The following is a 57,671-nucleotide window of genomic DNA, read 5'->3' on the forward strand; positions in this document are numbered from 1 at the left end:
GGCACATCATCAAACCGGATGCGGACCTTTCCATCCCATGGATAGTTGGTAGTTTGGGTCATTTTTATTGGCGTTCCATCTTTCAGTTTAGCCGTTATGGTATTGCTGCCATACAAATTAAACCACAAACCTTTATCCGATACACTGTAAGCATAATCGCTCACCTCGGCAATGGTACGCACCACGTTTGGAGGACAGCAATTGGAGAGTTTGATATACCTAACCCTATCCTTCGACCAGCGCTGTTTAAACGGCAAACTATCTGAATAGGCCAGGGGATTAGTATATAAAAAATCGCGACCGCTTAAGCTGATGCCCGAAAGCACACTGTTATATAGTGCCAGTTCAATCACATCGGCATATTTTGCATCGCCTGTTATTTGCAGCATGCGCCAGTTCCATAAAACATTGCCAATATTGGCGCAGGTTTCATTATGAGCGGTAAAGCTGGGCAACTGGTAATCGCGCCCATAAGCCTGATGAATTTTTTGTACCTCGTTCGGATTATAGGAAGTCCCATCCGGCGAAACACCGTCATACAGCGATCCGCAGCCACCAGTGATATACATTTTACGGTTCACCACGTCGTTCCACATTAAATTTAAAGTATGCATCAGGGAGGTGTCGCCCGTTTCGGCAAACACATCGGCAGCACCGGCAAAAAGGTAATTGGCCCTCACTGCATGCCCCATGGCCTGAGTTTGCTGGCGGAAAGGCACCCTGTCCTGGTTATCATCAGTACCATCTTTCATCAGGCCGCGGATATCGATAAGGTTTTTGGCCAGCTCCAGATATTTAGGATCGCGGGTGGTGCGGTACATCTCTACTACGCCCATATAATGCGAAGGGCAAATGGCATTCCGGGCCAACTCTGGCGAAGCGGTTTTATAAAATTTGTAAAGATAGTCGGTTGCCCTGATAGCTACTTTCAGCAAAGTTGGTTTACCCGTAACGCGATAATGCACGCAGGCGGCGGTCATCAGGTGACCAAGATTATACGTTTCAAAGTTGAGGCGGTCACTAAGGGCCTTTTCTTTAATGCTGTTCTTTCGCTCCTCAATAATGGTTGGCGTGTGGATATAGCCGTCGGCCCGTTGCGCTTTAGCAATAACGGCTATGGTTTTATCCATCAAGCGGTCAAGTGCCGGATCATGCGTGGCTGCGTACATGCTCGCTACTGCTTCAAACAGCTTATAAAAATCCCCATCATGAAAGGGCGGCCCCTCGTGTGAGCCTGTGTCCAATCCGGCGGCTATTTCAAAATTACGGTAAGCGTGGCTGATCTTTGGGTCGGTATAAACCCGCCACAGGTTGGGGATCATGGTATCACGGCAAACTTTAAACCTGTCGGCCCAGAAACCACCCGTCCACTGTACCGAGCCCATATCAAGGCTACTTAACTTGGCGTAATTGCTTTTGCTGGTGTTAACCAATGCTTTGTTTTGTGCCGAAATCCTGCCGCCGGCAATTACCAATAATGTGATGATAAGATATTTATACAATGTTTTCATTTTAGCTTTTCGAGAGGAGGAGGGAACCTCAGGGTCCTCTGCGAGAGACCCAGAGGGGACGGCGAGATACTTATATGATGTTTTCATACTATTAAGGGATATAAGTGAGCAACCTAACCGGGCTGAGTAATCCAGCCGGCAAAAGCGGGCGGCTTTCCAACCTGTAAGGTGCATTTGTCCATGTAATTCGTTTATTTTCCGGCAGCACATGATCGCCCATGAGGCGGTTGGCCCAGGTATTGGTTACTTTAATTATTAGCTTATTTTCTCCAAATTTAACCGCCTTGCTGATGTTTACACGATAAGGGAATGTCCATGCAGTGCCGCAGTTGATCCCGTTTACGTATACTTCAGCAAGGTTGGCAACATTGCCCAGATCAAGGTATAGTTTGCTGTCCGGTTTCCCGGTAAACTGAAAAGTGCGGTTGTAAACAGCCGTTCCGGAGTAGTACTTTATGCTGTCATTATTACTAAGCGACCAGTCATCCGGTTTATCAAACGTAATCGGCTTTTCAGGTCCTCCGGATTTAGGATCAAACTGTATCTGCCAGCTTGTAAAAGTTTGTACCGTTTTAAAATGTACCGCTTTATCCAACTCAAGTTTTGTATCCGGGTGGCTGTTTCTGAAAACAATAAAAGCGGAACCATTTGCAACAAGGTTAAGACTCAGGTTTGTACGAGCCGATTCACTGGTACTATGCAAACGTTTCATATCCCCGGTTAAAGGATCCCATAATTCAGGAACACGGCCTGATACCCTCAGCGATAAATTGACAGTGCGGTTTAAAGCCTGCTGATTGGAGATGAAATAGATATCAAGATTATCAGCCCTGCGATGTGTCCATGCCAGATCTTTTGCGGATTGATTTACCGAATCCATAGCGATCAGATCGCGAGAAATGCCGATTTCATCAAAAGTATCTTTCTGGTAAGGGCCGATCAGCAGTTTAGTTTCCGATGTCTGCTTGACACCACTTAAAGTAGCCTTCATCCGTTCGTCGCCCAACAAAACCGTAGCCCCCTCGTTCACCAATTGTTGAAGTTTTTTAATAACCTCTGCCGATAACTGCCATGGTTGCGGTGACATTTGACTTATCCCCGGAACAACCAGTATGGCATAACTGGCCCCCCCAGGCAAAATGATCCGGCCATTTCTTACGGTAACTAAACGCAGCAGTGCGTCTTTGTTGAAAGAATCATAAGCATAACCGCGCAGGGGGTCGATCCAATTCTCAGGTAAAGCCATATTGGCTGAGTGGCTCGCATCTTCAACCGAATTGATGACAGGCACATCTTTATTAGCCAAACGTTCAGCTTCCTGTTTGACCCGTTCAGCACCGAAGATCCCCGGCAGGGTACTCACCAACCTGTCGGGCAAAATAGCACGGCGTGGGGTTTCCTCGCCAGTAAAAACAGCGATATCGGTAACCGGGTGGCCTTGCTGTAACATGGCCTGGCAACGGCCGATATAATCAAACCAGGCTTTTCCTGGCTGCCACCAGGTTTGATCGCGCTGAAAAAACAGTCCGATCCCGTCAAGCGTCATCCCGGGCTTACGATCGAGCCAGGGGTTATGTACATTCACATGGAAAACATAACGGTTAATGCCAAGGGCAAAATTGCGATCGGCAGCAGTTTTGAGCATACCGGGATGTTCATCCCATAAAAGCCTTAATTCCGTAAAAGCCTCGGCCTGGATAATATTTTTTCCGTAGATGTGGCCGCCGGATATCGCATCAAGCATGTCATTGGGTTTATCATGCGTATGGCTTCTGAACCAAAACTCTCCCATCGGGATATCGGCCTTTTGATAATGCAGCATGCCGTCGCTCATCATGGTTGGGGCAACGCTTTCAGCAGTAAATGTGCAGCCTTTTTCGTGTGCCAGCTTAGCCATGGTACCGTAGAAATTATCTACCAGTAACTCGGCTATAGTTTGCCGCACATCGGCCAATACCTTTTCGGATTTTTTGGCGCTCTCCATCGGCACACCGGTCATTAATGGAAGATATGGCAACAGATCATACCCTCGCCGTTTTTTAAATTCACCGGCAAAAATCGGCGACCAGTTTTGACTGCCACATTCCCAGCTATCTACATGAAAAATCTTCAAAACCCGTTTGGCCAGTTCAGCCCCCCCCTGTTTGATAGCCTCACCAAACCAGTTCTCAAACTGCGTTTTGGCAGCTTCAGGGTTAAACTTATCACATTCCAGACCGATGCCACCACCACCTGTAGCGTTGGTATGCCCGGTGGAAGTATGACCAATACGAATGATAGTCCAGTTGCCCGCAGGTGCAATCCAGTTGAGTTTACCATCCGCGCTTAATTTATCAGTAAGGTTAATAACCTTGCTTTTATCGACACAAAGATTAGTCGGTAACTGGATTTCTGTAGTACACTTGCTTAAGCGCCACACCTCACCGTTTTTACTTTCATATTGATGGATGCGCGGCTCGCTTGACAACTCAATCCCCGAAAGCTTTAATGTAGGCTTCCATTTGGCAAAATCAAGATCTTCCGCCCCTGGTTCTGATCCGTTTTTATCATAAGTAAACCTGAAATATTTTGCAGTTGTTGGTTCAATGGCATTGGTAATTTCGGCATCCCCATCCTGCCAGCCATGGCGCGGTGGCTCAAGTCGGCCTAAGGAACGAAAATTTTTACCATCATCACTTACTTCAAGCAGCAGCCGCTCCGACTGGTAATTGTTCCCAGCCGTATGGATAATGAGAGAACGGCAGGTAAATGGCTTTTCAAATTCCAACTGCAGCCAGCAAGACTCATTACTGGTAAAGCTTTTGGTATTCTCTTTTTCAGCAAGATATTGTACATCGGTATTCGGCAGATTGGTAGTTACCTTTGAATGCTCATCATAACTACTCTGCCCCTCGCCGGGAAGCGATGGATAAGCCAATATTTCGATATCCTTATAATAATTTTTATAGTGCAAAGGTACAGGCAAAGTATCATGATAAGCTTTGCCGCCCTCAACCTCAGTTTTTGACCATACTACTTTTTGCATGGAAAGTTCAGGAGTTATCCAGGGGCCGCCTGCCAGCGCGAAACCATCGCTATCGTGCATGGCCAGTTTTATACCTATCCTGTCGGCTTCCTGCATGGTAAATTTCACCATAGCCCACCATTCGGGGCTTAACTGCTTAATTGACGGCGTAAGATATGGCGGATTAGCCGGTCCTTTGATAGGCATTAAATAAGCCCCGGCAATACCGGCCTGCTTCATGGCCAGCAGGTCGGCAGTGATACCTTCCCTACTTACAGCGCCTTGCATCCAGTACCAGAAAACCCATGGCTTTGCCGATTCGGACGGGTGCAGAAAAGCCTGCTTCAAAGCATCTTTTTGGGGCGAGAGTTTATGCTGCTGGGCCATCCCCTGAAAAACCAGGAAGCACAGGCAAATACCAGTTATAAAAACGTGCTTCCTCATGGTGTTTTACTAAATTTTATTTGATACGCGGCTTTCCCGGCAGCATCGGGTTTACCCTCATAAGGTTTCAGATAAAAGCTGTAACCATAGTTTTTTGCCGGGATGTGGTACTGCTCCAAGGGCTCGGCTACTTCCGACCAGCTATCATTACCACCTACGCCCATTTGTACCAGATCGATATTAAGGGTTATAAAACCTGCATCCTGGAGTTTATTGGTGTGTTTTGCCTTTTGGATGTTTTCTTCGGTATAAGGCCAGGCACTCATGCTGAGCAGGCTATCGGCAGTTACCAACAAGCCGCCGGTTTTATGGTGCAGCAGCATCCAGCGTACATCGGTGCGGTTACCGTTTTCCTGCGGTACTACATAAGGCTCCATAAACTGGCTGATGGGTTGCGAATAAATCCCCGCTTCCGAGCCGGTACGCCTGTCGATATGGTTTTCAAAAGGCCCCCTGCCATAATAGCTGATATTGCTGTCGGCCTGTGCTATCCCCATCTGCATACCAACTTTGGGCAGGTTTGGTAAACCCGGTTTAACGCCAAGAAAATAAGAAACTTTTAACAACCCATCACCGCGAATGGTGTAATTTATCTTTGCCGAAGCGCTATCATTCAGCATAGAATAAATGCTGGTTATGATCACCGAACCGTCGCCCGGTTTAGATGCTGAAATCTTTTTCAATATAGGCACAGCTTTAAACCATGCTTTTAACTTTTTCTCCATTTTCCATCCACGGTGGTCATTATCGGTAACCGGGCGGGTAAAATGGGGCAATAGCGGCGCAAATACCTGTTGCTGCCCTTTGCTGATATAGGAATTTAAAGCCCCGTTAACTTTACTGATGCCTATCTCAAAATCTTTACCACTGACGTGGTACACTTTGTCATCTTCTGAGATTTTCACTGCCGAATATTTTTTAGCATCAGGATGAACCGCTGAAAATTCGGGCTTAGTCAGCTGAAACTGATCGCTTGCTATTTCATAACCTTTAGCTGCCCATGGCTTATTTTCAGCAAGGGTAAAATGGATATCGACCAGGTATTCATGATTATGCTTTAAATTGGGCAGGTATCGTTTTATGCTGATGATGGTATCATGCCCGGCCGCAAGGTTAATGCGGGGGATTGGTTTATTAAGAATAACGTTACCATCTTCCCTAACCTGCAGGTCCACATCATAATCGGCCAGTGAAGCCACACTATGCCAATTTTTGATGCGGATGGTTCCTTTATCAGCGTCAAGCAGTTCGCAAACTGCGGGCTGAAAAACATGCTTGCACTCATATATCGCGGGCTTCGGCCTGCCGTCGGATGCTACAATGCCTTTGATGGTGAAATTATCAAAATAACGTTCGCCATAGTCACCGCCGTAGGCGTAGTAAGCCTTACCCGTTGAATCATGTTTTAGCAATCCCTGGTCTTTAAACTCCCAGATAGCCCCGCCAATTATCCGCTTAGTTGATCGCCATTGGTCCCAAAACTCTTTTAAATTTCCGTTGGAGTTACCCATCGCGTGCGAGTACTCCACAAAAAATATCGGGCGGTTATCGCCATTTTGTTGATTGGCCAGCAAGGGGGCGGTGTAAATTCCGGGATACATCCGGCTCACGATATCCACATAAGGCTGATCAATGGGGTTTTGCAGCCGATGCGAATGATCATTAGTTTTGGGATAGCGCGGATCGGTTGGATCGATATAGCCTTCGGCCTGCGGTGTGCCCTGTGCAGGCTCATAATGAACCGGCCGGGTAATATCAAAATCATGGATCCAACCGGCCATAGCCGCATGGTTTGGCCCGCGACCGGCCTCATTCCCTAAACTCCAGATGATCACGCTTGGATGATTTTTATCGCGCATCACCATCCGGGTTGCCCTATCGAGGTAAGCGCCGGTCCACATCGGGTCGTTACTTAGTTTTGAGCCAAGGCCATGTGTTTCGAGATTGGCTTCGTCTATGACCAGTATACCGTACTCATCGCACAGATCGTACAGGTACGGATCCATGGGGTAATGACTGGTGCGGATGCAATTAAAATTGAAGCGTTTGATGGTACGCACATCATTCAAAATGTCCTCACGGGATAGCGCTTTGCCTTTTACCGGGTCATGATCCGGCCGGTTTACGCCGTACAGGTAAGTCACTTTACCGTTGATGAGCAGCTTGCTATCCTCTTTGCTAAACTCAATACTCCTGATCCCAACCTTGCAGCTTTTAACCTCCAATGTTTGACCGGCACTGTCAACTAAAGATAAGGTAAGTGTGTACAGGTTCGGCTTTTCATCGCTCCATTTTTCCGGGTTTTTCATGGTGGTTTCCAGCAGACCGAACTTTACATTATCCAGCCGCGGATAGATCTCGTTGATGATGCTTTCCACACTCCGCTCCAGGGGTTGTTGAAGTACTTCTTTATTGTTCCTATCAAAAAGCCGGGCCTCAATTTTATAGCCGGGTACAGCTTTACCGGTCAGGTTTTCGATCCGTGGTCGAATACTGAAAACGGCGTCTTTATATTGTTTATCCAGTTTGGCCTGCCATTGAAAATCTGCAATCCGCAATTTGGGCTCGGCCAGCAACATCACCTCCCGGTGGATGCCGCTCATGCGCCATTGATCCTGGTCTTCCAGGAAATAACCATCACTCCAGCGGATCACCTGCACAGATACCACGTTTTCGCCTGCTTGCAGGTATGGGGTAATGTTAAACTCCGAAGGTAAAAAACTATCCTCCCCATAACCCAAAAACTTGCTATTCAACCAAACCTTAAAGCCTGAACTTACCCCGCCAAAATGCAGGGTGATGTTCATATCCTTCCAACCGGCAGGCAGGGTGAACGTACGCTGATAGCTGCCAACGCCATTATAATCTTGCGGTATATGCGGCGGGTTAACCGGGCGGAAAGGATAAACCGCGCTTTTATAAATAGGTTTATCGTAACCCTGCATCTCAATACTTGAGGGTACGACGATCTTTTTCCAGCCGCTTACCCTACTTTTATAAAAATCTTTTGGGGCATCGGCAGGTTTAGCTGCATAACTAAAATCCCAGTAGCCGTTTAAGGATAGCATCCTGCCTGATTTTTCCCTATCGCCCGCCAGCGCATCTTTAATGTTGCTGTATGAATACCCGGTAGCCCGTGCAGCATCCCGGTTGATACCATCAACCAAGGGGTTTTCCCATGGTTCGGCATCATAAACCGCAGGCACATTTGGGATAGGCGCGGGTGTTTTATCAACCAGCTGCGCGTAAAGCCCGGTTGACGAAAATGCCGTTAGAAACAGGATAAATAATCGCTTCTTCATCATTTCTTCGCGCTATAGCTTACAGTATACTGTTTTTGCTTTTGGATGGTAAGTTCATAGATGCCGTTTCCTTTTGCAGTTAATTCCCCCTCCTCACAAACCGGTTTCGATGTACTCGCAAACCGAAGCAGACCGGTTCCTGTGCCGCTGTTTACCTTGATTTGTTTGATGCTGCATGATACTTTAATATCGCCATTGGCGGTAGGCACACTGCCTTCCATCCATTGTAAACCACCCAAGTTAGGCTCGATAACATATTGCTGATAGCCCGGCGCCGTTGGTTTTACACCGAGATAATATTTTCCTAACAGGTATATCGGGCTTGCTCCCCAGGCATGGCACAGGCTTTTGCCAAACGGACGCCCGTACATGGCGTAATGCTCGGCACCGGTTTTAGTGGGGTTATACTCTTCCCAAAAAGAAGTTGCGCCGAGGTTCAGCATCCCTCCCCAGTAATCCTTCATTTCTTTCAGCACATAGCTTTGTTCGCCCATGGCGCAAAGGGCCTCGAGCTCGTAAAAGCGCATGTAGGGGGTGGTGATCTTCTGGATCTTATCGTTCAGTAATACATATTTTTTTACCTCCTGCTGCTGAGTGTCCGTCAGGTAATTGAAAAATATGGAGAACATATTAGTGTACCGGGTTACATTATCGCTTTGTTTACCATCAATTATGCTGTGCACAAAAGCATGTTTTTCTTTGTTCCAATACAGGTCAAAGATCTTTGATTTCAATCCGGTTGAGAGTTTTTGATATTGATCGTTGCCTGTTTTATCGTCCATGATATTGGCACATAAGGCCATGGTTTCGAGACTGCGGCAAAGCAGCAATTGTTCAAAGCTTACTTCTCCCTTTTTGCTCAGTTTATCGGCCCAGTCAATAAATACCCAGTCGCCGGGCAGGCCTTCCATCAGTCCGTTTTTGTCGCGGCGCTGCAGGCAGTAGCTCATCAGGCTTTGCATGCGCGGGTACATTTGTTTGATAAAACTTTTATCGCCGGTATACTGGTAATAATCATAAATACCCATGAACCAGTAAAAGGTATAATCCATAATGGTATTGATATGACTGGTTACCGGGTCTTTACCGCGTAGGGCATACAGCGTGCGCGTTACCGTTGGTGAGTCAAAGTACAGGTAATAATTCATGAGGTAGCTTTGATAAGCATCGCCCGACCAGATCCACCTGTCCCTCTTGATCCCATCGATAAAAAACTCCCTTGTATTCAGGTGCAGGGTATAAGCCGAAACATCCCAGATCTTATTGATCTGCTCATCCGAACATTTAAAACTCCCCCGCTGCTCAACCGGCGAATACTCATAAAACATGGAAACGCCATCGCCACTTACGTTGTCATCAAACAACACATTGATGTAACGGAAAGCGCGCGAGCCCTCCATAGTATAATCAGCTTTTTGAGGCTGATCTATGTGAATGCTATCCAGCAATTCGCAGGTTGCTGTAGCTAAAGCTTCTTCTTTGGACTCGCCGTAGCAGAGTTTAACGTTCCCTTTTCCTTTCAAGCCGATGAGTTTCGCATAACCGAAAGTTTCCTTACCAAAATCTACCAAAATGGAATGCTCTTTTCGCTCAGTCTTTTCCGGTTTGTGCTCCTCCGTAGGCAAACGGAATGCTGAAGGTAATTTATCTGCCGAATCAAAGTTCCAGTTGCCGGCGTTCACGTATTTGGTGGCCGATACATCAGAGGTTTTGCCCGATTCATCAATCCACTCCTTATCTTCATAGGTTACCAGCCAGGAGGTATCTGACATTAGCTGCTGCCCCTTAACAAATATGGCGGGTGCAGCAGCCTGGTTATAAACTTTGAGACTAAGCCTGTGCCTGCCAGCCGGCATATGAATGTTTTTTGGATAACCTGAAAAAGCCTTTCCATCAAGCTTTACATTGTATTGCCCTTCAACGGCAAACTCAACAGTTTCAGCATTTGCAAGCGTAAAATCCTTATGAAAATCAACCAGTACATAATGACTGTCCAGCTTCCAGAACGGCGGAAAGAAGGCCCCGCGCTCGGTGCGGCGGTTCTGCATCCGGTTACTCAGCCATACTTCATAATCGCCGGGATACCAGATCCAGGTTGCCTTTTGCGCTTTAGCTGTATCGGCAAAAAACATCAGGCTCAGCAGTATGACCAATACATATAGTTTGTTAAATTTTATATGGATAGATGTTTTGTACATAGTTTAATGTCCGTTGAAAATGAGGTATAAAGCAATCATCACTATTGTTAATAGTGCCCAGGCCACTTTTACGCGCCTGGTAGGCTTCGCGGTATTGTGTATTTCGGATAAGGTGGCCCTGTAAACTGTTGGTTCTTTATCGAGCAGCGAGATCAGGACCGCCGATATTGCCAGGAAGACAAAGATGAAGAACGACAGCATCAGGTAATGCGGCCAAAAACTGTACTTTGCGGATGGCAACACCCATAAATAAACCACACCGGTGCCAAGACTAAAAGCCGAACCCGCTGACAGGATGACATTTACAGCTTTACGGGTAGTACGTTTCCAATAAACCGTAAGCAGGAAAACCACGGCCAGCGGCGGCGCAATAAAGCCCAATACCGATTGAAATACATCGAACAGGTTGAGGCCTTTAATGCTGTCAATTGCCAGCGCCATGCCTATAGCAAACAGGCAGCCGGCAATTACGGTATAGCGCCCAACCCTGATGAGGTCTTTGTTAGTAGCGTTAGGATTGATCTTTTCAGCATAAATATCCATGGTGAATACCGTGCTCAATGAGTTAAGCGATGAACCGATGGTACCCACCAAAACAGCGATCAATACCACAATAACCAGCCCGTTCATGCCCGGCGGGAAGAGATTGGTCACCATAGTCATATAGGCCAGTGCCGGATCGCTCAGATGTGGGTAGAGGATAAAGCACAGGATACCGGTGAGGATGAACAACGGCAGGGATAATATTTTGAGCCAGCCAATAAAGTTAACGCCGAGCTGTCCCTGTTCCAGGTTTTTAGCACCCAATACCGATTGTACCATGGCCTGATCTGTACAGAAAAAAGCTACTGCCGATACCGGGTAACCCAGCAAAATAGCATACCAGGGATATTTAACATCACTTGCCGGGTGAATCAAGTTCCAGTAATTATTGGGCGTTTGATGAAATACTGCTGATAACCCGCCTGCTTTGTTTACTCCCAGCACAGTTAAAATTAATGATACGCCAATGAGCAACAGCATCTGGAATACATTTACTTTGGCGATAGCTTTTAAACCGCCGGTAAAGGCAAACAAACCGGCAAATGAAACCAGTACAATAACGGATTGCCACATGGGGATCCCGAGGATCTGCCTCACCAGAAATCCACCGGCAAACAGACCTAAGGATAGCCACGAGATGAGCATTTTGATCAAAGCGTACCAGGCCAGGATGTTACGGGTAGAATCGCCATAACGGTTGCCCATAAACTCGGGCATGGTTGATACTTTGGCAGCGATATATTTCGGCGCGAATACCAGCGCCAGCAGCATCAGGAACACAAAAGCATACCAATCAAAATTTACGGCTACGATGCCTGTACTGTAACCGATGCTTGCAAAAGCCAGCAGCATGGACGGCCCCACGTTGGTGCCCCACATATTAAAACCAATACTCGCCCATCCCAGCGATTTATTGGCCAGGAAAAGCGTTTCATCCGTTTTGTTTTTATTGCCGAAACTGGCGCGATAACCGATTACCATTAAAACAATTAGGTACACAGCCACAACGGAGTAATCTAACAGCGTGAGGCGCGATACGATATTGCTCATGCCCAATATCATGCGCTTAACTCATTTACGGTTAAATTAAATTCGGTGAGGATATCATCAACCTTTACGGGTTTACCGCTTTGTAAGGAGCGGTCCATAGCTTGCAGCAAAGCGATAGTACCGATGCCTTCTTTAATATCGGGATAAGCTGTATAGCCTTGGGTGATACTATCCGCAAAATATTCGAGGTAATTTTGATACTCGCCGGCGTGGTGGCTTTTGCCCTCAAACCTGAAATAATGTTTCAATTTATGTTCCCAGGTTAGGATGCGCTCTTCGCCGGTATTATCGGTGATGGCATAGCGCAGGTCCATATAATCACCCTGGCTACAGCCTTCGGTGCCGCGTAAAATGCAGCTCATCTCACTGTCGCGGGTAACGGGCTGCACCGGACCGGTATAACAACCGCTTACACGTGCTATCCTACCGTCCTTCGCTTTGAAAATAAAGTGCATCGTATCCGGGTTCTTGAGGCCTCCTTTTGCTCCGTTAGAGCTCAGCATGCCGTAACCCATCACCTCTTCAATATCGGGCAGGTACCAGCGGATAAAATCTACCGGGTGGCTTAAGCCCCCGTACAACCACTTAAAAGCCTGCTGTAACGACCATGGCTTCTCCAAAAACCACCGGTGATCTGCATGGTAATAAGCCTCTACCGTGATCAAATCCCCTATTAAACCGGCTTCATAATCTTTGCGTTGTTTTTTCATTGGCTCAAAAAAGCGGGAGCTTTGACCTACAAATACATTTTTGCCGCTTTGTGCAACCAGTTCAAGCAGTTCGGCGGCTTTGCTCAGATCATCAATAAAAGGTTTAGTGCACACCACATGTTTGCCATGCAATAAAGCCTGTTTAACATGTTCCGCATGCAGATGATCGGGCGTATAAATGGCAATGATATCTATTTCAGCATCATTGAGCAGGTCCTGGTAACTGGTAGTGTAGTTATGAAAGTTAAATTCTTCGGCGCGTTGTTTGCACAATTCAATATTCTTGTCGCACACCATTTTCAGTTCAAGCTTATCGCTTTTCAATACTGCCGACATGGTGCTGCGCCCTTCGCCTAATCCTAATATTCCTATTTTCATTTTATAATGATCGTTTAGTGTCGCTGTTGTCTGTTACCTGTTTAAAAAATACCCATATCTCGCCCTTTCGCGTGCCGGGCACACCTTCCTGGTATTTTTTCATCAACCTGTTCCAATCGTTTACCCGCGGGTTATTTTCGATGGTTTTAGGATTGAGGTCGTCAAGCTTTTTGCCTTTCGGGATACTGATCACCAGCATCAGCCGACGCCCGTTCCTGAATACCAGTAATTGCTGAAAACCGGCATTACAAAAGCCCTTAGCCACCTCGGGCCAATTTTTAAACTGGGTAATGTGGTAATCGATATATTCCTGCTGCAGGCGTTCATCATTAACCAGGTTCGCAGTGAGTATAATATTATCCCATTGCTTAGCAAGGCCACTCCCGCCGCAACGCTGTTCGCGGTTAAAATCATAAAACGGGCTGCTGTAAACCGTAACCTGGCATGATGGGTATACCGCCCGAGCGCTGTTTTGGATGGATGCCGTATTTAAATGCTTGCCATAAACAATGAGATGATTATCCCAACGGTAAACAGCCGAAGCCGGTAACCCCTGCTTACGGGCGATATTCAATAAGGCCGCATAATTGAGTTGCTTGCCTTGCGAACCCGTCACTTCGATAATGGCATAAGGGTTTGAAGCTGCTTTTACATCAGATGCCAGCAACAGTAAAACCGCCGTTAGCCAAACTATATATGCTTTTAATATTTTCATTCTGTTTTATGATTGATTGGCCGGTTGTCCCGATTTATTGATCTGTATTGGAACAGGTAGCGATAAGGCACTTCCAACCCGGCGGCATTTTTGATGACCACATCAACCTGCGGACCATTATTTTCCCAAACATTGCCGGGGCCGTTTGCATTCTTGAGGAATTTATCGGCCGGGCACCAGTTGTTTTTTAGCGTGATGTATGACGAGCCCTCGTCGGTATACAGGTAAAACCAATGCTGCGGGTCATGCGCGTAAGGGGCTTTGTAAATGCTGTCGACATAGTTATTGCTGATCACCGAACCGGGCTGGGCCGAGAGCGTATAGATGCCGGCCACATCATACATATTACGGGCATAATGATGAATTTTGTTGGCCATGATGCGGTTATCGCTCATGGCATTGATAGTCTTTGTCCAGCCCCAACCCATGCTGATGCCGGTGTAGTTTACATCACAGACCTCGTTATGCGTTATGCTGATGCCTTTTACATAACCCGCACCAATGCCAACGCATCCCCAATCTTCATTAGTGGCATCAATTATCAGGTTATTGGCGATGGTATCATTGGTGCAGATCTCCCGTTTATCAGTTGGATTATAAGGCAGGTGAACTTCCTGTGCCTCATCGGAATATATACCGTCGAGGACTGCCGTACCGCCGATATCTTTAAACAGACATCCCTTAACCACATCATTATGCATACCGCGTTTAAAATCCAGCCCAGTTGAGGCCATATGTTCAAAACCGCAACCATCAAAAGCGATGAGCGATGCATAAGCCACCTCGACAGCAGCTTTCGGTCGACCTACCCATGCCTGGTTTTCCAGCCCTTTTTTATCCGGCGTGCCGGGGACTTTTAACTTGTAAGCATCCAGCATATACATCCCGGCCTGGTGAGGTACTAAACCCTCTTTTGATGGCCGAAGCCAGCTGCTGTGCTCAAAACTGATATTTTTAAAGCCGAAATAATTTACCGGGCGGTCAAGAGTGCCTTCCATTTTTACTAATGTTTCCAGTTCCGGCACAGCCACAATAGCTGTTTGCAGATCCTCGCCTTTGCGTGGGATATAATAGATCTTATTGGCCACGCGATCATGATACCACTCACCCGGGTGGTTCAAAAAACCGATAGCATTGCTAAGATAAAATGCCGAATTGCCCGTTTTTTTGGAGATCCATGGTGCGGGCCATGGGTGCTCCGACTGGATGCGGCTTTCTGGCTGGTAAAACGATAAGCGGGCACTATCCCCCATTACTTTAACAGCCTTAACCCGCAAAATGGCAATTGCCCACCATTGGTGAATAAACATTTCCATGCCACTGATATGTGAGGCATCCAGCGAAGCCGCTGATGGAATAATACAGGTTTCGGTTTTGTGATCCCAGGAAAGAATGCGGTTCATTACCGGGGCATCGGTATCACGAGCGCGGATCGCCTTTACGTTATTTACCCAAAGCTGTCTGAATTGTAAAGGTTCATCGCCAATCATTGGCGCATCTGCTTCCCAAACTTTGCCTTTAGCTTCGGCGGGCAAACCGGGAATCACTGTATTTACTTTACGCCATCCCGTTACAGTAACGCCGCCGCTTAAAACGGTTTTGCCTATACCTTCACCTTCAATAATGGTCGGGCTATCGGCTGTACCTGAATCTTCCGGGCGGACAAATAAAGGTTCAGCTAACTGGTAAACTCCCGCTAATACTTTAATATAGATGCCGCCTTTTATCGGTTCATCATTTAATCGCCTCAGTTCACGGGCTTTTCGGAGTGCCATAGCTACGGTTGCCAGCGGTTGCTGCTGGGTTCCGCTATTTTTATCGGAGCCTTTTGGCGATACCCAAATCTCGGCCGCAAAAACGCTACCGGTCAAAATAAAATTTGACAGGAGCATCAAAACAACTATGCGGCAGCGCTTCATTTATGGTTTAGTTAGTTTGAAATATTGACTTTACATATGTGGTATTGGCGCTGAAATTCCACTTTACATTGCGCGGGTCTTTGGCGTCGCGTGAGCGTTCGATAACCAGCCAGCCCGTCCAGCCCATTTTATCCAAAGTAGCCTTTACTTGCTCCATATTTATTTTTGGATCATTTTGCAGCCAAACACCATCATCATTAGTGCAATGGATCTGAACGATATTATTTTTGCCCAACACCTTAAGCTCGCTGCTCAAATCGCGACCGTTCCTGATAGCATTTTCAAAATTGAAATAGCTTTTAATAGCTAATGAGCCTACATCTTTGAGTAGCTGTAATTCGCCTTTGGCATCCAGCGCGGTTTCAATGCCTATTACAACACCCGCCTTTTCGGCTATTTTGCCGACCTCCTTTAAGCGGGCAACAATAGCGGGCCGCAATTCAGGAAATTTCACTAAATCGCCCTTTACGCCCATCGGCAAAAAGCCAACCTTAACGCCCATTTGTTTCATAGTGTTGATGCAATCAGTAACCGCCTTAATCGCTGTTGGCCGCTCGGCAAATGACTGAGCGAAAAAGCCGGTCATGCCCATGGAAGGGATCTCCAAATCCAGCTCTTTTGCCTTTTTCTGAAATACTTTTTTAATGGAATCATTGGCCAGTTGGTTATCAAAAGTTTCGCGGTCGCCAAGACCACCCATATCTACCTCAACGCCATCCGCACCGATATCTTTAACCAGCTGAAACGCCCCTAACTTTTGCCGTTTAAGGATCATCAGATCAACGACCGCTACTTTATAGCGTTGCTTTGATACCGTTTGTGCAACCGACGGTGGGCCAAAAGCACACATCATTAATCCTATCCACAACCCCGGGATCAATCTGTTTTTCATAGTTTATTTTTTTGTTGCCTGTCCAAATACTTTTTCCAATTGCTCAAATCCCTTTATAGCATTCGATGGGAGTTTTTCGCCTTTATCACCAAATACATACATAGCGGGTTCTTTTTCAATGGTGACCTTTCCATCATCGAAACCACCTTTACTATCTTTAATTTTATTAATGTCGAGATGAAAGTTTTTGGCTATAAAGGCGTACAACGCCGCTCTTTTTGAAGGACCAAAATCATGGCCTTCATTGGGCAGATGTACATTTTCTACTTTATTGGCAGCACCGTAATAGCCGTACATTTTTTGGAGGTAAGGAAAATCATGTTCGGGCATATTGGCTGTCCAGTCTTGCCCGTCGGAGATCAGTAATTGCGGGCGCGGTGCAGCCATGGCAGCTATTTCTACATTATCAGTCCCGTTGCCGCATTGGTGAATTGGCATCCCGCTTTCGCAAGGGCATCCCCCATAAAAATAAGATGATACCGATACAACAGGAGCACTTAGTTTGATCCGGTCATCCATGGCAGTCATTAACACGGTATGGCTTCCACCGCCCGAGCCTCCGCTAATTGCCACCCGTTCAGGATCGGTTTCCTTAAGCGATAGCACATAATCCAGGATCCGGATAGCGCCAAGTGCCTGGATAGTTTGTGCCAGGCTGCGACGATGATCTTCATCCTTAAATTGCAGCAGGGATTCGCCCCAGGCAAAAAGGTCATAGCTATAAGCCATAGCCCCCATCCGCGCCAGCGAGGCACAACGGATCTGGCAATCGGCGCGGTAACGCTGGTGTTCCCAATGCCCATCAGGACTTAAGATCACCGGGATCTTTCCTTTTATTTTGGATGGTTTATAAAGAGAGCCGTTGATGTACAACCCAGGCAAAATTTCGATAGCGATATTCTCAACCGTGTAACCGTCATAGATCCGTTTAGGTGTGATGATGGGTTTTGAAGCAGGTTTAGCAGGCAAGAGCGATAGTTCCAAAGCTTTATACAATTGGGGTTTCAGTATCGCTTTACGTTGTTCCCAGCTATCCCGGTCGTGGTATTGGGCGGCTATTCTGTCAAGCTCCTTCCAGCCATCGCTTACCGACCAGCGGAAGTATTCATATTCCTTCAGTTTGTACCTGCCTAGGGCTTCCTTATTCACTTTTAAATCGAGCGGAGTAAGGATATTGGCCAGCGTGGTATCTACATTGGCCCTGAAACGCCACTGGGCATAGTTAACCCATTTATCATTTACCTGCGCAGGGGTATATTTGATCTTTACGTGGTATTTTTCCTGTACCTCATTAAGCACATCTTTCAGGGTTTTCCTGTACATGGCGTCTGTTGTTTGCTGCGCATGGGCAGTGAAACACATTGTTGTGAGGCAGGTTAGTTGTATGTAGATTAGTTTTTTCATCGCTTTATTTTTTTTGTGTAGACGCATCACATGCGTCTCCTTTAGGACAAGTGGCTTTACAATTAATTTGCTCACGGGAGACGCATGTAATGCGTCTATACATTTAAACAATCAATCAAATAAAGTCCCGACTTACGATGTTTTAAAAACTTCGTAAGCCTTAGCCTGCCTGTCAGAGGGTCGCGCGTAAAGGTCTGCCCACCATGCTTCGAGGGCATCAGTATGATACCCCGTTCAACTTGCTGCCATTTTCTCCACCTTACAAATCCTTAGTTTCACCACTGGCCACCGGAAGTGTATAACCCTCCACCTTAGGCCAAATACCATCTTTTATTTCTTTCAGCTCCAACTTTGAAGGGTCAATAACCACATGCTTTATCTTTTGCCGGCGCCAGGTATAAACCACATGTACCATACCATCCGAAGTTTGGATAACCGATGGATAAGAATACTGGCTGATAGGCGAATCCTCCAAAATCAACGCCGCATACCACGTAACACCATCTTTGGAAACAGCCACATTAAGCGGTGTACGGGCACCTTTGGCCAGATTTCCCGGCGGCAAAACATGGTTGTAAACCAATAGCTGCCGACCGTCTTTTAATGTCACCGCATCTGTACCGGAGTTATTATTTGGCAATGAAGTTTTCTCCAAAGCAGACCATGTTTGTCCATTATCTTTAGACCATGTGCTGAGAATAGCCCTGTTCTGGCTGCGGCAAAGCGCCTGCAACCTGCCATCTTTATAAGTTAAAATACTCGGCTGTATGGCTTTCATGTCTTTACCGTCACTGATCGGGCCTATCATCGTCCAGTTTTTGCCGAAGTCTTTAGTGGCTTCAAAATGTACCTGCCATGCTTTACCTTCCGTGCTTACCGGGCTCAGCAATGTGCCATCTTTCAATAACACAGGTTTGTTTTTGATCGGCCCTAAAAAGCCTTCTGGCAAAGCTTTCTGCTCCGACCAGCTAATGCCGCCGTCTTTGGATGTTTTTATAAAACCCTTCCATTTTGCCGGACTTGGGCCTATTTTATAATAAAGCTGTAATTCACCTTTGGGTACCTGATATAGTACCGGGTTCCAGCAGGCATAGCGTAAGGTATCGTTTTGGATGCCGTTGGCAACATTAATACCTTCCGTCCATATGCCATTAACAAAACGGCTCACCCAGATACATACATCGGGGTTGCGCTCCTTAGTGCCTCCGAACCATGAGGCTACAAGGCCGTTTGGTGTTTCGGCGATGGTTGCCGCGTGGCATTCCGGGTAAGGTGCTTTCTCATAAATAAACTCATCTTTGATAATGCCCTTGCGCCATGGATTTTGGGCAAATGCATTAGCTATGAATAGGCAAGCCCCGATACTGATAAACAAGATCTTTTTTAGCATCGTATTATTATTTTTGAGTGACAGCTTTATCTTTTGCCGCTTTATCAGCAGCCTTTTTTGCAATGATGGCCTTGGTGTAATCGCCATATAGCTTGTGCCAGTTACGGCCGTTGCTGTTGAGGTATTGTTCGTTTTTGGTTTTGTAGATTTCGAATATGGCCGATACCTGTTTGATATTTTTAAAATCCACGGCCTGTTCGCGGGCCTGTTTCAGGTTAGCGAGAATGGTTGCCTCTTCAACAGTCGTCAGATCAGGTATTATGGATTTGTAGCCGGCCAAAGTAAAAGCCACCTTACCGATGGTATATTTATCAAGCACATTTTCCACCTGCTCTTCGGTTAAATCGGCACGTAAACCGGCCATCAGGTTTTCGTGAACAGATTTCGGCAGGGACGAATTGATGATGATCTGCCTGTCCATTGTGCTCAGCATCTTGCCCGTTGCAGGGTCAATACCTGCGGGAACCATTTCATATGAATGGTTGTTGTTCCAATCGCGGATTGCCTTAAGGTGGGTTGCTATTACATTTTTTACACGGATAGTCTTTGCTGTATCGGTAAGGGACAAGGAGGCAACCCAATCGGTAGCTTTTTTATCAACTTCGGCATCGGCTTTGGCCTGGGTCTCCGGCGTTGGAATTGATTTGGCCGCCTGCTGTTCCTGAGCATTAACAGTGCTTGAAAGCGAAAGCAATGCAATCAGCATAATACCCGCAATATTTAATTTTTTCATATCGATGTTTCTTTAATACTTAGCTTCAAAATCATAATCACCTGAACCTATGCTCAAAATGGCACGGCCATTTTCCATCTTCAGGGGCTTAATTTCTTTTATCCCTAATATTTTAGCCCCGCCCTCGGTTACTTCACTTATATTTTTTGCAGGCACATAAACCCGGGCCGAACTATTTGGCGGCACAGTGACATGCCAGTTAAAACTTTTTTTGGTGCTGGTATAATTACTGCGCACAAGGCCATAAGGCGTTTGGTACGAGGCATTAACACTATCCAATTCGCCAGTAATTGCGGGCTGCATAACCAATTGCTTAAAACCGGCATTAACTGTTTTTATACCGGCTATGTCCTGGTAAAACCAGGCAATCAGATCGCCCAGCAGCATAATGTGGTTACGGGAGTTCATAGCCGGGTTAGCGGTATCACCGTTCCACAATTCCCAAATAGTGGTTGCGCCCCTGTTGGCCATATAACCCCAGCTCGGGTAAGTTGTATTGGAGGCTATCCTCCAGGCCAGGTCAGGGCGACCAAATTCGGTAAGCCCCCGCATGAGCCATTGGGTGCCAATAACGCCCGTGCTGATATGGTCATGAGCGTCATTTATTTTTGCTACTATATTTTTAAATACAGCTTGTTTATTGGCAGTTGGAGTGATCCCGAAATACATCGGCAGCAGATTGGCCGTAACTGTATTATTGCTGTATTTTGACGTGGTTTTATCAAAGTATTTATCATTAAATGCTTTACCGATATTCTGTTTTATTGTGGCGAAAAACTGCGCATCAGCAGGTTTGTGCAGCATACGGGCAAACTTTTCCATCAGGCCCGAAAGATTGTAATAGTAAGCTGTCGCGATCAGTTGCCCATCGGTGTTAAGCGAAGAATCTTTGGCATGGATCAGCTCCGGAGATTCAGGAGGTACGCACCAGTCGCCATATTTATCTTTGGTGACAATGTTGTTTTTCATGTATTTAAACCGCATGTAATCCATCCACTTTTTCATGGAGGCATAGTTCTTTTCGATAGGCGCTTTATCCGCAAACTGCCGGTAAAGCATATCGGCCACCAAAATATAAGTGCCAGGCCAGGTCATGTTATCGCTGTAATAATTCCAGTAGGCCGGGGCTACGTCCGGTATAGCGCCGTCCGGCTTCTGCGATTGCGCGATATCATCCAGCCATTTGGCATAGAAATTATCGTTGGCGAACACAAAACTTTCGCCCAGCGAACCAACAGCACGGTCGCCCAGCCATGGCATCCGTTCGTTACGCTGCGGGCAATCAACCGGCATACCTTTATAGTTGCTCAATATTCCCCAATAAGCATTATGATAAATCTTGTTGACGATATCGTTGGATGTTTCGAAATGGCCGATGGTCGGCAAGGCATCGTAAACAACATGTCCCTCAAAATCATTTAATTCGGGCTTACCGGGATAACCGCTGATCTCCACATACCGGAATCCGTGATACACAAATACGGGGTGCCAGATCTCTTCTGCTCCACCTTTCAGCGTATACACATCGGTTACTTTGGCGTCGCGCAGATTGGCTACATAAAGCTCATTGTTAGGCTGCGCGGTTTCGGCATATCGAAGGGTTACTTTATCGCCCCTGTTCCCTTTCACCCGCATTTGAAGCCAACCGGCCATGTTTTGCCCCAGATCCAGGATCCATACATCTTTTTTCAATTGATTGATGCCGATGGGTTTGATGGTATCCATTACCCTGATGGGCTCGTTCATCTGCGCATCAAGCTTGCCGCCGGGTGCCTGTACTAATTCGGCCTTAAGCCATTGGCTGTCATCAAAGCCTGGCTTGCTCCATCCCGGAAATTCTTTGGTGGCATCGTATTCCTCGCCATCATACTCGTTATTGGTACGGATAGGGCCATCGGCAGTGAATTTCCAGTTGTTATCGCTTATGATGGTTTGCTTTGTACCATCATTATATTCTACCTCCAGTTGCAGCAACATTTTTGGAAAACCAAACTCCTTGATCTTTTTAGGCTTGTATTTTGGGCGCATGGTAAAATAGCGGCCATTGCCCAATACCGTTCCGATGGCATTGTCACCTTTTTTCAAGTGATCTGTAACATCAAACGTGTTGTACTTGACAGATTGGGTATAATCCGTAGGGGCCTGGGCCAGGACCTGGTCACCAATGAGTTGACCGTTCACATATAATTCGTAATGGCCAAGACCAACTATATAAGCCGTAGCTTTTTTAATGCCCGGCTTCAAATCAAACTGGCAACGGTAATACCGCGCCGAAAGACGGGAAAACTTCGATACGCTATCCCAGGCAAAACCGCGGTCGCAGCCTATCCATTTGGCTTTCCAGTCGGTGGGGTTTAAAAGGCCTACACTCCATTTTGCCGGTTTGCTCCAGGCCGTTGCACCATTGTTAGTCCACACCCTAACTTTCCAGTAACACGCTGCACGGCTATCTAACGCCTTACCCGAGTAGTTAACCATAACAGATGCATCAGAACTCACTTTATGCGAATCCCACAGGTCACCCCGCCCTGCTGTTAACTTTTCGGGAGTTGAAGCTACCAGGATTTGATAGGCTACCTGGTTTGTGTTACGAGCATCACTTGTGATCTGCCAGCTTAAGCGAGGCTTTATTGTGCCGATGCCTAAAGGATTGTTCAGCATTTCACAGCGCAGGTTTTGTAAACCGATGCGGCTATCCGCATAGCAATTGCCGGGGCAGTTTACAATAACCGCAGCAGCCAAAATGAGATATGTGAATATCCTTTTCATTTATTATTTACCCGAAAAATCAAAATACAGGTTGAGCGTGAGCGCATCTTCTATATTCCTATCGTAATTAAAATATTGGTTCTTTTGGCCCCCAGGCCCAAGTTTTTCAGGCTTTTGCGATTTGGTTCCTATCGGGGTTATACCGTGCATAAACGAGATATCGCCCGAAGGAAAAAGCGGGGCAGTGTTGTACACATTTTTAGGATTGGCTGGGTTAAACAACCTCATGAACACATCCCTGCTATTGCAAACAATGGTTACCGGCTGCCCGGTGGTTTGCAGTTTCATCCAGTAGAGGTTGGAGTAATAGCCTTTAAATTCGGGGTAAACGACCTTGCCTTGCCCGGTTATGGTATTGTTGTAAGTTTTATCCCAAACGCCCAGCGAAGTACCTTTCATCCGGTTTTTCCATACCCGGTAAGGGCCATCGCCCATATAAGTAACACCTTTGATCTCTTTTTCGGGGAAAGAAAAATTGACACCCATCAGGGTGGCTTCCTCGCCAATAGGCCAGTATTTAACAACAAGCTGCACCCAGCCCGATGGGTAGATCGTCCACTTTAATAAAGGCTCGGATTTTTTAGGTGGGAATACTGCTTCAACTATTAGGTTATCCCCATCGTAATGATAAGTGAGTTTTTGAAAACCTGTTTGATCCTGCCCTTCAACTAATATTGGCCCGTTGTTAAAAGGGATATCGCCTTTGGCATTTTTTACACTAACCAATATGCCCGAATTGCGGTTAAAAGCCAGCTCTATACCATTGCCGGTTCTCACATTATACAGCGAATCGGTTTCGCTGATCAGCGCTTTGTTTCCTCCTGTTTTGCTAATGATACGGTTGGTGATTTGATCATGACTGCTTATCGGAAAACTCCATGTAAACAGTTCATGCTTGTTTACATCAAATGCAGAGATATACAGTATATCAAAATTTTGCCAGCCTTTGGGTAGTTGTAATTGCAGGTTCCCATACTGCCGCGGTGCAACATCCGGCGAAGCGATGCTACCGGTTTTAGTTTTTGAACTGGCACCATTGGGCGTAGCCAGTTTATAACTGAATGTGCATTGTTTGAGGTTGGTGTAAGAATATCTGTTCTCTAAGCGAAGCGCGGCATTGAAAGCTGGCGTTATCTCCCGAGGTTCAAGATAAACTGGACTCCAGATCTCTTTGATGGCGTAGTAACTTCCCTCTTTTTCATGATACGGGCCGATGATTCCATCGGGGCCGTGATCGCCGTCGCTGTCGAGTTCGCCGTTCTTATCGGTGCGAACCACAGCTTCATCAGCAAAATCCCATATAAATCCACCTGCCGAAATTGGCGTATGCCACATCTGTTTCCAGAAATCATCTAAACCAGCACCAGCACCGCCGTCGTACAGGCCATGTAAAAATTCGGTTGGGAAAAATATGTCATGACCGTTGATGCCGGTATTGGTACCGTAGTCATAATTGATATAATGCTGTGTATTTGTTCCCCGGAAGATGCCCCATGGGTGGACCAGCGGCCGTTTCTGAATATCCAACTCATCAAACCAATGATCGAGGTTAAAGTTAAAACCGCCTTCGTTACCATTATCCCACACCACAATGGAAGGGTGATTAATATCTTTTTCGATAAGTTCCTTTGTCAACTTTGAACCAACTACGTCATCATAAGCGTGGTGCCAGCCAGTGAGTTCGTCTAACACAAAAAGGCCTAAAGAGTCGCACACATCCAGGAAATGATCATCGGGCGGATAATGCGACATGCGTACGGCGTTCATGTTCATATCCTTCATCAGCTGTACATCTTCAATGCTGATCTTTTTATTGAGCGCCCTGCCTGTTGTCGGCCAGAATGAATGGCGGTTTACGCCTTTAAATTTAATCTTCGCGTTGTTTACGTAAATGCCGTCGTGCGCCCTAAGTTCAACCGTACGGAAACCGATGCGCTGTTTTACTGTATGAACAGCTTTGCCATTCTCATTCAGCGTAAATACCACATTATACAGGTTAGGAAACTCCGGCGACCATAATTTAGGCGAAGCAAGATGCATACTGATATAAGCAACGGTGTCACCAGCATTAACCTTCACAAAAAACGGAGCGCCGAACTTTTGCCCTGCCTGTGTATAAACTTGCCCTGTTACCGAGCCCGATTTTACAGAAACCAGTCTGAGTTGCGCCTTTATATTACCATTAGCTTTAGCATCAACAGCATAGTAGCTGATGTGAGATTTTGGCGATGCTTCCAAAAATACCGGCCTGAAAATACCGCCAAAGATCCAGAAATCACCCTTGCGCTCGGCCGCGTTCACCGATGCGTTGGCAGAATGTTTAGATACCGTTACCTCCAGCAAGTTCGGTTTACCGTAATTGAGCAAAGCGCTTACATCATACTTAAAACGGTAAAATGCGCCCTGGTGAACTGGCCCTGCCGATTTGCCGTTTAATTTCACCTCAGTATCGGTCATAGAGCCATCAAAAACAATATTGATGGCTTTGCCCTGCCATGATGCAGGCACATTAAACCCGTATTTATAAAGGCCTTGCTCTTTACCCTTTACACTATCCTTCGCAAGTCCATAATTGTATTTGCCAAAGCCTTGAAACTCCCAATTTGATGGCACGGGGATGGTAGTCCATTTGCCGGCGTTATTGCCCCCGGTACAGTAAAACTGCCAGTTTACGGTATGATCGCTGCCGGTGCCCGACAGGAACAGCTTTTGTGTTTCCTGGGCACGGGCTGCTATCCCGCTTATCACAAACAGCAAAATAATCCATATTTTAAAACAGGCAGATCTCATTAGTATATTCAGTTAGCAGTTAAGGTAAACTTCAAAGGGTTATCCGTGCGGAAGGATGCAGCAGGCAAACCATCCTTATTATAAAAATTGGGCTGTGCAGATTCCGACCAGGCAAAACGCACGGCTACGGGTTTGGTAATCGATCCGGCAGATACTTCAACCGTATTGTCTTTTATTGTAGCGTTGGCCGCAACAAAATTTCCATCGGCACCGGCAATGGTAAAATCGGTAAGCGGTTTACCATCATGGCTTGTTAGTCCGGCACCTATGTGATCAAATTCCAGAATGATCTTGTTGCGGCTTATCTTCATGCTTTTATACACCGGCCCTGAAAAAACTACAGGGTGTTTATAGGTATTGGCCAATGCCTGTAATTCCAGCCTCCGGCCTACCTCCCATTTAAAAGGCGGGTGGATATTTTTAAGGTCATCGTTCAGGTCGGTAGTGATGATCATACCTGTATGCGGAACCTGCAAGGCGGCGGCCTGTGCTTCGCGAAATTCCGGCTCAGTGAACGGTGTATACGTTACCGGTCCCTTACCCTGGGTATAGTAATAGGGCGCTATCTGCACGTAGTAAAACGGCAGTGTTTTATCGCCCCATAATTTGCGCCAATTGTTGATGAGCGCTTCCATTTTGTAAGTATAGCTGATGGTTTCGCCTAAAAAGCAGTTGCTTTCGCCCTGGTACCATAAAAAACCTTTAAGTGCAAACGGGGCAAGCGGTTCAATCATTTTAGTATAGAATTTACCTGGATCGCCATCGATCTTAATATTGTTTGCTTTGAAATATGGGATAGCATCAAAACCCTCCCGCGATACCCATGGCTCTATCCGGCTTCCGCTCACTGCCGATGAAATAATACCCACCGGTACTTTCAAATCATACTGCAGGTTTTTAGCAAAGAAATACCCCGCCGCCGAAAACGCTCTCAAAGCCGAATCCTCGGCAACACTCCAACCAGAATGGATAGAATCAGGCTTAATCAAGTTTTTCTGCGTAGTGAGGAAAATCCTGATCTGCGGGTTATGCGCGCGTTCCAACTCATCAACCGGGGAATTTTCCGTACTGGTATCCGGCTTTTTCACTTTGCTGTTCTTGCGCATTTCATACTGCATATTCGATTGACCGGAGCAAAGCCATACCTCTCCTACTAAAATATTTTCGAGCTTAATCGTGTTTGTACCTGATATAACCAGCGTTGCGGGCTTGACAGATGCCGGCATTGGATCAAGTTTCACTATCCATTTGCCAGATGCATCGGCTGTGGTTGTTTTGCTCTGTTTATTGAACTTTACAGTCACCTTTTCGCCGGGCGACGCGGTACCCCAAACGGGTACGGGGGCATTACGCTGCAATACCATATTGTTGCCCAATATTTTAGGCAAAACCACCTGCGCCCCGGCAATCCCGGAGCTGAGCAGACAGATCGTCAACCAACAATATTTTATCAGGCGCGGCATTATTAGTAATTACTTGTTTTAAATGACTTGATATAGAAAACTGCTTGCTTCGCGGTTTCGCCGGCGTTTGGACGATCATAGTCCTGATCGGTAGGCGTATCGGCATCCGGAAACCTTCTGATATCCCCGGTACGGAATACAACCCGGTTTACGCTCAGCACCGGGGCAAAAAACAGCCCGGTAAGTACATCCTTACCATTTACATTCACAGTGTAAAAGCGGGTATCTGTATTCAGCTTTATCACTACATGGAACTGGGTATCTCCCTCATATTTCATGAAGTTTTTGTTACGGTACCCGGCCTTTGTCCTGAATTGCCCGGCAGAATCAAGCGTAAGCCTGATAGCAGCAGTACCTTTCTCATCCTGAAATTCAATATCCAGCATACCGGTGTTGTTTTGCCCGGCTGTGATGGTGAAATCGGTCATTAATTTTTTTGAAACAGGTACTACCCGCTCGGCTTTGGCAAAATCAAAAGGGTCGCTGTCTTTTAATGTCAAAGCACGTTCTCCGTCTGGTGTTTTGTCGATATCCGCAGGTGCCCATTGCGGGCTATAGGTATTCCATTTTTCCAGTTCTTTGCCGGCCGGCAGTTGGTTAAAAACTTCATTGGCATGTGCATCCGCCTTTTCGGTGATCGGTACCGGGATCGATGATACCCAGATATCCTCCTTGTTCATGCTATAGGTTACCCAAAGCTTGCCATCGGGCGGGGTACCGTTCCCTTCCTCAATACCACGCACATATTGCGGACCGTATGATTTATAAGCCCCGCCATAACGCATGGTGGTGATCTCGCCGTTAACCAGCAAAAGGTTGGTATAATCCAATCCATCCTTACTAACCGATAATGCCAGCGGCCAACGGAATTCCGATGGATTGTACACGGTAACATATTTACCATCAGATGTGCGCTGCCCCCAGATCTTGGCGTTGGCATTTACAAAACGCGGCGCGCGGGAAGCGTTGGTAGGCCATGTTTTACCGTTATCGGTACTGATAGCAGTAAGGGCATATTTCCATAAGCCAACAACCCGGCCATCGGGCAGGTGATAAAAGTTAAATGCTTTATAATCTTTATGCAGCGGGATCAGAGGGTCTTTCTTATTCGTTTCTTCTACCCACTGCATCATCATCAGCGGATTGGCCATCAGCTCATCACAGGCCTGTACAAAACCTTTGTCCTTACTGGTTTTATAAAAAGGAAATGAGGTATTCTTTTCGTTCCATTTAGGGTTATAATGGATAAAATATATCGGCCCGAATTTGCCGTTCGGCAAAACTTCGCGCACCACGCGGCCTATGCCTAAGCCATCGTTCGGATCGTCATGACCGTCTAAACAAATACCATAAAAGCCCAACACCAACAAGCGTTTTGACTTGGAAGTATAATAGCCCATGCGCTGGTGCATCACCGAATACAGATCTTTAGCCACTCCGGGATACCCTTCTTTAGTAGTACCATCAGGGATTTTATATTGAGGAAAAACCACCGTGGGTTTCGACCATGTTTCGCCATCCTTCGAGGTTATGAGCAGGGTTTGGCCTGGCGGCACGCTTTCGCCTACCTTATCGCTCAGGTATTCAACATAAAATGTATTATTCCAGTAAGCCAGCATGGGGGCATGGTTATAGGTAAAGCCATAACCGTCGGCCAGTTCAGGATGCTTCCGGTTGGCCCGGAAGATCTGCTTACTATGCACACCAATTACCGGCGTCAGTTGCCCATGATGATAATCGACATTGGCAACCGTATTACCGCTGTAATGCACGATATCCTGTGCCTTGGCAATCCCGGCCATCGATATAAAAAACAATATGATAATAAACTTATTCATGTTTAGCTTCCTTAGTTTGCCCGGCTGCCTGTAAAAGCTGCCCCAGCTGTTTTTTGGTGACTTTAAATATGGTACCATGCTTGTGCCCTACCGGTACGCTTACGCTATCGGCCAGATCTATAAAAGTTTTAAAGTCGGTTGTGCGCATAGCACCATATCTTTTTAAGCGGTACGAATCGTAATAAATAAGCCAACTGTTACCCGCCTTAGTCATGCTCGGGCCTTCGCTGTATGGTTCCGTAAATCTTGGTGTATAATTGCTGTAAGGCCCTAAAGGATTGTTGCTAAATGCTACCAAGATGTTACGATTGGGCCTTGTGTTATCCTTCATAACCAGCGCATAATCATCTTTTGCCCGCTTTACGATCTCCGCATCAATTACACTAAAGCCCGGATCAAGGAAAAGCTTTGAGGGACTAAACGTTTTAAAATCTTTGGTAGTAGCGTAGTAAAGGCGATGGTTATTATTCTCATCCTCCTGTCCTTTTGGAAACCTAAATGGAACAGTTGAGGCCCAAACAATAATGAAATATTTGTTCTCGTCATCATAAAACAACTCCGGTGCCCATGCATTCACCGCGGTAGGTTCATTGGCCATTACCTCAATATGTTGTTGTGCCGACCAGTGTATCAAATCCTTTGAACTGGCATAACCGATGCCTTTATCGTTTTTCCAGCCAGTCGTCCATACCAGATAATATGTACCATTGGGCCCCTGCACGATGGAAGGATCGCGCATGATCCTGGCATCGCCAACTTCAGGTTTAATAAAGATGTGGTCTATAGCGTTCCAGTGATAAGCGTCATAGCTATACAAAAAGCGCAAACCTTCATTGGCCGGCTCATGAAACGATGTAAAAAGGTACACGCTTTTACTTGCCCTGCATGAAAACATCAATGCAAGAGCTAATAATAAGCTGATATGTTTAATTGTCCTGTTCACTTATATCGCATCAATAATGAGCACCCAGTCGTTACCGTTTGATATTTTGCCGGGCGGTTTAAATTTGATTGTTTTGGCTTTCGCGAATGTGCCGATAGCTGTAATTTGTCCGTTACGGGGATTAAACCAGGAAGCTTTGAGCTTTGTACCTTCCAGTTTATCCGTATTTACATTGATTTCCCTGCCAGTATAGGTATATAAAAAGGCGTAGTTTGTGCCACGGGTAGCGATGAGCCTGTTATACTTTTCGCCGTTATTACCGGCAATTAATGACTGATCCGGTATACGATCAAGATACGGGCGCGAAAGCATCAGCTTTTTCAGGTAATCCATCTGTTTTGCACCGGGATCGTTAACCGAATTATACCAATAGCCTTTCGAGCCATATGCGCTGCCTTTATCTGTTGGTTTGTGCATTTGCATCACGTCATTATCGCCATAAGTATAACCACAGGCCCCGGCAAAAACCGACCAGTAGCCATAGCGCCTTACATCCGCAGCCGTCCAGCGGGGTAGTTTGATATCATGTAATCCGTAAGGGATTTTTTCGTACGATGGCTCGGCATCAAGCGTTGGTTTTACGGGTGATAGATTGTAATCCGTTTCCACATAGCGCCAGTTGTCTTCACCGTATTTTAAATCTTTTTTTGAAGTATCCTGTACATAAGTACGATGGCCGGACTGAAAGCAATTGAAATCTAACCAGCTTTCGTTATGAAACCATTTTGATGATTGTGTTCGTCCCCGCGGGTGGTAGGTAATGAGATGCGAGCCGTCCAAATCATGCAAAGTATTACCAATAGAATTCCAGGTTTTCCCTGAATCTGAACCGGCAATATCACCGCCATTCATCCAGATCACATTTGATCGTTCACGGTATCTTTTGGCTAAAAATCCGGCATACACTTTCGCTTTTTCAGCACCAATGTGGTTCTCTTTTACAACCGATCCCCAAACGGGTACGAGCGCCACGTACAAACCTTTTTCGGCAGCCTTGGTAATGATCCAGTCGATATGGTCCCAGTAATCATACGCCCTTCCCTTACCGAAAGTGTTGCCGGGAGTTATTTTAGGTTGAGCTATATTTTTATTGTTCAGGGCCGAATCGCCATAGGCATTGGTTTCCTTGATGCTATGCACCACCATCACCTGGATCACATTAAAGCCCTGCTTGGCGCGAGTATCAAGGTATTGTTCGGCTTCTTCCCTTTTTAATTTAGAGAATAGCAGCCAGCCGGTATCGCCTAACCAGAAAAAAGGCTTATCGCCGGCCATAAAGTAGCGATGGTTGGTGGATATGCTTAAAGGCGGCATAGTTGTTTCATTGCTTTTAAATGCAAAAAACAAACAGGCAATGGCAATTAATATGGTGGCTTTTTTAAGCATAATATAGTAACGATAGCATTTTTTAAAGTTCTCCTCTTGAAGGGGGCGCGTTGGGTTGAGTGATGGCAGGGGTGTGTTTGATCCGCGGTTTATTATCGCTTTAATAAACACAACCCTCCGCCCCTCTCAAGAGGGGAATCGCACTGCCCTATGCCCGCTTTTTTATTCTTTTATGTATTTTTTCAAATCATTTAATTACGTCTCAACCACAAAATAGCAACCCCGTTCCCCTGTCCGTTAATTTCTGTGTTAGCGGCACCTGTTATCGTTTCTTCACCACGCAAGAGTTCGCCGGTTTTTGGATCGATCCATTGTGCTTTGTAACTGATACCAGCTGATAGATCAAGATGGATCTCACCGCTATTGCTGTAAATAATATATCCTTTTGACGATGCCAGCCCCCATTGGTCTTTTGGCGAACCGGGCAACGCAATGGGTTTCATACCGCTTGCATCAGTTAGGAAAGCTTTATTGGTACCTGCAGGCAGCACGGGTAATGATCCCCCAGCCATAAATACCGCCCAGCCGAAACGGTCATAATCATCGGCAGAAAACAATACCGCTTTATCAGGATATTTAGTGCGATACTCATGTACCGCCCGGTAAACCTGTTCAAATGATGCAGCCTTGGGTTTAAAGATCCGGGCTTGCTGGCGTGGTGCCAGGCTTTGGCCACCAATGGGTGCATAAGCCGTTCCGTTGGCCTGGTAATACCAATAACGGATGTCGATCACGTTGATAACCGAAGCAGTTGCCGGATCGGCAAGGATGGCGTCCTGTACATCCTTGGTAGCGCTTAAGCCAATAAATTGTTTCTTTTTATGCGTTGCTTCCCATTGCTTAATAGTTTCAACCCAAAACTTCATAAAATGCAGCGGACCGGTAAATTCCGCCCCGATTTGCTGGATCACCCCGGTGTTACCGGCAAAGTTGTCCATACATTTATTGATGTACGCAATGTGAAGCTTGCGCCTTGATGGATCGTTTTCGTCATAAAACTGCTCGGCCATAAACTGGCGCTTGTCACCGGCGTAAGGTACAGGCTCGGGGAAACCGGTGCCGTTAATATTGTTTGCTGTGCGCCACGGAAAGTCGGTATAATGCGCGCCAGCCTCAATAATATTATGCTGAAAATAGTTTTGATGAACCAACACCAGGCCTTTCTGATCGGCGAGATCAGCAAATTGTTTCAAGCGGCTCCAGTACCAGGTATTATATTTTGTAAGGTCGTATTTGCTTAAGCCGTCGTAAGCCAGTTCCTTTCCGCTGCGCGCGAAGGGTAGTTCATAAAACGGGGCCCAAACATCGCCATCCATCCTGCGGATGCGCTCGTGATCATCGCGGCGGCGGTCATACCATAAACCGTAATTATGCTCAAAAACTACGACATTATCTTTCCGCATCCAATCAGTTACAGCGTTCAGGTCATCAGTTAAACCTGTACCGGTTTGGCCGGGTACCCAGCGGGTGATGGCCGGTTTGGCTTCCTTTTCGGTATAATCAGGATGAACGGTGCCGCTCCACCATGGGGTTTCAAAATGCCTGCCTGTTAATACCACATTACCACGGGTTAACCAGCCGTTGGTAACAACCATTTTGGGAGCTAACGCAGCAGTTGCAGCAGTTTTGTATCCTATTTCATCAATAATTTTTGCATTTGCAGATGAAGTATTAATCGAATTTCTTTTAGGTGCCTGATCTATCCAGTTGCTGATAGTTACCGCAGATTTCCGGGCAGCGGCCATCAGCTCAGCAGCCTGTTCAACCGTCGGGCTGCTTGATGGTTCGGTAGCCGGATACAAGATCCCGGCCTGTTTAGTTACGTCTTTATTCAGTCGGTTAGCTAATTGCGTGTAGTAAAAACTTCTTGGGCTTATGGTGCTGTTTGATGTACTCCAGTATCCATCACCGGCAAATTGTGCCCAGGTGCCAAAAGCCCAGTTTTGAGCGGTTGGAGGTTGATAGCAATCAACACGGGCGGCAGTACAATTCCAAAACAAACTATTAGCGGCGCTCCATCCGGCGCCTTGTCCGTCCTGCCCCCGGTTCATATAACTTAACGGTTGCCCATCTATATTGGCAATATCAAATAAAACACCAGATGCCCAGCTATCGATACCTCCGCTAAAGCTTAGCGAGCCTGCCGACATACATTGTACAAAAGCATTTGGTCCCGGCGCACAATATCCGGTAGCAAAATCATGAAAGCCCTGCTCAGAATATAAGCGCTGAAAAAGGTTTTGCCCGCCCATGGTTAAAAACGTGTTGCGGCGCTGCCCACCTATTTCAGAAACCGGTGCAAGTGACTTACAATCCTCAACCGTGATGCGGTTACCTGTTGGTGCAACAAATACTGCCGAACCTGCAAAATGTTCAAATGTTACCTGGCGTACCCAGGCATCACTCACGTTTTCCATGGTGATGGCCACCCAACGGTGGGCCTCGTCTTTAGCATTAGCTGTATTATATGCCGACTGTAGTTTTATATTTTCGACACCAACTTGTGCAATCCTGCCAGGCCATTGATAAGAAGCTATTAAGCCGCCTCCATAAGCCGAATCTAAAGCTGTTGTTAAAGGAGCATCAAGGGTTACCGCGTTGCCATCAACCGCAACCACTTTCCTATCCCAGTAAATATCACGCTCGCCGGGTTTCCAGGCTAAAGCGGTCAAGTCACCTCCAAAATGGTCAGTTTTTATTGTATTGATCCATGCCTGCGTACTTGGGCGGTGGATCAAAACCATGTCGCCGGTTTTAATACCTGCGCCATCGGCAATGTGCAGGGTATTGGCATTTACCGGCACATAAGTATCGGTAATTTTAATTTCTTTAGATGTTTGCCGGTCACTTTTTCCGGTAATATGAATAAAAGTTTCCCTGTCGGTTCCGGCTGCAAATAATACAGTACCATTGGCAGCCATCCCGCTTCCCCGTAAAACAACGCCCGAAGCCTTAATTTTAAGACTGCCGTTTACCTGGTACACGCCTTTATTGAGCAATACTGCTCCGCGGAAACCATCTTTATCGGCAGGCAAACCGGCCACGTAGTCTAAGGCAGCCTGGATCCTCAATGTACCGTCACCGGCCTTTAGGGGCACTACAACTTTTACAGGCACAAATGGGACCGGTTTTTCGGAAGCCATATACCCACAGTACGAATAATCGGGAATGCGGTCGCCGTTGGGAGCGACTGTGTAAACCAGTTTGCCGTTTTTGTCGGCAGCTACAGGCGGTTGCGGTTTAGGAGCTTTCTTTTTATCCTGCGCAAATAAGGGGGTATGCAAAAGCATCCCCCCAGTCATTAAACCAACCAAAAAATAAATCCTTATAAACCTCAATCCCCGCATTATAGCAGTTTTTTAAAATGTCATTCATTGCCGTTGGTTTTAACCAACGGTAACAGAAGCTAAAAAATCCCGGCTTTAGCCTAAATATGCAAGCTGCATTTGGGCTAAAGCCCTCTTTGTTCCCATTTAATTATTCCGTTGGTTAAAACCAACGGCAATGATCTTCTACAATGGCAGCCTTTATTTCAAAGCAGCCAGTTTCTTTTCGCCTTTGGCAGCTACCGTATTTAAATATACTTCGATATTGGTATAACCGCCACCATTTTTTGCAGGCAGCGCCGAATCGTTTTCGTCTTTAGGGTTTAAACCATGTGCCAGTTCCCAGGCATCAGGCAAACCATCATTGTCCGAATCTTTATAGGGCGTACCTTTATATTCAGGGTAACCGCCAACCTGCCATGGGGCAGTGATAATGCCAAGTTTGTACGAGTCTTTAGGCAGTTTACGCACTTTAAACTGGTAAGCGGTATCGGTTTCCATTTCCTTATAAGTGATTTTACCCGTGCGTACCTGTTCAGTGATGCGCACATCCACCGGGTCGCGTTTTGGCAATGTCGCGCCGGCGTTTGCGATGACAAATTTAAAGGCATCCTTTGCCGACATGATAGTTAACGGCGGCATAGGGAAAGGCTCGTTGGCTTTCATATAATCCTTGTACGGGCCTGCATCAGGTAACTCCTTACCGCCAGGTCCTTCAACCTGGATACCGCCGTTCCATGCATTTTTAGTAACTTCAGGATAACCTTCCATGATATTGCCTGAGGCGTAAACACGACCGAATACTTTTTCTTTCAACTTGCTCCTGCCCGATTCCGGTTTCAGGATGCGGTGGCCAACGGGCTCGTTTTTAGGTGTAACCGGCCCTGGTTTAAAGTAGTTATTGATCACGTTATAATTGGTGGTGTAATCGCCGCCGTCCATTGAGCGATGGTGCCAGTTAAATACGACGTTGTTTACAAAGTTGTAAACACCATTCCAACCAACTGATGGGTTACGGCCGGTATTATCGGCCCAAAGGTTACGCATCAATGAGCTGTTTTCGCCGCCTGTTGTTGAACCGAAAGCATGGTTCCAGTAGTCAAGCGATTCGGAATAGATACAGTTTTGGATAGTGATGTTCACAGTACCCAGTTTCTCTTCTTTCGAGCCATCGCCCGGATCAAACATATGGCGGTACATGGAAAAATTTTCGTCCAAACCCCAGCTTGCAGATACGTGGTCGGCAATGATATTACCAACCGGGTTGCCGCCTAAAGCGTCATCACGGCGGCCAACATTGGTTTCGCCGCGGCGGAAACGCATATAGCGGATTACAACGTCATGCGTGTTCACCCAAAATGATTCGCCGGCAATACAAACACCGTCGCCCGGAGCAGTTTGCCCTTCAATACTGATATATGGCGCTCTTACAATGATCGGAGTTTTGATGCGGATGATACCCGCGACGTTAAATACTACGATGCGTGCGCCACCTTTTTCACAAGCCTCACGCAAAGTACCCGGGCCGCTATCCGCTAAACTGGTAACTACATATACCTTGCCGCCACGACCTCCAAAAGTAAATTTACCACCGCCTTCGGCACCTGGGAAAGCCGGGATCTTTGCCTGAGGCAGATCGGTTGGACGCGCGGCCCATGGTACATATACTTTTCCCCGGCGCTGATCGGCCTGTATTATAGGCAGGGCAACCGCCCATGCTGAATCTGAACGACGGGTAGCCTCTTTCATCAAAGCTTCACTTTCTGCTTTAACCTTCTCCGGTATCTCCGGGTATTGGGCAAAAGCCGGTTTAGCTAAACCCAATGCCGCTGCTACTAAAAATAAAGCTGTGTGTTTTTTCATATGCTATATAATGTATTCTCTTGTTAAAGTGGCGCACCCGCCGTTCAATTAATTGATTATTGAAGCGGATCAAACGGCCCGCCCCAGGTGTTGTTTTGCTGTAAATTGACATTGTTTAACAATGCAGCCGCGGGGATGCCGAAAAAGTAATCGCCCGCCTGAACCGCGATGGTATACGAATCCAAAGTTTTTGTTTTAACAGTGAACAATGTGCTGTACATATCATCTAAAGATGCCGCTGCGGAAGCATCACGTGTACCGGTGATATAATCTTTGCCGCTCGCGTTGTTGTTAAGCGTAACTGTAAGCCCCGTCCTCTTTTTACCGTTCAACGTGCTTTCGAGCAGTTTACGGCGACGAAGGTCCCAGTAACGTTTACCTTCAAAAGCAAACTCAATTTTCCGCTCGTTCATGATAGCTGTAATCATCTGGTCAGGGCTCATACCTGCGTCTAAACCATACAGGTTATCGGTACCTGCCTCAATCCCTGCACGTTTCCTGATAGCGGCAATATTGGTATAACCGGTGGTTACATTACCCAATGCGGCGGCGCATTCTGCCTGGTTTAGTAAAACCTCGGCATAACGGATCTCCATCCAATCGGTACCTACATATGGTGCATTGGCTACACTAACGTTTGGATCGATAGCTTTACGCAGGTAAAATCCGGAATTTGTTGCTGATGCAGGTTCAGTAGTTTTAACGCCCGATCCATCTGCCTTATTGTAGTAAAAGTAGGTCCACAAACGGTATGAAGTGTTACTGTTTATAGGCCAGTTACAACCATTGTATGCTATAGTTTTGTTAAACCTTGGATCGCGGTTATCAAAAAACTTTGAATCGTCATAAGCATATTTTGCTGATGCTCCCGGAGCCTTACCGTCAAGCATTGGGTATGATTTTACAATATCCCAGGTAGGTTGGTTTGAACCACCTTTAGTACCTAAATAAGCCGGACGGGTTGCGTTATCATAAGTATTGTTATTTTGGTTTTGATCGCTTGTTGACGTGTTAAAACCGGTAACCAAAATAGCTTCAGGGTTGCTGCCACTTTCGGTAAACCACATGTTATCGTACGATGGGTTTAAACCGTAATTATTGGCGGTCAGGATCTGCATTGCCTTATCATTTGCATCAGCAGCGGTTTGCCAGCGTGCGGCATCATTGCTTGGATTAAACTGAGGACTTGCATAGGTCAACAACACTCTGCCTTTAAATGAGGCAGCAGCTGCCGATGTGATCCTGCCGTAATCACTTCCGTTCCATTTTGCGGGCAGGTATTTGATACAGCTGTCGAGGTCGCTCACAATTTGTTTAAAGCACTCAGAAGTTTTGTTACGAGGCAATAAGGCCGCGTTTTTGGCATCCTGGCCAATGGCATCCAGCGGTTTTAATACCAGCGGAACACCACCGTATAGCCTTACCAGATCGAAATACCGGAAGGCCCTCCAAAAATAAGCCTGTGCTTTATACCTGTTTTTGGTAGAAGCCGGTAAAGTACTGGCATCAAGGTCCTGCAGGGTTTGGTTAATGTTACGGATACGGCCGTAGTTATTGGTGATGTTTACCGATGTACCGATATCACCAACGGTTTCAATAGTAACAGTTCCTTTTACAAAAGCGTTATCACTGTAAAATTCGTCGCACTTATCACCGCCGCCGCCTATAGCTCCGCCGGTGTCGCCAAACCAACCCGGCTGATTAGCAGTGTACAGGTAATTGATGTTTAATATAGCAACCGTTGAGTCATTAAATACCTGGCTTGGGGTGCTATGGGTAAGATCCTCTTTATCGAGCACCTTTTTACAGTTTGTAAACAGGGCTGATACGATCAAAGCTGCAAATATGGTTTTAAATAATTTCATGTCTTTCAAAGTTTAGAAGCCTAAGTTTAAACCAAAAGATACTGTACGTAAGTTCGGATATGCACCAAATGGTGATGAAATGTCACGATAATGATCAGGGAACGGGTTTACAAAGTTGATTGGGTTTGTAGCTACCACATATGCCCTTATGCTTGACATGCCGAGCCTTTTGGTTAAACCAACAGGCAGGGTATAGCTTAAATTAGCGCTGGAAATATTCCAGGTAAAGGGACTAACAAACCAGAAATCACTTGTAGCACTCACATCGTCTGAATAATAAGGATCGGGATATTTAGCATTTGGGTTAGATGGGGTCCAGTGGTCGGTCCAAAATACCGGCCTGTTCTGGTTAGCTGTAGCCTGTTTAATGGCCGCGCTCTCAATTGACTGGTTACCACCCCAGCTCATGCCCATCACCACATTTAAGCTTAAAGTTTTGTATGTGCCGCCAAAGTTCAGACCAAGATTGTAGTGGTTTGATGCTTTATGACCTAAATAAAACTGATCATTAACATCATTTTGTTTGATGATACCATCGCCATTTTTATCAACATAGTTGATCATACCGGGAGACGGAGTATAACCGAAGATCTTAACGTTTTGCGCACCACCGGCGGCGGCAGCCCTTTGGGCAATGATAGCATCAGCATCGGCTTGTGTACGGATGATACCAAGCGATTTGTAACCCAGTGTACCGGGATCACCTGATTTACCAGTCAAATCCTGGATGGTACCAACCTGTGCGGCAGCGATATCATATTTGATATATTTATTATCGCTCCAGGCAAAGAACGGGCTGAAACTATAACTGAAGTTTGATCCTATCTTATCCTTCCAGCTTGCAGAGATCTCGTAACCGAAAGTATTGATGATGCCATAGTTTTCGGCAGATGGCGCTGCACCAATAGTTACCGGAACAGAGGTGTTTAATGAAGCAAGCATGTCATAGCGGTGCTCCCAGAAATAATCTGCAGAAACTGATAAGCGGTTATTCAGAAAAGCAGCATCCAAACCGTAGTTCGTTTTTAAGTCGTGGTCCCAGGTTAAATTAGCGTTAGGGATAGCGATATTTAACAGCGCACCCAAACCCCTGTCGCCATTGCCACCGAAAACCGCGCCGCCTTTGTTACCGGTACCAAACTGGTAGTTAACCGCGTATAAGTACGATGGTGTATTATCAGAACCCAGCAAACCAACCGATCCCCTGAATTTCAGCAGATCAACAAAGCTTACTGATTTAAAGAAATTTTCTTTTGAAAGCACCCAGCCTACTGAAGCGGACGGAAAATATCCCCATTGATGGCCCGGCGCAAAGTTGGTATTAGCATCCGCTCTCATGGCCAGTTCAACCAGGTATTTATCGGCATAAGCATAATTTACCCTGCCAGCAACAGCCTTACGGCCATATTCTTTTACCAAAGTAGCCTGGTTTGATGACTGATCGCCGGTGGTGAAGTTCTGGTTGTCTTTTCCGCCCACAATTACTCCGATGACCTCAGCTGCCACACCTTCGCTATATGATTCGTACTGCTCATATAATGCCAGCGCAGTAATTTCATGTGCACCAAACTTTTTGTGATAAGTGAGGTTCGCGTTGAACTGGTAATTATCGGCCAGTGACGGGGTAAGGCGAACCTTGTCACCATTTTTTATGGCTTTTACGCCTACTACAGTCCCTCCCGGAATATGGTTGTTATCCCCTTCGCCGGAATATTGATTGTAATAAAATGTTGAGCCATATTGCTTGTTGAAAGCATTATTTATGTTACGGTTATAGCTTACATTGGCCGTTAGCCCGCTAATACCCGGAATTTCATAACTCAAATTGGCTAAACCATTAAATATGGTATTATTATTACCTGTGTAGTTATTGGAGTTTTGAACAGCAAAAAAGTTAAGGTTATCGTTATTGCTGGTTCCTAAGTATACAGGGTGTCCGTCAATAAAATATTTTTGCCATGGTGGTGCCTGGTTAAGCGACAGAAAGTCGTTGTCCGGACTTTCACTGGTGCTTGAAAGCTTATACCAGTATATTTTGCTTTTGGCGAGATCTTCGCTCAATGACAATGACAGTTTTAAGCCTTTTGCCACCTTTGCATCAACACTCGCCCTAAACCCAAAGCGGTTGGTATTTACACCTTTAAAGTTAGAGTTTTGATTTACATAGTTAGCACCTGCAAAATAAGTCACCTTGTCGTTACCGCCTGTTATGCTAAGCGCGTTACGGGTTGTTACTGCCGGTTTAAATGCCTGCTCCAAAAAATTTTGATTATTAGCTTTGAAATAGTCAAGCTCATCAGGCGTGTAATATTTTAAATCTTTATTGCTTAAATCGCCGTTGATATAACCTTCGGGAGTGATGGTATGGTTATACCTTGTTTGCTCAACATCATTTAAATAGGTAGCCATCTGAAAGCCCGACATCATTTTAGGCAATTGAATGGCATCGGCCACACCAACAGAGGAGCTAAAGCTCACCTTTGGCCCGCCGGCCTGGCCACGTTTGGTTGTTACAACAATAACACCGTTCGCGCCCAAAATACCGTAAATGGCCGCTGCAGCATCCTTCAGTATCGAAATGTTCTCAACCTCGCTTTGATCAAGCAGGTTGAAATCTGATTCGGTACGCTGCACGCCATCAATGATATATAAGGGTGTAGTACTGCCGCCATTTTTTGCCAGGAAAACAGGGTTACGGATAGTGATTGTTCCGCTTTGGCCCGGCCTTGCAATACCTCCGGTTACACTAACCGCGGCATTTGTTCCGCGTAGCGCGGCCGCAAGGTTGGTAGTAGGGATATCCTGAATAGCTTTCATATCCACAGGCGCAACCGCACCCGTTAAGTGGATCTTCTTTTGGGTACCGTAACCTACTACTACCACCTCGTCAAGGGCATTTTGTGATGGCATCATTTTAAAATCGGCATTCATTTCGCCAATTTTCAATGATTTTTCCTGGTAATTGTACCCAAGAAACTTAGCTCCAACCACAATAGCTTGCAGGTTAGTAGCCTTAATTGAATATTTACCATCGGCATTGGTAATAGTGCCGGTGGTGCTGCCTTTTACCTGGATGGCAACTCCCGGCAAAGGAGCACCTTTTTCGTCCACAACAGTACCTGTTATGTTACGATCCTGGGCTTTTAGCGCACTGCCTATGCACAGCAACACCGAAAGTAAGAGGAAAAGTTTTCTCATAAACTTGATAATTTAATTTTCATGATCAGGTTAATTAATTGGTATAATTGGTTTGCCCGGCTAAAGCTTATATCATGATACCGGGAATATTAGGTTAGTTCAAATTATTGTTTTGCGGCTTGCCGCTCCTTGATCCTTTTTTGCCATTCTTCCCCCTCCTTTTTCATATCATAGCCTTGTGCAGACAGATAGTTATTAATGCGGCCCTTAAACTTGCCAAACCACGCATGTTTTTTTTCCGCCGATTCTGCATCTATCGCGTTCTCCCTTGCTTCCAGCAGCCACCCTTTTATCTTACCTTTTTGTTCTTCGGTAAGATTAGGGATTTCGTCCTGGTAGGCAGTGTAGGTAATGGGATAGATGCGATAGGTCATGCCGTCTTTTATCTTGTCAACCTCATCGGCACTTACCTCTTTGTTCAGCTTTTTGATATATGAAGCATGTAGTACTTTAACCTGCTTTACCGCATCGCTGTCAACAAGGGCAATTTTGGCGTTGGCCCCGGCTTTATCGTCACCCATTTGCGTTTTGATATCGTTCACTTTTGTTTTACGGGCATCATAAACGGCATTCAAACCGCTGTACTGCGCAACCACAATATCACGTACCTTTTTAAATTTCACCGAATCGGTAATGCCGGCCCCCGTAACAATTTTGTTTGCGCGTTCGGTAATCACCTTTATATAGTTATTATCGGTTGCTGTTTGTGCAAAAGCTACGTTGCCTGCAACTGATAATAACAATATTGCTATATATTTAAAGTGTTTCATGGTTGTTTCAATTGGTTAAATTCTTTATACAGCTTATCTAAAGCCTTCAAAAAGTTTATAATATACTGCCATTTTTTACTTAATTAATTGTTTACATTACAATTAATTAAGTATTAAAATCTTGTCAGTTCTAAAAGCCTGATAAAAAGTATAATTAATTTTATTGGTTTATTCCCTGGTATCTTGCAGCCTGATTTACAAGTTGCTTTAACAAATATCAATGGTTAGCCTTTGCGTTTCCTGTTTGTATTTATCCATTTATTATACAATCTTATCATAAGCTATTTTTCCTGTTCAGCTAAATTTTTGTCAAAAGAAAATTACATTGCTGCAAATTCGGTTTAATTAAAAATTGCTACTTTTAAAAATATAAACCGACGAGGCGCGCACCTAATTGCCGACCGGCCTGCTAACCTTTATTGATTTTTACAAAATGAAGCCCCATTTTCTCAAGGTTGCGGTAAAACCGCAAAATTCATTCAGTATCAGGCACGATATTTTGCCCACCTTCCGCGGCATCTGGCACTACCATCCTGAGCTTGAATTACACTTCGTAATCAAGGGCGAAGGGGTTAGGTTTATTGGTGATAATATCAGCAATTTTTCGCCTGGCGAAATTACATTGCTTGGTGAAGCCCTCCCGCACTGCTGGCGGTGCAAGGATGAATACTTTTTGCCCGAATCCGGATTGAATGTTGAGGTAATCGTAATCCATTTTTTGCCAGACTGTCTCGGTCGTTACCTGTTAAATTTACCCGAAGCATTCATGTTGCCCAAACTTTTTGAAAAGGCCAAAAGTGGTATGGTCATCAAGGGCGAGGCAAAAACCGAGTTGGCCAAACTGATGCGGCAAGCGGTTGAGGCTACTAATCTCGACAGGATCATTATCCTGCTTTCGATATTAAAAGTGCTGGCCGAAAATGAAGACTTTGAACCGATAACACTGTCGCACAGTGACTTTCACCAATCCAACGAATCAGATACCATCCGCCTCAATAAAGTATGTTCATATACACTGGCCAATTATAAACAGGAGATCAGCCTGGAAAAAATAGCCGCTATTGGCAACCTGAGCGTTACCTCCTTTTGTCGATATTTTAAGCTGATGACCAAGAAAACTTATTTTGATTTTTTAACCGAGATCAGGATCAGTCATGCCTGCAGGTTTTTGATAGAAGATAAATTGCCTACCGAGGTTTTGTGCTTTGAATGCGGCTATAATAATATTTCAAACTTTTACCGGCACTTTAAAAGGGTTACCGGCATGACCCCGCTTGAATATAAACGCCGGTATATTAAAGGACAAAAGCAGGCAATTTCTGCTTGATTTAGTGAAGTCTTAAGTTGTTAGTCAGAAGTCTGAAGTAAAAATAAAAAAGCATGACTTCTTACTTTCGACTTAAGACTAATAAATACCTATCTCGCTTTGCAGTGCGGTATAGTTACTGTACAGATCTTCTATTTTGTTACGGATAGCCTGCGAAAAATACCCAACATCGCGGCGCGTTATAGTAGTTATTTTTAAACCCCGTTTGGTAAGATAATATTTAGCAATAACCGGATAAACATTGTGCATTACGTCCATATTTTCGGTTAAAAACTCTTGTACCATGGCCACCTCGTGCTGGCGCGATGCATCGGCGTAATGATCACACAACCAAACAATAAGCTCCGGAAAAAAATTCCCCTGGATACAGGATAAACCTGCCGAACCAGCTTTCAGCGATTCAACCGCATGGACCATGTAGGCATCATACAAACCAAAAGCCGGATTAATTTTACTCGCCTCCAGTTTCTGTTTTACCATATCCAGGTTAAGGCAGGTATCTTTATGATATATTACCCTGCCGGTGACAGCAAAGTGATGAAGCTGTTCTGCCGATAATAACCTCTTGTATGGCACCGGACATTCGTAAAAACCCAAAGGGATTTTTTCGGTTTGATCGAACAGCTCAAATACGCGGTCGCTAAGTGTAGTATCCGGCTCATCAACATCGGCCAGTAAACTTGTAATGGCAATTACCGCCGAAGTGCCCGTATCATACACCCGTTTTATAAAGTCGGCTTGTTTTTCAATTGGGCCACCAAAAGTGCCGGTGGCTACAACCGGAACAGCGCCATCAACAGTTTCAACCACATGTTTGATTATTGCCAGGCGCTCTTCGCCGCTCAGTTCAAACATTTCACTCGACAGGCAATTGGCAAATACACCGGCAGCACCGGCATGCAGGTACATTTCGGTTAAACGGGTTAGCGCTGCATAATCAACCGCACCGTTATCTTTAAAAGGCGTTAACATTACCGGGATAAAACCCTTTTTTGATTGCTCCATTTGATGATTAAATTAAACTGTTAACTGCCTTGTTTTGGTTAAGAATATCCCTGTTAAAAATATGGCCAATGTGCCTGCAACAATGATCATATTGGTATTCAGCGTACTGCGCAGGGCAGCGTATTGTTCTGGAATGAGGGCCGGAAAAGTAAGCCAAAGAATCACCAAAACACCTATGATACTGGCAATAATAGCCTCGTGGTTACGGGTTTGTCTGCTGATAATCCCCAACAAAAACAAACCAAGCATGCCCGCCGCGAAAATCCCCGAAAGCTGCCACCATAATTCGAGGATGCTCTTTACCCCTATCATGGCTATGCCCGCCGCCATACCTGCAAACCCAAAAAGCACAGTACCAATATGCAATGCATTCAGCGTATCTTTTTCGTTGAGCTGTGGTTTAAAATATCTTTTGTAGATATCAATGGTAAATACGGTAGCCGATGAGTTCATGCCCGAACTGATGGTGCTCATGGCCGCCGACAAAATGGCGGCTACGATAATACCAACCAGGCCCGCAGGAATTTTGGTGACCATGAAATGCGGCATGATCTTATCACCATAATCGGCAGGCGTAAGTTTGCCCATAAATGCGGTAACCTCATTTGCCGTAGCAGTTGCAGGCAGGCGTTCAATAGCTACCTGATGTTTAAGGATTAAGATCAGATCCGGGTGCTGGCTGTAATACGCATATAAGCATGAGCCTATTACAAAAAACAGGAAAGATGCCGGCACATAAATACCAACACAAAGCCATACCGATTTTGCTGCCTGTTTGGTAGATGTAGCCGCATGATACCGCTGGATATAATTTTGATCCATCCCAAAGTTATTGAGATTGATAAAGAAACCGTAAAACAGGATCACCCAAAATGTTGGCTCGGTAAGGTTAAGCGAAAAACTGCCCAGGCTGAATTTATGATCGGCTTTGCCAATTTCTACAATCTTACCAAAACCGCCGGGAATGCTGTTTACCACCAGGTAAATGATCAGCAGGGCCCCCAAAGTTTTAATGATGGCTTGAACAACCTCTGTCCAGATCACGGCTTTGATGCCGCCGGATACCGTATACAGGATAATGGAGATCCCCATTACAATCATGATGGTTTTCATAGATAGGCCAGTAAGTGCCTGCAAACTCAGCGCGATGCCAAAAAACACAGAACCCATACGGGCGATCTGCGTAAGCAAAAAACAAATAACCGCGTAAACCCTTGCCCAGGGGCCAAAGCGTTTTTCAAAATGTGTATATGCTGATATGTTGCCGGTGTTACGATAAAATGGTATAAAATATTTAACCGCTATCCAGGCCGCAAAAGGCATGGATAAGCTAAATACAAAAGCGTTCCAGTTGCCGCCGTAGGCTTTGCCCGGTACTCCCAAAAAGGTGTTACTGCTTAAAAAAGTGGCATAAATAGATAAACCGATAGCCCAGCCCGGTATTAAACCGGATGCAACGGTAAACTGCTCTGCATTTTTATTTTTACGCGAAAAATAAAAACCCACCAGCACCATGGCAATAAGGTAAATACCTATAATGGTAAAATCTAACACGGGCAACACTTTCATGCGTTTATCGGGTGGTATAGTAAATTTAGTATTATGGTTTAAAATTGCATAACAAATGTAATCTACTAGTGTTAGCCTTTACTGTAATATTTTCGCCGGCTATTGTAGGATATTATCTTCAACGGAAAGGATATCAAACAGAAAATAAAAAAGCACGGTCGAGCGTCCACGCCCGAGTGTTGTCTTTTTTCGAGCGTCCATGCTCGCGTAATAATCAAAAAGGTAAGCGTGGACACTTACTTGAACCATAATTCAAGCGAAAGACGCTTGAACTTGCGATTATATATTAGAATGCAACAGTCCTGCTCTTACGAGAAGAATCGCACAAACCCGCACTTTTCCGTAAGGTAATGACTCATCAACGCGCGCTTTCAATAATTAAGCGGGCAGACTGTAGCCCATCGGCAGCAGCCTTAATAATAATTTCCCCTGCAACAGATTTAGATTGAATAATAGCCAGCCCCAAACCGTTAAATACACGATGCTGATTGGATACAAATGGATCCAGATCTGTTTGCGAACCATTATCAACAGCTTTCAGGATTCCCCGCCCCGTTACTTTAAATTTAACCAATTGATTGACATCGGGCACCGGAACGTTATTTTTATCCAAAACAGATACGGTAATGTATGACAGGTCTTTTCCATCGGCTTTAATTTTGCTTCTGTCGGCCTTTAACTGTATTTTATAAGGTGCGCCTGCTGTAACTACCTGCGTGGTCATAACTACTTCACCATTACGGCGGGATACCGCTTTCAATATTCCCGGCTCATATTTTACACGCCACATTACATGCAGGTCGTCACCGTTCTTTTTCTTAACCCCTATCGATTTCCCATTTAAAAAAGCCTCTACCTCATCAGCATTATTGTAATAGGCCCAAACGTCAATCAGCTGGCCAGGTTTCCAGTTCCAGTGCGGAAAAATGTGTAAAACAGGTTTGCTTGTCCACTCGCTTTGATACATGTAATACACATCCTTGGGGAAGCCGGCCAAATCAACAATACCAAAGTATGAACTGCGGGCCGGCCACAAATATGGCGTTGGTTCGCCAATGTAGTCGAAGCCCGTCCACACAAAAAGTCCTGAAAGGAAATCATATTCCTTGATGATCTTCCAGGTTTCCTCGTGCGTTGAGCCCCAATAAGCCGATACATTATCGTAGGCCGATACAGTAAAATCGACATTGCCATCCTTCAAAGGCGTTTTACTATCCTTTGGCCAGCGCCTGATACTATCCGATGGCATATCATAATGCCCGCGCGTTGCCAGTGCCGACATATTTTCGGTACCGATAATTTTTTGACCAGGATAGTTTTTCTGAAAATCAGCATATACTTCCTGGTGGTAGTTTAGCCCAACCAGGTCGAGCGCACCCGACTGGTAAATGAAATTCCTTTTAGGATCAGCATCGCTTAATGCTGATGTAACGGGCCTTGTGCTATCCAGTTGCTTTACAATTTTTACCAGTTCGCGGCCTATGCTTACACCTGTGCTATCAAATTGCTCCCTGATCTCGTTGCCGATGCTCCAGGCAAAAATGGATGGGTGGTTCCGGTCGCGTAAAACCTGGTCTTGCAAGTCTTTTACGTGCCACTCGCCCCAATCCTCGTGGTAATCATGTTTGCTCTTTTTCTTCTTCCACATATCAAAGGCTTCATCCATTATCAGGAAACCCATTTTATCGCATAGGTCGAGCAATTCGGGTGCTGGTGGATTATGCGCGGTACGAATAGCATTACAGCCCATATCTTTTAAGATCTGCAATTGACGCTCAATGGCGCGTACGTTAACAGCCGTACCTAAAGCACCCTGATCATGATGCAGGCAAACGCCAAGAATTTTCATCGGTACGCCGTTCAGACTAAAGCCTTTATCAGCATCAAAGCTAAAATAGCGAATACCTGTAGTTGTGGTATAATCATCAATAACCTGATCAGCAGCTATCAATTGCAATTTCACTTTGTACAGGTACGGATGATTCACCGACCACAATTGAGGATTGTTTAACTGGATACCCTGCTGTATTACAGTATCTTTTACAGCGCTCACTGTAGCGCCGACAACCTCACCCTTATCATCCAAAATAGAAGCTTTGAGTTTCAATTCGCGATTAACAGAACCAGGTAAAACCGTACGGATATTTATCGTCGCACTTTGCTGGTCAACCTGCGGTGTGGTTATAAATGACGACCATTGAGGCAGATAGGTTTTATTTGTAGTAGTTAACCATACATTGCGGTAAATGCCCGAACCTGTATACCAGCGTGAATTAGGCTGATCGCTGTTATCTACCCTAACCGCAATCACATTTTGCCGCGCTCCAAATTTGAGATAAGGCGTTAAATCATACCGGAACGAAATATAACCATTGGGTCTTTTACCTAAATAATGCCCGTTGATCCAAACTTCGCTGTTGTGGTAAACGCCATCAAAATCAATAAAAACGTTTTTGCTTTTTGACGATGCAGGAATCACAAAGTTTTTGCGGTACCAGCCTTTACCAGCAGGCAAACCGCCTTCGGCTTGGGTAGTTGGGTTTTTATCGTCGAATTTCCCTTCAATACTCCAATCATGCGGAAGATCAAGTTTGCGCCAGCGACTGTCGTCATATTTTGCTTGTTTGGCAGTAGTATCATCGCCTAAGAAAAACTTCCAGCCGGTATTGAAATTTTCTGTTTTGCGTGCGTTTTGAGCAGATGCAAAATCAACCACAAAAAACATTAAAAACAGTGTATACAGATAACAGAGCCTCATTTTGATTTGCTTTTCTTAACAGGAGGGGCAACAAAGTTCAATTCGCTTTTACCCAGATCTTTTGAGGTAGCCAGAGCTATGCCTCGCTGATCAGCTTTGTTTACGGCACAATAAAAATGGTAAACCACGCCTTTATACTTCACAACGCACGATTTATGGGCAAACATATTATCATAAGGTTCGGATGACTGAATAAGCTTTTCGCCTGTCCAATCTGTCCAGTGTACCAGATCATACGAGCAGGCAAAGCGGTTAAACACACCCGGGTCACGGGTTTTCCAAAAGGCACCAAAATAGAACATGACATACACATTTCCTATCTGCTGGATGTAGGGATCGCCGGTAATGCCATCGCCGTGGTTAAGCACCGGGTCTTTTCCAAAACGTTGCCAGTGCAGCATATCGTCAGATACAGCCATACCAATCCGCTCGGCACCACGCTTTTTATTTACGCTGTCGCCATTGGCATTATAATACATAATGAAAGGGTGACCGGTCAGCTTCTTTTTATCCCAAATCACGGTTTGCTTATATTGGGTATGGTTATCCCACCAGCTTACATCTTTATCGATGCTTGACAGCACAGGATGATCTAATCCCTGCCATTCATGCACCGTACCCGGATTCTTATCAGTAGAAGCTACACTTATTGACAATAAGCCTTTTTCATATCCCTTACTTTGCCCCCCGAAATACGATAACCAATATTTGCCGTTATATTGTTGCAGCTTATAACTTCCGCCCCATTTATAATCCCGCAGGCCTACATAGCCTGCTTTTTGGTTATTGTCCCACCGGGTGGTATCGTCAGAGAACGAGAGGATGCGGCCGCGGGTTTTCCAGTGCAGCAGGTCCTTACTATCGGCCAGCCAGGTTTCATAACCTCGGCCGTTAAAAATAATATAACTCATATACCAGCTATCGTCCTGGCGAAAAACCGTAGGGCAGTCGGCTTTTTGACTATTATCTTCGGGCGCTATTACCAGGCCATATTTATGAGGTGTTTTTACCTGTTTGTAAATGCTTTTCATCACCTTTTCGGGTACCTCCTGTGCGTGTGCCTTCAGCAGTAAAAAAACGCAAATAAAAAATGTAGAGGATTTAAAAATGCTTTTCATTTTGATTAAATATTATTTGGCGATGAATGTATAATTACCCGACCCGGCTTTTATTTCCGCTTTTCCATCGTGATAACCGACGAACTTAAGATCGTGCCTTGCTTTGATATTTTGCCCATCCACCATAATTACAGCAGTATTTTTAGCAGGCAGATAAATGCTTGCCATAGTATTTGCGGGAATGCTCACCTCCAATTTAAACTGTCCTTTTTCCTTTTTCCAGCTGCTAATGATGCTGCCATACGGCGATTTGTAATTGGCCTTAGCCCAGGTAACATCACCCACAGTTTCGGGTCGGATCTCGATTTTATTAAATGCGATAGCATCATCCGCAGGTCGGATTCCGGCCAAACCACTGTAAAACCATTCCATCAAATGCCCTAACATAAAATGGTTATTGGATACCGAAGTAAGTGCAGCCCATGATTCGGTTAAGGCTGTAGCACCATGGGCGAGCTGGTAACCATAGCCCGGCACATCGGCGCGGCTATTCATATCATAGATCACATCCGATCGTCCTTCGTCATCCAACACACGCAGCAGGTAACGGTAACCAATATCACCGGCAGTAAGGGCATTGCCACGGTCGCGGATATCTTTTACAATGCTATTTACAACCGCCTTTTTGTATTGCGGTTCAACCAGTTCGGCATAAACAGACATGGCATTAGCGGCCTGGCTGCCTGTGCCGTATTGTTTGGTATCGGCATTAAAAAACGTTTTGTTGTAAGCCTGTTTAACTTCTGCCGCCAGTTTTTTATATGATGAGGCATCATCAGTTTTGCCGAGCAGGGTTGCTATTTTACCGGCGAGATCCAGATCATAATAATACAGCGAAGTAGCTGTAATACCCTGCGGCGTTAGCTGCGAAACGCCGGGAGGTTTCGGGCCAAGATCATACCAATCGCCCAGGCCCTGGTACAATAAATGGTTTTGAGATTTTTTATCGAGATAAGCCAGGTACCGTTTGATCATATCATAGTTTTGAGCCAGTACTTCTTTATCGCCATACCATTGATATACATACCATGGCAAAATCACCGCGTTGCTACCCCACTCCGGCGAATCGCGGAAAGGTTCGTCAAACTTCACGTACTCGGGCGAGATCTCGGGGATCAGCCCATCTTCTGTTTGGGAGATACGCATATCGTTAATGCACTTGCGCGCCAAACCTACTATGTCATAATTGTAATGCAGGGAACTGCCAACGAGGTGCGCTTCTTCCAGCCAGCCCAGTTTTTCGCGGTGAGGGCAATCAGTAAATACGCTGGCTATATTGCTTTTCATGGCCCAGTCAATCAGCTTAAAAGTTTTATTAAACAGTTGGTTTGAGCAGGCGAAACTACCTACAGTTTCAGCGGCGTTACGGGTATGCAGTCCTTTGATAGCTACAATTATAGGTAATTGCCGGTTGTTAGCTTCATTTTGCGGAACAGCACCCTGAACCTGCAAATACCGGAACCCGTAATAGGTAAATAGCGGGTGCCAGGTTTCAAGCCCATCGCCCTTTAAAACGTAATTATAATAATGCGGACTGCCGGAGGCCTTTTGATTTGCGCTGCCATCTTCATTCACCAGTTCAGCCGGAATAATCCTCACTGTATCCCCCTTTTTACCCCTAACGCAAATTTCAGGGATCCCCGAAAAGTTTTGACCGAGGTCATAAATCCATGCACCGTTAGCAAGTTGCTTTTTATTTTGCGGCTCAAACGCCTGCATGATTTTTAAAGGCTCGGCCATTTGCGCGTTTAGCTCAGGTATTCCGTCTACCTTAACCACACTGCGCCATTTGGAATCATCAAAATTGTTGGTATCCCAATCGGGTTGTTCAAGGTTGGCATTATAATCCTCGCCCCCATAAATACTACTAAATGTAACCGGTGAAGGCGCTGCTTTCCAGGTTCCATCACTTACCACATTGTCCACCAGACCGTTATCATACTCCAACATTAAACGGCAAATCATTTTAGGATAGCCGAAAGCGCCGGTTAGCTTGCGATAACGCTTGTCGCGTGGGATGTAGTAAAACCCGTTGCCCAACATTACACCAAGGGTATTTTTACCGGCGATGAGCTGATTGGTTATATCAAAAGGCACATACAATGCCTGCTTATCATATTTTGTCCATCCGGGATCAAGAAAATGATCGCCCACTTTTTTACCGTTCAGGCTTAATTCAAAATGTCCTAATCCGCATAAATAAAGCGTGGCTTTTTTTAGCTTGCCTTCCACATTAAAGGCTTTGCGCATCAAAGGCAAAACATCATTAGCAGCACCCAGTTTTTTAGGTCCCTTGCCATGATAAAATGGCACAATGGCCGATGAATCGGGCAATTTATCATAGGCTATCCAATTTGCGCCATGCCAGTCGGCCTTTGTGAGCAAACCCATTTGCCAGCTGGCGGTACTGCTCCATGCAGATGCTTTGCCATGATTATCCCAAACCATTACCTTCCAGTAATAAGTTTTGGCAGCCTGCATTGGCTTACTATTGCAGGATATTTGCAACGAGGAACTTGACGGCACTTTGCCCGAATCCCAAATATCGGCGTTGTCATTTGTAAGCTGAGTTGCGTCATCAGCTACCAAAACCCGGTAAGCCCTTTGCATTACATTGTGGGCATCGCTTTGCATTTGCCAGCTGAGTTTTGGCTTGAGCGATTCAATACCCAGCGGGTTTGTTTTGTACTCGCATTGCAGGTTAAGCACCTTCGGGCTTTGAGCAAAAGCGCCGAAAGGAAGCAGCAGAAACAACAGGCAGATCTTTCTTTTCATTTTAATATTTATTGCATTTCGATGCCCGAAACAGCCAAACCATCAGCTTTAATGCCCGTGATTACCAGTTTATAATTACCCGCGTTGATACTTGTGCCCGTGTTAGTTGCAACCGTGCCCGATTTATTTTTAGCGACCGGTTTAAAACTTAGTTCTTCCTCCTTCATCAGCGTACCATCGGCAGCCAGTAACTGCATTTTTGCCGTGAAAATTTCGTTGGTTTGGTTATAATATTTGATGCGCAAAGCGTACAGATCGGCAACACCCGGGGTTATCGCGAATGCCACACTGCCACCTGCTCCGCTGCTAAATTTAACTACTTTTTTTCCGTTCAGGGTGCCGGGCTTTAAGCCGTCGCCCTTTAATTCAGCAGTCTCGGCCTTATAGCTCACGGTTTTGCGAAGGTCCGTTGCCGGTTGCAGCGAAGTAACAGGCAGTACCACTACAGTATACATGAACTTACCCTTATTTTCACCTAAAGTGACTACATCAGCTTTTTTGAAACGTTTCCTGTAAACAGGTAATTGATGCCCGCCATGAGCGTCAGTTTTTACAAATAAGCCGGTGTTTTCATAATCTGAGAGCCAGGCTGGTCTTTGAGATGCGGGTACATCCATCGCTACATAAACGTCCGCATTAGCATTTAAGGTAAAAGCCCCCTCTAAATCTCCCCCGGTAAGCGAGACTTTTAAAGCCCTCCCTTCCGGGAAGGGTTGGGTGGGGCTGATCCAATCGGCACCATAAAATATTGGAGGGAGATCGTTAAAGGTTATCCTGGCATCAGTATACTGTTTTTGGCCGATATCCATCCAGCTTTTTATGGCCCATTTAGTATTGCCCTGCAATTGGCCGATTATTCCGGAACCCGCTTGTTGAGGTTTAATTTGTTTGTTTAAGGTACTGATAGCAATAGCAGAGATGATCGCTTCGCCTGCTGCCTCGTTTGGAAAAGATATCGTTAGCATCCCACCCGTAACATGTGCCGTGATGCTTTTTTTAAGTGCTTTATCGTACCCTGCTTCCTTCCAGATGTCGAGGTTACGGATCATCGTTTTATCGTTTACAGCTACATCAAACAAACGCCAGCCGGAGCAATCCATTCCACCACCCGTACCATACCAGGGCTCGGTAAAATACAGTTCGATGCGGTAATCTCCATCGGGTACCGGGAAATTGAATTTCAGCTTATCTAAACCATACCTGAAAGTCTGGAACAGTTCACCATCCGCCGTTCCGCCAATCCTGTCAAAAGTGCGTTGCTGGCTGGCGAAGAAGGATGGCATACCGGGATAATCATCCGTCCATGATATGGAGCCGGGCTGTTGTTTATTGCCCTGATGCCTGTCGGCCGTCCATTTATTGCCGTAACTGTCGGTATAATCAGAGCCGCCGCAATTGAGCCTGTATAAGTAGTTGTAACCTGTTGCAGGTTGCAGAATGGCAGGATCCTCCCTTGGTAAATGTGGCGCCGACGGCAAATGGTTCAGCATGATCTCATCATGCGTTACTGGTTTACCATTTGTATATCCCACTGCATATAACACATTGTATTTAATATTCGCGTCATCCCATTGAAAGTGTGTGCCAATACCCTGCCGCGTTCTTTTACCTAAAGATTCATGGTTGAGATCGTTAAAAAGCTCCACCTCATCACAGTTGGAATAAACAATAATGCTGTCTTTTTTACCCGAAGTTATCCAGCGGTTGGGCCAGGTATGCGATACGATGTAGACCATCGGCTCCTTAGCTTTTGGCGCATAATTGGCCCTGTACATGTAAAATGCATCGGTAGGTTGCCCCCATGGCGTAAATAAACCTTTGTAATTAATGGGGCCTACCCTGTCGAGTTCACGCTGACCTTCGCCGCCCTGCGTGCGGCCGGGATTTTCGTGCGAGTACAGTAACCATTGAAAATGTCCGGCAACTCGATCTTTCACCGATTCGGCCAGACTGACTTTGGTTTCCATGAGCTGGGTCATGCGATCTTCACTTAACGGGCCGTTTGCATTAAAAGGGCCTTCGGTGTGTAAGCCGAGGCTTCGCCAGGCGCCGTATTCGCCAACCAGGATCTGTTTTTTCAAGTCATCGCCATATGTTAGCGGGTTGCCGCCGTAGGTACCCGTCCAGTTTTGAGGCACATCCCAATCGGTACCTTCGCCGCCATTACAGGTGGTTATTTTGCGTTGCGATGAAGCCATAGGGTCAAGTTTTCGGATGATTTCGCTGCACTCACGGGCAAAATCGGCGGGCAATTTACTTTCATTTTGTAATCCCCAAAGAATAATAGAAGGACTGTTGCGGCGCTCTTTTACCCAATCAACCAATAAAACCTTGTAATTAGCCCTGAACTCCGGCGAATCATACCAGATATGCGCCGAATATTGCGGCCACCATAAAATCCCCAGTTTATCCCAATATTGCTGATAAGCCAGGTTATGAGGCTGGTGCGCATCCCTGAAAGCATTAAAACCAGCGGCTTTTACCTGCATCACACGGGCTTTGATTTCCTGATCGCTAAAAGCATGGTTTTTCCCTATCAGGTGTTCATATTCGGCAATGCCATTGATAAAAACAGGTTTTCCGTTGAGGTAAAAACGGTTATCGTTGTTATTCCTGCCAACAGGCCAGCTGATCCAGCGAATACCGTAAGGCGTTTGAATTCTGTCGATCAGTCTTCCATTGGCCCAAACCTCTGTAGTTACCTGATACAAATAAGGTTTTTCTAACGACCATAAGTACACGTTTTTAATATCGACAAATTGTTGAGCTATTACATTAGTCTCTCCGGCGTTTAGTGTTTTAATTGTTTTAGCTTGCGTGATAGTTTTACCACCGGCGTTGACCAAACTATTTGTGACAGCTATAGTAGATGGCTTGGCTCCATAGTTTTTAACTTCAGTTTCAAGATTAAGCGTTGCCGATTTTTCGCGAACGGTAGTATCATTCCAGATGTGTACGCCGAAAGGCTCAATCCTCACGTCCTTGGTAACTATCAAATGTACCGGCCTAAAAATCCCCATTGGCTGCGAGCCCTCTGAAAAACCAGGATCATCAGAACAACCGCCACAAACCCAGGGCAAATCTTTGATAAAAGAGGGATGATCTGCTTTAACACACAGCAGGTTTTGCTTGCCTGCTTTAACAGCATCCGTTACATCAAGAGTAAATGAAGTGCGGCCACCGGCATGATAGCCAACTTGCTTACCGTTAAGCCAAACTGTTGCATAAGAGCCGACGCCTTCAAACCACAGAAAATAGCGTTTATCATTTTGTTTTTTTTCAAGCGCGAATGTTTTACGATACCATGCGGTGCCGTGCCTGTTGCCATGTTTCAGCCGGCGATAGCCCTCATACGTATCCCAGTTATGGGGTACGTTTACTGCTTGCCATTTAGCATCGTTAAAACTTTGCTGTTCAAAACCGTTGTGCGCTTTGGAGTTATAATCATCAGCAATGCTTTTCCAATTAGCATTTAATGAGATTTCTCTGCGGATATTTTGCTGAGCGTTGACTGTAGATAAATTAAAGCCTAACAGGGTCATAAAAAACAAAAATGCCAACCGATAAATCAGCCTGCCATTTTGCTCATTAAATGTCTCTGTTACCCGCATTTTACAATTGCTTCAAATACGCATCAAAGCGATAAATCTTACCTTTTTGAGTATCGAGATTGACCGTTTTACCGGCATAATTTAAACGGCAGGGATTACCAAGTTTTGAAAGCACCTGCAGGTTTTCCAACCGTCCATTTTGCCATTCAAAATCCAGCACAAAACCACCTCTTGCACAGATACCTTTGATATTTCCCTTTGGCAACGCAGTTGGTAAAGCGGGCAGTAACTCAATAGCATCACCCTGACTTTGTAAAAGCATTTCAGCTAAACCAGCCGCACCGCCAAAGTTGCCATCAATCTGAAACGGCGGGTGCGCATCGAACAGGTTGTGGTAAACCCCACCTTTTTCCTTGCCCGAACTTACATCAGCAGGCGAAAGCAATTTGGTTAACATGAGATAAGCATGATCGCCCTGGTGCATCCTCGCCCAGATATTTACCTTCCAGGCAATGCTCCAGCCGGTACCTTCATCGCCCCGGTATTTCATAGATTGTTCGGCAGCTTTCATCAGTTTAGGAGTTTTAAAGGTAATATCGGTACCGGGATAAACACCCCACATATGCGAAACATGGCGGTGGGTATCCGTGGTATCGTCCTTATCTTCCAGCCACTCCTGCAACTGTCCATATTTGCCAATTTTATTCGGTGCTATCTGGCTGTATTTGAGTTTTAGCGTATCGGCAAAAGCTTTATCAATGTTTAATATTTTGGAGGCTTCAATACAGTTTTTAAACAAATCGCGGATGATCTGGTGATCCATCGTTGGCCCGGCAACCAAACCGCCATGCTCGGGCGAATTGGATGGTGTACTGATCAGGTAGCCTGTTTTTGGATCTTTTATTAAAAAGTGTACAAAGAACTCAGCCGCCCCTTTCATTTCGGGATATGCCCGATTTTGCAGAAAGCCCTTATCGCCGGCATACAAATAATGTTCCCATAACTGGTGGCAAAGCCAGGCCGCGCCACTCACCCAGATGCCATGATTAGAAGCATTGACAGGCGCGGTTCCGCGCCATAAGTCAGTATTGTGATGCAGTACCCAACCCGGCGCGCCGTAATGCTCAACAGCAGTTTCATGACCAGTTTTAACGAGATCATCGA

Annotated in this window: 31 protein-coding genes (2 of these 31 only partly in view); 1 reads left to right on the forward strand and 30 read right to left on the reverse strand. The window is 45.6% G+C overall.

The features are described 5' to 3' along the window. The 23 genes from ACNURT_RS21640 to ACNURT_RS21750 all read right to left on the reverse strand — a co-directional run. Positions 1 to 1,511, reverse strand: partial view of an aceric acid hydrolase gene (locus ACNURT_RS21640; RefSeq protein ID WP_090463487.1) — the 5' portion only. The gene continues 532 nt to the left of window position 1, outside the view; the window shows 1,511 of its 2,043 coding nt (coding positions 1-1,511); its start codon is at positions 1,509 to 1,511; its stop codon lies beyond the left edge, outside the window. Between the two features lie 91 nt (positions 1,512 to 1,602). Then, positions 1,603 to 4,959: a glycosyl hydrolase gene (locus ACNURT_RS21645; RefSeq protein WP_419699480.1), complete on the reverse strand. Its 3,357-nt coding sequence runs from the start codon at positions 4,957 to 4,959 to the stop codon at positions 1,603 to 1,605. Then, positions 4,956 to 8,264 carry a glycoside hydrolase family 2 TIM barrel-domain containing protein gene (locus ACNURT_RS21650; RefSeq protein ID WP_419699481.1) on the reverse strand — a complete coding sequence of 1,103 codons (3,309 nt, stop codon included), beginning with the start codon at positions 8,262 to 8,264 and terminating at the stop codon, positions 4,956 to 4,958. Before ACNURT_RS21650 ends, ACNURT_RS21645 begins: the two co-directional genes overlap by 4 nt. After that, on the reverse strand, positions 8,261 to 10,459 hold the full coding sequence (locus tag ACNURT_RS21655; protein WP_090463480.1) for an alpha-L-rhamnosidase C-terminal domain-containing protein: 2,199 nt from the start codon (positions 10,457 to 10,459) through the stop codon (positions 8,261 to 8,263). The genes ACNURT_RS21650 and ACNURT_RS21655 overlap by 4 nt, the downstream gene beginning before the upstream one ends. Positions 10,460 to 10,462: 3 nt before the next feature. Then, positions 10,463 to 12,052 (reverse strand): sodium:solute symporter family transporter, encoded by a 1,590-nt coding sequence (locus tag ACNURT_RS21660; protein ID WP_370997020.1) that lies wholly within the window; start codon positions 12,050 to 12,052, stop codon positions 10,463 to 10,465. 8 nt (positions 12,053 to 12,060) lie between these two features. Next, a complete protein-coding gene (locus ACNURT_RS21665; RefSeq protein ID WP_090463477.1) occupies positions 12,061 to 13,140 on the reverse strand; it encodes a Gfo/Idh/MocA family protein in 1,080 nt (359 codons plus the stop codon). A 1-nt stretch (position 13,141) separates the two neighbouring features. Continuing rightward, the gene (locus ACNURT_RS21670) at positions 13,142 to 13,855 is read right to left on the reverse strand and encodes an L-rhamnose mutarotase (RefSeq protein ID WP_090463473.1); all 714 of its coding nucleotides are present in this window, start codon (positions 13,853 to 13,855) and stop codon (positions 13,142 to 13,144) included. After that, a complete protein-coding gene (locus tag ACNURT_RS21675; protein WP_419699482.1) occupies positions 13,852 to 15,774 on the reverse strand; it encodes a hypothetical protein in 1,923 nt (640 codons plus the stop codon). Before ACNURT_RS21675 ends, ACNURT_RS21670 begins: the two co-directional genes overlap by 4 nt. Positions 15,775 to 15,781: 7 nt before the next feature. Next, a complete protein-coding gene (locus tag ACNURT_RS21680) occupies positions 15,782 to 16,666 on the reverse strand; it encodes a sugar phosphate isomerase/epimerase family protein (protein ID WP_090463470.1) in 885 nt (294 codons plus the stop codon). Positions 16,667 to 16,669: 3 nt separating this feature from the next. After that, positions 16,670 to 18,070 (reverse strand): alpha/beta hydrolase family protein, encoded by a 1,401-nt coding sequence (locus ACNURT_RS21685; protein WP_090465704.1) that lies wholly within the window; start codon positions 18,068 to 18,070, stop codon positions 16,670 to 16,672. 259 nt (positions 18,071 to 18,329) lie between these two features. Beyond that, positions 18,330 to 19,460: a sialidase family protein gene (locus ACNURT_RS21690; protein ID WP_090465701.1), complete on the reverse strand. Its 1,131-nt coding sequence runs from the start codon at positions 19,458 to 19,460 to the stop codon at positions 18,330 to 18,332. Between the two features lie 7 nt (positions 19,461 to 19,467). Continuing rightward, positions 19,468 to 20,193 carry a DUF3826 domain-containing protein gene (locus tag ACNURT_RS21695; RefSeq protein WP_255366838.1) on the reverse strand — a complete coding sequence of 242 codons (726 nt, stop codon included), beginning with the start codon at positions 20,191 to 20,193 and terminating at the stop codon, positions 19,468 to 19,470. 12 nt (positions 20,194 to 20,205) lie between these two features. Further along, the gene (locus tag ACNURT_RS21700; RefSeq protein WP_419699483.1) at positions 20,206 to 22,962 is read right to left on the reverse strand and encodes a family 78 glycoside hydrolase catalytic domain; all 2,757 of its coding nucleotides are present in this window, start codon (positions 22,960 to 22,962) and stop codon (positions 20,206 to 20,208) included. 3 nt (positions 22,963 to 22,965) lie between these two features. After that, positions 22,966 to 25,752: a glycoside hydrolase family 2 protein gene (locus ACNURT_RS21705; RefSeq protein ID WP_370997024.1), complete on the reverse strand. Its 2,787-nt coding sequence runs from the start codon at positions 25,750 to 25,752 to the stop codon at positions 22,966 to 22,968. Between the two features lie 8 nt (positions 25,753 to 25,760). Further along, positions 25,761 to 27,215 carry a sialate O-acetylesterase gene (locus tag ACNURT_RS21710; RefSeq protein WP_419699484.1) on the reverse strand — a complete coding sequence of 485 codons (1,455 nt, stop codon included), beginning with the start codon at positions 27,213 to 27,215 and terminating at the stop codon, positions 25,761 to 25,763. Positions 27,216 to 27,217: 2 nt separating this feature from the next. Beyond that, positions 27,218 to 29,053 (reverse strand): six-hairpin glycosidase, encoded by a 1,836-nt coding sequence (locus tag ACNURT_RS21715; protein WP_090463461.1) that lies wholly within the window; start codon positions 29,051 to 29,053, stop codon positions 27,218 to 27,220. After that, positions 29,046 to 29,996: a glycoside hydrolase family 43 protein gene (locus ACNURT_RS21720; RefSeq protein WP_370997026.1), complete on the reverse strand. Its 951-nt coding sequence runs from the start codon at positions 29,994 to 29,996 to the stop codon at positions 29,046 to 29,048. Before ACNURT_RS21720 ends, ACNURT_RS21715 begins: the two co-directional genes overlap by 8 nt. Beyond that, on the reverse strand, positions 29,997 to 31,382 hold the full coding sequence (locus tag ACNURT_RS21725) for a glycoside hydrolase family 140 protein (RefSeq protein ID WP_090463458.1): 1,386 nt from the start codon (positions 31,380 to 31,382) through the stop codon (positions 29,997 to 29,999). It lies immediately after the preceding gene. A 191-nt stretch (positions 31,383 to 31,573) separates the two neighbouring features. Next, positions 31,574 to 34,672 (reverse strand): DUF6298 domain-containing protein, encoded by a 3,099-nt coding sequence (locus ACNURT_RS21730; protein ID WP_370997028.1) that lies wholly within the window; start codon positions 34,670 to 34,672, stop codon positions 31,574 to 31,576. Positions 34,673 to 34,909: 237 nt separating this feature from the next. Then, positions 34,910 to 36,571: a polysaccharide lyase gene (locus tag ACNURT_RS21735; RefSeq protein WP_090463455.1), complete on the reverse strand. Its 1,662-nt coding sequence runs from the start codon at positions 36,569 to 36,571 to the stop codon at positions 34,910 to 34,912. A gap of 56 nt (positions 36,572 to 36,627) precedes the next feature. After that, entirely contained in the window at positions 36,628 to 38,436 is a 1,809-nt protein-coding gene (locus tag ACNURT_RS21740) for a RagB/SusD family nutrient uptake outer membrane protein (RefSeq protein WP_090463451.1), read from the reverse strand. 12 nt (positions 38,437 to 38,448) lie between these two features. Then, positions 38,449 to 41,634 carry a SusC/RagA family TonB-linked outer membrane protein gene (locus tag ACNURT_RS21745; RefSeq protein WP_090463448.1) on the reverse strand — a complete coding sequence of 1,062 codons (3,186 nt, stop codon included), beginning with the start codon at positions 41,632 to 41,634 and terminating at the stop codon, positions 38,449 to 38,451. Positions 41,635 to 41,738: 104 nt separating this feature from the next. Beyond that, on the reverse strand, positions 41,739 to 42,404 hold the full coding sequence (locus tag ACNURT_RS21750; protein WP_090463445.1) for a DUF3826 domain-containing protein: 666 nt from the start codon (positions 42,402 to 42,404) through the stop codon (positions 41,739 to 41,741). 433 nt (positions 42,405 to 42,837) lie between these two features. Between ACNURT_RS21750 and ACNURT_RS21755 the strand changes: the two genes are divergently transcribed. Continuing rightward, complete coding sequence (locus tag ACNURT_RS21755) at positions 42,838 to 43,731, forward strand: AraC family transcriptional regulator (RefSeq protein WP_090465686.1); 894 nt, start codon at positions 42,838 to 42,840, stop codon at positions 43,729 to 43,731. Positions 43,732 to 43,809: 78 nt separating this feature from the next. On the opposite strand, the gene ACNURT_RS21760 is transcribed toward ACNURT_RS21755, so the two are convergent. From ACNURT_RS21760 to ACNURT_RS21790, 7 genes are all read right to left on the reverse strand, one after another. Then, positions 43,810 to 44,736 carry a dihydrodipicolinate synthase family protein gene (locus tag ACNURT_RS21760; protein ID WP_090463441.1) on the reverse strand — a complete coding sequence of 309 codons (927 nt, stop codon included), beginning with the start codon at positions 44,734 to 44,736 and terminating at the stop codon, positions 43,810 to 43,812. 12 nt (positions 44,737 to 44,748) lie between these two features. Next, positions 44,749 to 46,305: a sodium:solute symporter gene (locus ACNURT_RS21765; RefSeq protein ID WP_370997029.1), complete on the reverse strand. Its 1,557-nt coding sequence runs from the start codon at positions 46,303 to 46,305 to the stop codon at positions 44,749 to 44,751. A gap of 358 nt (positions 46,306 to 46,663) precedes the next feature. Continuing rightward, the gene (galB, locus tag ACNURT_RS21770; RefSeq protein WP_419699485.1) at positions 46,664 to 49,063 is read right to left on the reverse strand and encodes a beta-galactosidase GalB; all 2,400 of its coding nucleotides are present in this window, start codon (positions 49,061 to 49,063) and stop codon (positions 46,664 to 46,666) included. Continuing rightward, on the reverse strand, positions 49,060 to 50,181 hold the full coding sequence (locus ACNURT_RS21775; RefSeq protein WP_419699486.1) for a glycosylase: 1,122 nt from the start codon (positions 50,179 to 50,181) through the stop codon (positions 49,060 to 49,062). Before ACNURT_RS21775 ends, galB begins: the two co-directional genes overlap by 4 nt. Before the next feature lie 12 nt (positions 50,182 to 50,193). Continuing rightward, entirely contained in the window at positions 50,194 to 52,956 is a 2,763-nt protein-coding gene (locus tag ACNURT_RS21780) for a family 78 glycoside hydrolase catalytic domain (RefSeq protein ID WP_419699487.1), read from the reverse strand. A gap of 8 nt (positions 52,957 to 52,964) precedes the next feature. Beyond that, complete coding sequence (locus ACNURT_RS21785) at positions 52,965 to 56,567, reverse strand: malectin domain-containing carbohydrate-binding protein (protein ID WP_419699488.1); 3,603 nt, start codon at positions 56,565 to 56,567, stop codon at positions 52,965 to 52,967. 1 nt (position 56,568) lies between these two features. Next, positions 56,569 to 57,671, reverse strand: the end of a protein-coding gene (locus tag ACNURT_RS21790) for a glycosyl hydrolase family 95 catalytic domain-containing protein (protein WP_370997035.1). The gene runs 1,696 nt beyond the window's last position; the window shows 1,103 of its 2,799 coding nt (coding positions 1,697-2,799); its start codon lies off the right edge, out of view — the gene reads right to left on this strand; the stop codon is at positions 56,569 to 56,571.

Source organism: Mucilaginibacter sp. NFX135, assembly GCF_048565145.1.
Lineage (GTDB): Bacteria > Bacteroidota > Bacteroidia > Sphingobacteriales > Sphingobacteriaceae > Mucilaginibacter.

What these genes read in the sequence shown, in the direction of transcription:
- ACNURT_RS21645 (WP_419699480.1), bottom strand. Translation starts at nt 4,959, where the DNA reads ATGAGGAAGCACGTTTTTATAACTGGTATTTGCCTGTGCTTCCTGGTT.
- ACNURT_RS21650 (WP_419699481.1), bottom strand. Translation starts at nt 8,264, where the DNA reads ATGATGAAGAAGCGATTATTTATCCTGTTTCTAACGGCATTTTCGTCA.
- ACNURT_RS21655 (WP_090463480.1), bottom strand. Translation starts at nt 10,459, where the DNA reads ATGTACAAAACATCTATCCATATAAAATTTAACAAACTATATGTATTG.
- ACNURT_RS21660 (WP_370997020.1), bottom strand. Translation starts at nt 12,052, where the DNA reads ATGAGCAATATCGTATCGCGCCTCACGCTGTTAGATTACTCCGTTGTG.
- ACNURT_RS21665 (WP_090463477.1), bottom strand. Translation starts at nt 13,140, where the DNA reads ATGAAAATAGGAATATTAGGATTAGGCGAAGGGCGCAGCACCATGTCG.
- ACNURT_RS21670 (WP_090463473.1), bottom strand. Translation starts at nt 13,855, where the DNA reads ATGAAAATATTAAAAGCATATATAGTTTGGCTAACGGCGGTTTTACTG.
- ACNURT_RS21675 (WP_419699482.1), bottom strand. Translation starts at nt 15,774, where the DNA reads ATGAAGCGCTGCCGCATAGTTGTTTTGATGCTCCTGTCAAATTTTATT.
- ACNURT_RS21680 (WP_090463470.1), bottom strand. Translation starts at nt 16,666, where the DNA reads ATGAAAAACAGATTGATCCCGGGGTTGTGGATAGGATTAATGATGTGT.
- ACNURT_RS21685 (WP_090465704.1), bottom strand. Translation starts at nt 18,070, where the DNA reads ATGAAAAAACTAATCTACATACAACTAACCTGCCTCACAACAATGTGT.
- ACNURT_RS21690 (WP_090465701.1), bottom strand. Translation starts at nt 19,460, where the DNA reads ATGCTAAAAAAGATCTTGTTTATCAGTATCGGGGCTTGCCTATTCATA.
- ACNURT_RS21695 (WP_255366838.1), bottom strand. Translation starts at nt 20,193, where the DNA reads ATGAAAAAATTAAATATTGCGGGTATTATGCTGATTGCATTGCTTTCG.
- ACNURT_RS21700 (WP_419699483.1), bottom strand. Translation starts at nt 22,962, where the DNA reads ATGAAAAGGATATTCACATATCTCATTTTGGCTGCTGCGGTTATTGTA.
- ACNURT_RS21705 (WP_370997024.1), bottom strand. Translation starts at nt 25,752, where the DNA reads ATGAGATCTGCCTGTTTTAAAATATGGATTATTTTGCTGTTTGTGATA.
- ACNURT_RS21710 (WP_419699484.1), bottom strand. Translation starts at nt 27,215, where the DNA reads ATGCCGCGCCTGATAAAATATTGTTGGTTGACGATCTGTCTGCTCAGC.
- ACNURT_RS21715 (WP_090463461.1), bottom strand. Translation starts at nt 29,053, where the DNA reads ATGAATAAGTTTATTATCATATTGTTTTTTATATCGATGGCCGGGATT.
- ACNURT_RS21725 (WP_090463458.1), bottom strand. Translation starts at nt 31,382, where the DNA reads ATGCTTAAAAAAGCCACCATATTAATTGCCATTGCCTGTTTGTTTTTT.
- ACNURT_RS21730 (WP_370997028.1), bottom strand. Translation starts at nt 34,672, where the DNA reads ATGCTTTTGCATACCCCCTTATTTGCGCAGGATAAAAAGAAAGCTCCT.
- ACNURT_RS21735 (WP_090463455.1), bottom strand. Translation starts at nt 36,571, where the DNA reads ATGAAAAAACACACAGCTTTATTTTTAGTAGCAGCGGCATTGGGTTTA.
- ACNURT_RS21740 (WP_090463451.1), bottom strand. Translation starts at nt 38,436, where the DNA reads ATGAAATTATTTAAAACCATATTTGCAGCTTTGATCGTATCAGCCCTG.
- ACNURT_RS21745 (WP_090463448.1), bottom strand. Translation starts at nt 41,634, where the DNA reads ATGAGAAAACTTTTCCTCTTACTTTCGGTGTTGCTGTGCATAGGCAGT.
- ACNURT_RS21750 (WP_090463445.1), bottom strand. Translation starts at nt 42,404, where the DNA reads ATGAAACACTTTAAATATATAGCAATATTGTTATTATCAGTTGCAGGC.
- ACNURT_RS21755 (WP_090465686.1), top strand. Translation starts at nt 42,838, where the DNA reads ATGAAGCCCCATTTTCTCAAGGTTGCGGTAAAACCGCAAAATTCATTC.
- ACNURT_RS21760 (WP_090463441.1), bottom strand. Translation starts at nt 44,736, where the DNA reads ATGGAGCAATCAAAAAAGGGTTTTATCCCGGTAATGTTAACGCCTTTT.
- ACNURT_RS21765 (WP_370997029.1), bottom strand. Translation starts at nt 46,305, where the DNA reads ATGAAAGTGTTGCCCGTGTTAGATTTTACCATTATAGGTATTTACCTT.
- galB (WP_419699485.1), bottom strand. Translation starts at nt 49,063, where the DNA reads ATGAGGCTCTGTTATCTGTATACACTGTTTTTAATGTTTTTTGTGGTT.
- ACNURT_RS21775 (WP_419699486.1), bottom strand. Translation starts at nt 50,181, where the DNA reads ATGAAAAGCATTTTTAAATCCTCTACATTTTTTATTTGCGTTTTTTTA.
- ACNURT_RS21780 (WP_419699487.1), bottom strand. Translation starts at nt 52,956, where the DNA reads ATGAAAAGAAAGATCTGCCTGTTGTTTCTGCTGCTTCCTTTCGGCGCT.
- ACNURT_RS21785 (WP_419699488.1), bottom strand. Translation starts at nt 56,567, where the DNA reads ATGCGGGTAACAGAGACATTTAATGAGCAAAATGGCAGGCTGATTTAT.